This is a genomic window from Pseudomonas sp. MYb2 (assembly GCF_002979955.1).
GTDB lineage: Bacteria > Pseudomonadota > Gammaproteobacteria > Pseudomonadales > Pseudomonadaceae > Aquipseudomonas.
Window position 1 is genome coordinate 226,986 of record NZ_PCQC01000008.1, and the last position, 52,306, is coordinate 279,291.

Annotated in this window: 46 protein-coding genes (1 of these 46 running past the window's edge); 29 read left to right on the top strand and 17 right to left on the bottom strand. The window is 60.6% G+C overall.

Translation table 11 applies throughout. The features are described 5' to 3' along the window. Window positions 1-307, top strand: partial view of an NAD(P)-dependent oxidoreductase gene (locus CQ009_RS16540; RefSeq protein ID WP_371920117.1) — the 3' portion only. The gene continues 590 nt to the left of window position 1, outside the view; only the last 307 of its 897 coding nucleotides appear in the window; the start codon falls outside the window, past its left edge; the stop codon is at window positions 305-307. Here the strand turns inward: CQ009_RS16540 and CQ009_RS16545 are convergent. Both CQ009_RS16545 and CQ009_RS16550 read right to left on the bottom strand, forming a co-directional pair. Further along, the gene (locus CQ009_RS16545) at window positions 198-2,480 is read right to left on the bottom strand and encodes a bifunctional diguanylate cyclase/phosphodiesterase (RefSeq protein ID WP_105707485.1); all 2,283 of its coding nucleotides are present in this window, start codon (window positions 2,478-2,480) and stop codon (window positions 198-200) included. The genes CQ009_RS16540 and CQ009_RS16545 overlap by 110 nt on opposite strands. Window positions 2,481-2,629: 149 nt before the next feature. Continuing rightward, a complete protein-coding gene (locus CQ009_RS16550; protein WP_105707487.1) occupies window positions 2,630-2,998 on the bottom strand; it encodes a YkgJ family cysteine cluster protein in 369 nt (122 codons plus the stop codon). A gap of 301 nt (window positions 2,999-3,299) precedes the next feature. On the opposite strand from CQ009_RS16550, the gene CQ009_RS16555 reads away from it, so the two are divergent. After that, entirely contained in the window at window positions 3,300-4,649 is a 1,350-nt protein-coding gene (locus tag CQ009_RS16555; protein ID WP_105707489.1) for an MFS transporter, read from the top strand. Between the two features lie 185 nt (window positions 4,650-4,834). Here the strand turns inward: CQ009_RS16555 and rapA are convergent, their stop codons facing one another. Beyond that, a complete protein-coding gene (gene rapA / locus CQ009_RS16560) occupies window positions 4,835-7,681 on the bottom strand; it encodes an RNA polymerase-associated protein RapA (protein WP_064393054.1) in 2,847 nt (948 codons plus the stop codon). A 253-nt stretch (window positions 7,682-7,934) separates the two neighbouring features. On the opposite strand from rapA, the gene CQ009_RS16565 reads away from it, so the two are divergent. From CQ009_RS16565 to ccoM, 3 genes are all read left to right on the top strand, one after another. Then, the gene (locus CQ009_RS16565) at window positions 7,935-8,276 is read left to right on the top strand and encodes a hypothetical protein (protein WP_003222394.1); all 342 of its coding nucleotides are present in this window, start codon (window positions 7,935-7,937) and stop codon (window positions 8,274-8,276) included. Between the two features lie 118 nt (window positions 8,277-8,394). Continuing rightward, window positions 8,395-8,556 carry a hypothetical protein gene (locus CQ009_RS30090; protein WP_007918490.1) on the top strand — a complete coding sequence of 54 codons (162 nt, stop codon included), beginning with the start codon at window positions 8,395-8,397 and terminating at the stop codon, window positions 8,554-8,556. Window positions 8,557-8,700: 144 nt separating this feature from the next. After that, the gene (gene ccoM, locus CQ009_RS30330; RefSeq protein ID WP_003222396.1) at window positions 8,701-8,814 is read left to right on the top strand and encodes a cytochrome c oxidase subunit CcoM; all 114 of its coding nucleotides are present in this window, start codon (window positions 8,701-8,703) and stop codon (window positions 8,812-8,814) included. 1,033 nt (window positions 8,815-9,847) lie between these two features. On the opposite strand, the gene CQ009_RS16570 is transcribed toward ccoM, so the two are convergent. From CQ009_RS16570 to CQ009_RS29950, 3 genes are all read right to left on the bottom strand, one after another. Further along, entirely contained in the window at window positions 9,848-11,323 is a 1,476-nt protein-coding gene (locus CQ009_RS16570) for an inorganic phosphate transporter (RefSeq protein ID WP_105707491.1), read from the bottom strand. A gap of 374 nt (window positions 11,324-11,697) precedes the next feature. Continuing rightward, window positions 11,698-11,898: a hypothetical protein gene (locus CQ009_RS16575; protein ID WP_008080067.1), complete on the bottom strand. Its 201-nt coding sequence runs from the start codon at window positions 11,896-11,898 to the stop codon at window positions 11,698-11,700. A 459-nt stretch (window positions 11,899-12,357) separates the two neighbouring features. Continuing rightward, entirely contained in the window at window positions 12,358-12,561 is a 204-nt protein-coding gene (locus tag CQ009_RS29950; protein WP_152974199.1) for a hypothetical protein, read from the bottom strand. Here CQ009_RS29950 and pcaR point away from each other — a divergent pair. The 11 genes from pcaR (at window position 12,550) to pcaC (ending at window position 23,575) form a co-directional block, all read left to right on the top strand. Beyond that, the gene (gene pcaR, locus CQ009_RS16580) at window positions 12,550-13,392 is read left to right on the top strand and encodes a pca regulon transcriptional regulator PcaR (protein ID WP_007917109.1); all 843 of its coding nucleotides are present in this window, start codon (window positions 12,550-12,552) and stop codon (window positions 13,390-13,392) included. The two genes, CQ009_RS29950 and pcaR, sit on opposite strands and share 12 nt — an antisense overlap. 294 nt (window positions 13,393-13,686) lie before the next feature. Then, window positions 13,687-15,033, top strand: coding sequence for an MFS transporter (locus tag CQ009_RS16585; RefSeq protein ID WP_103307045.1), 1,347 nt, complete (start codon window positions 13,687-13,689; stop codon window positions 15,031-15,033). A gap of 290 nt (window positions 15,034-15,323) precedes the next feature. After that, window positions 15,324-16,181: a CoA transferase subunit A gene (locus CQ009_RS16590; protein WP_064393052.1), complete on the top strand. Its 858-nt coding sequence runs from the start codon at window positions 15,324-15,326 to the stop codon at window positions 16,179-16,181. After that, the gene (locus tag CQ009_RS16595; RefSeq protein WP_105707493.1) at window positions 16,181-16,960 is read left to right on the top strand and encodes a CoA-transferase subunit beta; all 780 of its coding nucleotides are present in this window, start codon (window positions 16,181-16,183) and stop codon (window positions 16,958-16,960) included. The genes CQ009_RS16590 and CQ009_RS16595 overlap by 1 nt, the downstream gene beginning before the upstream one ends. Next, entirely contained in the window at window positions 16,957-18,162 is a 1,206-nt protein-coding gene (gene pcaF / locus CQ009_RS16600) for a 3-oxoadipyl-CoA thiolase (RefSeq protein ID WP_177430968.1), read from the top strand. The genes CQ009_RS16595 and pcaF overlap by 4 nt, the downstream gene beginning before the upstream one ends. A gap of 36 nt (window positions 18,163-18,198) precedes the next feature. Then, the gene (gene pcaH, locus CQ009_RS16605) at window positions 18,199-18,903 is read left to right on the top strand and encodes a protocatechuate 3,4-dioxygenase subunit beta (RefSeq protein ID WP_105707497.1); all 705 of its coding nucleotides are present in this window, start codon (window positions 18,199-18,201) and stop codon (window positions 18,901-18,903) included. A 1-nt stretch (window position 18,904) separates the two neighbouring features. Then, window positions 18,905-19,471 (top strand): protocatechuate 3,4-dioxygenase subunit alpha, encoded by a 567-nt coding sequence (gene pcaG / locus CQ009_RS16610; RefSeq protein WP_105707500.1) that lies wholly within the window; start codon window positions 18,905-18,907, stop codon window positions 19,469-19,471. 191 nt (window positions 19,472-19,662) lie between these two features. After that, window positions 19,663-20,958 carry an MFS family transporter gene (locus CQ009_RS16615; RefSeq protein ID WP_064393047.1) on the top strand — a complete coding sequence of 432 codons (1,296 nt, stop codon included), beginning with the start codon at window positions 19,663-19,665 and terminating at the stop codon, window positions 20,956-20,958. 45 nt (window positions 20,959-21,003) lie between these two features. Then, a complete protein-coding gene (locus tag CQ009_RS16620) occupies window positions 21,004-22,368 on the top strand; it encodes a 3-carboxy-cis,cis-muconate cycloisomerase (RefSeq protein WP_105707502.1) in 1,365 nt (454 codons plus the stop codon). A gap of 12 nt (window positions 22,369-22,380) precedes the next feature. Beyond that, window positions 22,381-23,169: a 3-oxoadipate enol-lactonase gene (gene pcaD / locus CQ009_RS16625; protein ID WP_105707504.1), complete on the top strand. Its 789-nt coding sequence runs from the start codon at window positions 22,381-22,383 to the stop codon at window positions 23,167-23,169. A gap of 13 nt (window positions 23,170-23,182) precedes the next feature. Next, window positions 23,183-23,575 (top strand): 4-carboxymuconolactone decarboxylase, encoded by a 393-nt coding sequence (pcaC, locus tag CQ009_RS16630; protein ID WP_007917093.1) that lies wholly within the window; start codon window positions 23,183-23,185, stop codon window positions 23,573-23,575. A gap of 106 nt (window positions 23,576-23,681) precedes the next feature. Here pcaC and CQ009_RS16635 read toward each other — a convergent pair whose 3' ends face one another. The 5 genes from CQ009_RS16635 to emhA all read right to left on the bottom strand — a co-directional run bounded on the left by CQ009_RS16635 (window position 23,682) and on the right by emhA (window position 32,183). Then, on the bottom strand, window positions 23,682-24,485 hold the full coding sequence (locus CQ009_RS16635; protein WP_105707506.1) for a methyltransferase domain-containing protein: 804 nt from the start codon (window positions 24,483-24,485) through the stop codon (window positions 23,682-23,684). Window positions 24,486-24,777: 292 nt separating this feature from the next. After that, complete coding sequence (locus CQ009_RS16640; protein ID WP_105707508.1) at window positions 24,778-26,037, bottom strand: OprD family porin; 1,260 nt, start codon at window positions 26,035-26,037, stop codon at window positions 24,778-24,780. Window positions 26,038-26,415: 378 nt separating this feature from the next. Then, the gene (gene emhC, locus CQ009_RS16645; protein WP_064393042.1) at window positions 26,416-27,876 is read right to left on the bottom strand and encodes an efflux RND transporter outer membrane subunit EmhC; all 1,461 of its coding nucleotides are present in this window, start codon (window positions 27,874-27,876) and stop codon (window positions 26,416-26,418) included. Continuing rightward, window positions 27,873-31,022, bottom strand: coding sequence for an efflux RND transporter permease subunit EmhB (emhB, locus tag CQ009_RS16650; RefSeq protein WP_064393041.1), 3,150 nt, complete (start codon window positions 31,020-31,022; stop codon window positions 27,873-27,875). The genes emhC and emhB overlap by 4 nt, the downstream gene beginning before the upstream one ends. Window positions 31,023-31,025: 3 nt before the next feature. Next, entirely contained in the window at window positions 31,026-32,183 is a 1,158-nt protein-coding gene (gene emhA / locus CQ009_RS16655) for an efflux RND transporter periplasmic adaptor subunit EmhA (RefSeq protein WP_064393040.1), read from the bottom strand. Between the two features lie 266 nt (window positions 32,184-32,449). Between emhA and emhR the strand changes: the two genes are divergently transcribed. Beyond that, on the top strand, window positions 32,450-33,082 hold the full coding sequence (gene emhR, locus CQ009_RS16660) for an efflux system transcriptional repressor EmhR (protein WP_064393039.1): 633 nt from the start codon (window positions 32,450-32,452) through the stop codon (window positions 33,080-33,082). A gap of 394 nt (window positions 33,083-33,476) precedes the next feature. Here the strand turns inward: emhR and CQ009_RS16665 are convergent, their stop codons facing one another. Genes CQ009_RS16665 through CQ009_RS16675 form a run of 3 tightly spaced genes read right to left on the bottom strand, consistent with a single transcriptional unit; the run spans window position 33,477 to window position 36,059 of the window. Next, on the bottom strand, window positions 33,477-34,526 hold the full coding sequence (locus CQ009_RS16665; protein WP_064393038.1) for an alkene reductase: 1,050 nt from the start codon (window positions 34,524-34,526) through the stop codon (window positions 33,477-33,479). 29 nt (window positions 34,527-34,555) lie between these two features. Further along, on the bottom strand, window positions 34,556-35,722 hold the full coding sequence (locus CQ009_RS16670) for an MFS transporter (protein WP_064119748.1): 1,167 nt from the start codon (window positions 35,720-35,722) through the stop codon (window positions 34,556-34,558). 34 nt (window positions 35,723-35,756) lie between these two features. Further along, entirely contained in the window at window positions 35,757-36,059 is a 303-nt protein-coding gene (locus CQ009_RS16675; protein WP_007917068.1) for a helix-turn-helix transcriptional regulator, read from the bottom strand. A 169-nt stretch (window positions 36,060-36,228) separates the two neighbouring features. Between CQ009_RS16675 and CQ009_RS16680 the strand changes: the two genes are divergently transcribed. Further along, a complete protein-coding gene (locus CQ009_RS16680; RefSeq protein ID WP_064393037.1) occupies window positions 36,229-36,813 on the top strand; it encodes an ACP phosphodiesterase in 585 nt (194 codons plus the stop codon). Between the two features lie 103 nt (window positions 36,814-36,916). Here the strand turns inward: CQ009_RS16680 and CQ009_RS16685 are convergent, their stop codons facing one another. Both CQ009_RS16685 and olsB read right to left on the bottom strand, forming a co-directional pair. Continuing rightward, window positions 36,917-37,711, bottom strand: a complete 795-nt coding sequence (locus CQ009_RS16685) for a 1-acyl-sn-glycerol-3-phosphate acyltransferase (RefSeq protein ID WP_105707510.1) — start codon at window positions 37,709-37,711, stop codon at window positions 36,917-36,919. Beyond that, a complete protein-coding gene (gene olsB, locus CQ009_RS16690; RefSeq protein ID WP_007916280.1) occupies window positions 37,711-38,466 on the bottom strand; it encodes an L-ornithine N(alpha)-acyltransferase in 756 nt (251 codons plus the stop codon). Before olsB ends, CQ009_RS16685 begins: the two co-directional genes overlap by 1 nt. A 153-nt stretch (window positions 38,467-38,619) precedes the next feature. Here olsB and CQ009_RS16695 point away from each other — a divergent pair, with 153 nt between their 5' ends. The 9 genes from CQ009_RS16695 to CQ009_RS16735 all read left to right on the top strand — a co-directional run bounded on the left by CQ009_RS16695 (window position 38,620) and on the right by CQ009_RS16735 (window position 48,161). Then, window positions 38,620-39,498 (top strand): acyl-CoA dehydrogenase family protein, encoded by an 879-nt coding sequence (locus CQ009_RS16695; RefSeq protein WP_105707512.1) that lies wholly within the window; start codon window positions 38,620-38,622, stop codon window positions 39,496-39,498. 167 nt (window positions 39,499-39,665) lie between these two features. Continuing rightward, the gene (locus CQ009_RS16700) at window positions 39,666-40,739 is read left to right on the top strand and encodes a serine hydrolase (RefSeq protein WP_105707514.1); all 1,074 of its coding nucleotides are present in this window, start codon (window positions 39,666-39,668) and stop codon (window positions 40,737-40,739) included. Next, window positions 40,736-41,032: an amidase gene (locus CQ009_RS16705; RefSeq protein WP_105707516.1), complete on the top strand. Its 297-nt coding sequence runs from the start codon at window positions 40,736-40,738 to the stop codon at window positions 41,030-41,032. Before CQ009_RS16700 ends, CQ009_RS16705 begins: the two co-directional genes overlap by 4 nt. A 274-nt stretch (window positions 41,033-41,306) precedes the next feature. Beyond that, window positions 41,307-42,482 carry a M20 aminoacylase family protein gene (locus CQ009_RS16710; RefSeq protein ID WP_105707518.1) on the top strand — a complete coding sequence of 392 codons (1,176 nt, stop codon included), beginning with the start codon at window positions 41,307-41,309 and terminating at the stop codon, window positions 42,480-42,482. Between the two features lie 81 nt (window positions 42,483-42,563). Further along, a complete protein-coding gene (locus CQ009_RS16715; RefSeq protein ID WP_064393031.1) occupies window positions 42,564-43,874 on the top strand; it encodes a citrate-proton symporter in 1,311 nt (436 codons plus the stop codon). Further along, a complete protein-coding gene (locus tag CQ009_RS16720; RefSeq protein WP_105707520.1) occupies window positions 43,871-45,328 on the top strand; it encodes an amidase in 1,458 nt (485 codons plus the stop codon). Before CQ009_RS16715 ends, CQ009_RS16720 begins: the two co-directional genes overlap by 4 nt. A 59-nt stretch (window positions 45,329-45,387) precedes the next feature. Next, on the top strand, window positions 45,388-46,158 hold the full coding sequence (locus tag CQ009_RS16725) for an IclR family transcriptional regulator (RefSeq protein ID WP_064393029.1): 771 nt from the start codon (window positions 45,388-45,390) through the stop codon (window positions 46,156-46,158). A gap of 253 nt (window positions 46,159-46,411) precedes the next feature. After that, window positions 46,412-47,002, top strand: coding sequence for a YceI family protein (locus CQ009_RS16730; RefSeq protein ID WP_105707523.1), 591 nt, complete (start codon window positions 46,412-46,414; stop codon window positions 47,000-47,002). 1 nt (window position 47,003) lies between these two features. Then, window positions 47,004-48,161: a phosphatidylserine/phosphatidylglycerophosphate/cardiolipin synthase family protein gene (locus CQ009_RS16735; protein ID WP_105707525.1), complete on the top strand. Its 1,158-nt coding sequence runs from the start codon at window positions 47,004-47,006 to the stop codon at window positions 48,159-48,161. Window positions 48,162-48,337: 176 nt separating this feature from the next. Here CQ009_RS16735 and bglX read toward each other — a convergent pair whose 3' ends face one another. Continuing rightward, window positions 48,338-50,629, bottom strand: coding sequence for a beta-glucosidase BglX (gene bglX / locus CQ009_RS16740; RefSeq protein ID WP_105707528.1), 2,292 nt, complete (start codon window positions 50,627-50,629; stop codon window positions 48,338-48,340). Window positions 50,630-50,891: 262 nt separating this feature from the next. Here bglX and CQ009_RS16745 point away from each other — a divergent pair, with 262 nt between their 5' ends. Continuing rightward, window positions 50,892-51,500: a LemA family protein gene (locus tag CQ009_RS16745; RefSeq protein ID WP_064393025.1), complete on the top strand. Its 609-nt coding sequence runs from the start codon at window positions 50,892-50,894 to the stop codon at window positions 51,498-51,500. 116 nt (window positions 51,501-51,616) lie between these two features. Beyond that, a partial coding sequence (locus CQ009_RS16755; RefSeq protein ID WP_105707529.1) for a YgcG family protein occupies window positions 51,617-52,306 on the top strand: 690 nt, incomplete at its 3' end.

The window sequence follows — 52,306 nt, forward strand, 5'->3', positions numbered from 1 at the left end:
CGAGCAGGCCGGCGTCGATGCCAGGCTGATCGCCGAAGCCTTGGCTGGCGGTTTCGCCGATTCGAAACCGTTGCAGATTCTTGCGCCGCAAATGGCCGAAAGCCGTTTCGAACCGATCAAGTGGCACGTGCGCACGCTGCTCAAGGATCTCGATACCGCCGTGAAATTTTCCCGCGAACAAGGCTCGGCGACGCCGATCAGCGGATTGGCCGCACAATTGATGCGCCTGCATGGGGCGCAGGGCTTTTTGGCGCAGGATCCAGCGACACTGGTGCAAATGTACCGCGCGCCAGAATCAACGGATTGACCGCGTGTGAGTGTTTGCGCTGATTGATTTCTTCCAGTACCGGGCGCAGTTCGTCCAGCGGCACCGGACGGCTGAGCAGGTAACCCTGAATGAAGTCGCAGCCCGAGCGTTCAAGGAATTCGTACTGTTCCAGGCTTTCCACGCCTTCGGTGACCACTTGCAAATGCAGGGTGTGCGCCATGACGATGATCGCCTGGACGATCTCCATGTCGGCGGTCGCCGTGGGAATGTCGAGGATGAACGAGCGGTCGATCTTCAAGGTGTTGAGCGGCAGGCGCTTGAGGTAAGCCAGCGACGAATAGCCGGTGCCGAAGTCGTCGATCGACAGCGATACGCCGAGCGCGCGGATCTGCCGCAGCAACACCAGGGTGTTGGCGATATTGCCCATCAGCGCATTCTCGGTGACTTCCAGTTCCAGCCGTTCCGGTGCCACTCCGGCAGTGCGCAAAGCGTTTTCGATCTCGATGGCCAGCTCTTCGCGGCCAAGATTCAGCGGTGAGCAGTTCCAGGCGATTTTCAGTTCATCGCAGCCATGGCGCGACAATTCACCCAGATCCTTGCAGGCCCGGCGCAGCACCCAGTTGTCCAGTTCGGCGATCAGGCCGTTGTTTTCGGCGATGGTGATAAAACGATCCGGGGTCAGCAAGCCGTGCAGCGGATGCTGCCAGCGAATCAGTGCTTCAAGTTTGGTGACACGGCCGGTTTTCAGTTCGAAGATCGGTTGGTAATACAGTGTCAGGCCGTTTTCTTCGCGTAGGGCATGGCGCAGTTCTTCTTCCAGTTGCAGCTCGAAGCTGGCGCGGGTCTTGAGGTTGGAACTGAAAAAGTGCAGGCCATTACGTCCCGCGCCTTTGGATTGATACAACGCCAGATCGGCGTGCTTGAGCAGTTCTTCGCAGGTGCTGCCGTCTTCCGGAAACAGACTGATGCCGATGCTGGTGGTCATCACCATGCGGCGTCCGGCCAACTCGATCGGCTCCTTCATTTTGAGCATGATGCGTTGGGCCATATTGCGGGCTTCTTCGCGGTCATGCAGGTTGATGAGGATGCAGAACTCGTCGCCGCCGAAACGCGCGACCACGTCTTCATGGCTGCGCACCGAGCCTTTGATGTGCTGGGCGATGACTTTGAGCAGTTCGTCACCGGCGTCATGGCCGAGGCTGTCGTTGATCCGCTTGAAGTGGTCGATGTCGAGAAACATCACCGCGAGCATGCCGCCTTCGCTGGTTTTCTGGCTGAGTTTCTCGGCGAAGATCTGGTTGAACCCGCGTCGGTTGATCAGGTTGGTCAGGGCATCGTAGTTGGCCACTTGTTGCAGCGACATGCGCGCTTGATCGAGCTGGCTGAGCAGGGCATTGACCCGGCGCAGGTCGTGCTCCTTGTTTTGCAGTTTCTTGTCGGCCAGTGCCGCGCTGACCGCGCTGCCAAGGATCAGCAAGGTAATCAGCGCGACCGTGAGGCCTAATTGCAGGTGGCTGGTTCCGGTGGCAATCGACGGCAGACTGTTTGCCGGCAAGACCAGGTTCAGCGCCGCCATCCCGGTGAAATGCATGCTGATGATCCCGGCACCGAGAATCAGCGCGGCGGTGTACTTGAGCATCTGATGAGACAAACCGCTGCCTTCGCGCAAGTAACCGGCCACCGACAATGCGGCGAAACTGGCGCCGATGGCAATCACCACCGACAGGCAGAACAGCAGCGGTTGGTAATAAGCGGTTGCGGCCGATTGCATTGCTGCCATGCCGACATAGTGCATGCCGGCAATGCCGAGGCCGATGACAATGGCGGTTTTCAGGTATTGAGTCAGGCTCGGTTGCGGCTCGCTCAACGTGTGCATTGCCAGCCAGGAGGCGAGGAGGGCGATCAGCAGGGAGAACAGGGTAATGGCGAGGTCGTACTGGATTTCGATCGGCGCCTGGAATGCCAGCATGCCGATGAAATGCATCGCCCAGATGCCGCCGGCCAGGCAGGTTGCGCCGATCCAGCGCCAGACGCGCTGCGAGCCGGGATCTTCCGCGTGGCCCACCCGTTCGGCCATGTCGAGGGTGGCAAAGCTTGCCGCGCAAGCGACCAGATAGGCCACCAGCACCAGCAAGGGATTATGAGTGCAATTGAGAATGACCTGCCCGCTCTCCGGCAGCTCGGTAACAAACTGCAAACCAAGCCACTCCATAGCATGCCCCGTCTCTGAAGTCGTCCTGACTGCGTGATGAACGCAGGCGAATGTCTGGAGTATAGAGGCGGTTTTCAGAGAGCAAGCGGTAGTGGCACATTGGCGCTAATGATTTCGTCATTAGCCTCATAGCGATTGGCGCTAAAGGCTCAAGCGCTCTGTTCGAAAGGGATTTGCGCCCAGTCCGGTTGCAGCGGCGGCAAGCCGAAGCGTGCACGAGCCTTGTCGCAATCGACATTCTGTTCGCCGTTTTCCCAAGACGATTCGAATTCACGACACGGGCTGGAGCGTTGTTCGTAAATCGAGCACTTCACCTCGCTGCCGACTTCACCGACCAATGCCGTGCAACGCGGCGATTTGCAGTCGGTACCGTTCATCGCCACCCGGCTCGGGCTGATCTGCGTGACCAGTTCATCAGGCACCGTACCACCGGAGGAAGCGCATTCACCCCAGAAAAAAGACACGCGAAAATGGGAACAGCAGGCACCGCAATTCAGACACGGACTGACTTCGGACATGGGCGAGGGTATCAAAGGGATTGATCGAAAGATCCGGACGGATCCGGCGGCCATTCTAGGCTTTGCCGCAGACTTGGGAAGGGGGGCGCGAAACTATTTTTTTGTGGCAAGGTTTTGCCGCAAAAGCCCCGGTTTTCGGGGGATCGCTGACTTATCAAAGGCTTACGTTTCGTTACAGTGCCATGGCCCGATATCAGGCAGACGAATGATCACAGACAGGTCCCGACGGGCTGACTAGATTGCAGGTTCCGGGCTCGGATGCGTTGGCAGTGAAGCCCCATAACAATAAAGAGACGGACCCATGCAGAACTCGACCCAAGCGGCGAATGCCTGGCGCATTCTGTTCCTGCTGTTCCTCGCCAACCTGTTCAATTTCTTCGACCGCACCATTCCGGCGATCATCATCGAGCCGATCCGCATGGAATGGCACCTCAGCGATTTCCAGCTGGGGATCGTCGGCACCGCGTTCACCATCGTTTATGCCATCGCCGGCCTGCCGCTGGGGCGCATGGCCGACACCGGTTCGCGCAGCAAACTGATGGGCTGGGGTCTGGCGACGTGGAGTGCACTGACGGCGGTCAACGGCCTGGTCGGCAGTTTCTGGAGCTTTCTGATCGTGCGCATGGGCATCGGCATCGGCGAGGCCAGTTATGCGCCGGCGGCCAACTCGCTGATCGGTGACCTGTTTCCGGCGCACCGTCGGGCGCGGGCCATGGGCATTTTCATGCTCGGTCTGCCGCTGGGCCTGTTGCTGGCGTTCTTCACCATCGGCGCGATGGTCAAGGCGTTCGACAGCTGGCGCGCGCCGTTCTTTATTGCAGCGGTGCCGGGTCTGCTTCTGGCGATTTTCATGTTCTTTATCAAAGAGCCGAAGCGCGGCGCAGCGGAGACCGTGCAGGTTTCGCAAGAGAAAGTGGACAGGCCGATCCGGCGGATTCTGGCGGTGCCGACCTTTCTGTGGCTGGTGATGGCCGGGTTGTGCTTCAACTTCGCCACCTATGCCTGCAACTCGTTTCTGGTGCCGATGCTGCAACGCTATTTCCTCATGCCATTGCAGGAAGCGGCCGTGGCCACGGGGGTAATTGTCGGGGTAACCGGGCTGGTCGGTTTGACGCTCGGTGGCTGGATCGCCGACAAGATTCACCAGCGCGTGGCCAACGGGCGGCTGTTGTTTGCCGCGTTCAGTCTGATCATTTCGACCCTGTGCACGGCGTGGGCCCTGCATTCCGGGCGCATTGAGATTGGTGTGTTTGTCGCGGTGTTCAGTGTTGGTTGGCTGTTTGCCTACAACTTTTATACCTGTGTTTATACGGCGATTCAGGATGTGGTCGAACCGCGTTTGCGGGCGACGGCGATGGCGTTGTTCTTTGCCGGGTTGTATTTGCTGGGTGGTGGTTTGGGGCCGGTGGTGGTCGGTGGCTTGTCGGATCATTTCGCGCACACGGCGATGCTGGCGGCGGGGGCTGAGCAGATGACCGAGGCGTTCAAAGCCGTCGGGCTGCATGACGCGATGTACCTGATTCCGGTGGCGCTGTTTTTGACCATGGTGTTTCTGTTTCTGGCGGCGCGGTGTTTTGTCCGGGATGCGCAGCGGATGAAGGAGGGGCTGGTTGCTGTGGTTGAGCCAGAGGTTGCAGTAGCGACGGCATGATGATCGTTCCCACGCTCTGCGTGGGAACGCAGCCCGGGACGCTCTGCGTCCCTTTCCGGAGCTGGAACGCGGAGCGTCCCTTGAGGCATTCCCACGCAGAGCGTGGGAACGATCTAAATCACAGGCAAACAAAAAGGCCCGCATCACTGCGGGCCTTGTTGTTTTCAGCGCTGGAGCGGGGCGGTTTAGCCCGCCACCAACACCCGAATCGCTTCCAGACGCAACGCCGCTTTATCCAGCATCGCCAGACCCTGCTCGCGCTGTTCACGCAACGCCACCAGTTCGCTGTCACGTACAGTCGGGTTGACCGCTTGCAACGCGGTCAGGCGCGCCAGTTCTTCGTCGGTGTCGGCCGCCAGACGGCGACGGGCCTCGGCCACGCGTTCGGCGTGACGCGGGGCAATCTTGTCCTCGCCGGCGTTGATCCGTGGCGTCAGCTGATCGCGCTGCGCCTGGATGAACTTGTTGGCGCTGGCACGCGGCACGCTTTCCAGTTGATCGTTCAGTGTTTCAAACGAGACGCGTGGCGACAGGTCGTTACCATTGGCATCAAGCAGGCAGCGCAGGGCGGCCGGCGGCAGGTAACGGCCCAGTTGCAGCGAGCGCGGGGCAACCACTTCGCTGACGTAGAGCAATTCGAGCAGCACGGTGCCCGGCTTCAACGCCTTGTTCTTGATCAGCGCGACGGCGGTGTTGCCCATCGAACCGGACAGCACCAGGTCCATGCCGCCCTGCACCATCGGGTGTTCCCAGGTGATGAACTGCATGTCCTCGCGCGACAGCGCCTGGTTACGGTCGTAGGTGATGGTCACGCCTTCGTCGTCGCCCAGCGGGAAACTGGCGTCGAGCATCTTCTCGCTCGGCTTGAGGATCAGGGCGTTTTCCGAATGGTCTTCGCTGTCGATGCCGAACGCGTCGAACAGAGTTTCCATGTAGATCGGCAGGGCGAACTGATCGTCTTGCTCAAGGATGTCCTCGACCAGCGCTTCACCTTCGCCGGCGCCGCCGGAGTTGAGCTCCAGCAGACGGTCGCGGCCAGTGTGCAACTCGGCTTCCAGACGCTCGCGCTCGCTGCGCGCTTCGTCGATCAGCGCTTGCCACTCACTGTCATCGGCTTCTTCGAGCAGCGGCAGCAGGCGTGGGCCGAACTGGTGCTGCAAGGCGTTGCCGGTCGGGCAGGTATTGAGGAACGCGTTCAGCGCTTCGTGGTACCACTGGAACAGGCGCTCTTGCGGGCTGGTTTCCAGGTACGGCACGTGCAGTTCGATGATGTGCTTCTGGCCGATCCGGTCGAGACGACCGATCCGCTGCTCGAGCAAATCCGGGTGCGACGGCAGATCGAACAGCACCAAGTGGTGAGCGAACTGGAAGTTGCGACCTTCACTGCCGATTTCCGAGCAGATCAGCACTTGCGCGCCGAACTCTTCATCGGCGAAGTACGCGGCGGCGCGGTCACGCTCAAGGATGTTCATGCCTTCGTGGAACACCGTGGCCGGGATGCCGGAACGCACGCGCAGGGCGTCTTCCAGGTCCATCGCGGTTTCGGCGTGGGCGCAGATCACCAGCACTTTGGTGCGCTTGAGCATTTTCAGCTGATCGATCAGCCACTCGACACGCGGGTCGAATTTCCACCAGCGTTCTTCTTCGCTGGCGTCCGGTTGCGCCTGGAAGCTGACTTCCGGATACAACTCGGCGTGTTCGCCCAGCGGCAGTTCGAGGTATTCATCCGGGCACGGCAGCGGGTACGGGTGCAGTTTGCGCTCCGGGAAACCCTGCACGGCAGCGCGGGTGTTACGGAACAGCACGCGGCCGGTGCCGTGGCGATCGAGCAGTTCGCGTACGAGGCGGGCGCTGGCTTCGGTGTCACCATCGTTGACCGCAGTCAGCAGCGCTTCGCCTTCGTTGCCGAGGAAACCCTGAATGGTTTTGTGTGCTTTGGCCGAGAGACGGCCCTTGTCGAGCAGTTCCTGAACGGCTTCGGCCACCGGGCGATAGTTGTCGCTCTCGGCGCGGAAGGCGGCCAGGTCGTGGAAACGGTTTGGATCGAGCAGGCGCAGACGGGCGAAGTGGCTGTCCTGACCGAGTTGTTCCGGGGTGGCGGTGAGCAGCAGCACGCCCGGGATGGTTTCAGCCAGTTGCTCGACCAAGGTGTATTCCGGGCTGGCTTTTTCTTCGTGCCAGACCAGGTGGTGCGCTTCGTCGACCACCAGCAGATCCCAGCCGGCAGCGAACAGCGCGTCTTGCGCCTTCTCGTCGTCGACCAGCCATTCCAAGGCCACCAGTGCAAGCTGGGTGTCTTCGAACGGGTTGCTGGCATCGCTCTCGATGAAGCGTTCTTCGTCGAACAGCGCGACCTGCAGGTTGAAGCGACGACGCATCTCCACCAGCCACTGGTGCTGGAGGTTTTCCGGAACGAGGATCAGCACGCGGTTGGCGCGGCCCGAGAGCAGTTGGCGATGGATCACCAGACCGGCCTCGATGGTTTTCCCCAGACCTACTTCGTCCGCCAGCAATACGCGTGGCGCGATACGGTCGGCGACTTCACGGGCGATGTGCAATTGGTGCGCGATCGGTTGCGCACGCACGCCACCCAGGCCCCAGAGCGAAGATTGCAACTGGCGGCTGGTGTGTTCGAGGGTGTTGTAACGCAGCGAGAACCACGCCAACGGATCGATCTGCCCGGCGAACAGACGGTCGCTGGCCAGACGGAACTGAATGAAGTTCGACAGCTGGGTTTCCGGCAGGGTGACGGCTTCGTTCTGCCCGTTGAGACCGTGATAGACCATCAGCCCGTCGACATCGTCGACTTGCTGCACGGTCATCTTCCAGCCTTCGAAGTGGGTGATGCTGTCACCCGGCGAGAATCGCACGCGGGTCAGGGGCGCATTCCGTAGCGCGTACTGGCGGGTTTCGCCAGTGGCCGGGTAAAGCACGGTCAACAAGCGGCCGTCCTGTGCCAGAACGGTGCCTAAACCAAGCTCTGCTTCGCTGTCACTGATCCAGCGTTGCCCCGGTTGATACTGCTGCGCCATGCTGCCTGACTCCCACCTTGAAAAAGCGGGCTATCTTAACGGAATCAGGGCTTCAGGGCCAAAGATTACTGGGTAGGAGCTGCCGAAGGCTGCGATCTTTTGATCTTGGGGGAACACTTGGAATCCGTGTTGTCCCATTAAAAGATCGCAGCCTGCGGCAGCTCCTACAGTGCCAACCCGGTCACAAGTTTGCGACCGACGGCTCAAGGCGCCTTTGCCGCAGCCGATAGCCTGCAGACAGGAGACCCTTTATATGTTGCCACCGATGCTCCCCCTGAGCGCTGTGCCGATCACTTCCCAGCAGGATCCGATCCGCCAGCGGCCGGACATTCCTCCGGTGGTGCCGGTGCAGGAAAGCTCCAACGAAAGTACGATCGATCTGCAAAAGCGCGATCCGGAAGAGGATCGACTGCTGGCGCGTGAGGAACAGCGCCGTCAGCAAGAGCGTGATCGTCGCCGTCGCGAAGCCGATGAAGACCCGGAAGAACATCTGGCCGTGCCGGGTACCGAGTTGAATGCCGACAACACTGTGCCGGTGGTGCCGCTGATGGAAGATCAGCCGCGTCAGGGCTTGTGGGTCGATATCGAGATCTGAGGCGTTTTACCGCGTGTGGCTAGCCGGCTGGTCAGCGCCGGCCTGAAGCTGCATTATTGGCGCAGTCCTGCCGGTGATTTTGGCAGTTGTGATTCTTTCAAGCGATGTTCCGAACGCCATGAGCCAAGACGACAAACTGATTGACCTCAGCACTGAACGCGCCAAGCGCGTGCATGACATTAAAGAGAAGCGCCTGAATGAGGTGCGCCAGGCTTTCGAGCAGGCGATGCCGTTGGGCAAAGCAAAGAAAAAGTCGAAGAACAAGCCGAAAAAGCGTTGATCTCCCCTGCATCCGTTGATGCAGGTCAGTTGTTTTCCCTCCTTTATCTCCCTTCCTTGCTGGTATTGATCCCGGTCAATTTGTGCGTCTGTGTGTTTGGTAACTTAGGTCCATCGCAGCAGAGCAGGGGCCAGGAGGCCAGTCATGTTTTTCGATAACGTGGTGTTTGCCGGGGTCCTGACTGTAGGGCTGATGGTTCTGTTTTTTGCAGGGTTTGGATTTTTTATCTGGAAGGATGCGAATAAGCGCAAGAAGTGATTCTTCTGGATTGATGAGCACGCAAGGCATTTTGGGGCGACTTCGGTTGCCCCTTTTTTTTTGTGTCTTGGCGGCCTTTGGGCCGACCAGGTTTGGGGTTGTTTTGTGTGAATATCCGTTGCTTCGGGTGTTGCTGATTTTGGTTCCGCCCTTACGGCGGGTCACTTTTTCCAGACGCCCGGAATGCCGGCCCAGAAAAAAGTAACCAAAAAGGCTTGCTCCTACGTGCGGCCCGCTCGCTGGGGCTCGGGGTTCCTTCGCTCCGGGATTGATCCGGGCGCAGCGCCTACGGTTTGCTTCGCTGCACCTCCTCTCGCTGTGTTTGGCTGCGCCAAACGGTCGCTGCGCTCCCACGCCCGGATCAATCCCTCCACTCAGCCTTCCGACGTCGCCCGTGGATCAAGATCAAGAGCAGGCGAGCTGACACTCGGCCTATTGAGTGGTGAAGAGCACGGGTGTTCGGCTTTTGATTTGCGTTGTTGCTGCCCCTCACCCCAGCCCTCTCCCGGAGGGAGAGGGGGCCGATTTCTGGGCTTTTCAAGATCTGAGTTCAACGCGGTATCGCACGTCGGCGTACCTTCCCCAAACACCTCGGTCAGTCCCCTCTCCCTCTGGGAGAGGGCTAGGGTGAGGGGCTTTTGATCTGGCTTTGGCTTTGGTTTTTGATCTTTTGCCCCATCGGCAGGCCGAGCGTAGGTGTTCATCCGGGGGTAGGCGCGCAGCGCCGTGCGGCGTAGCCGCATACATCGAGAGGAGGTGCAGCGAAGCAAACCGTAGGCGATGCCCCCGGATGGACACCGTAGCGAGGGAACACTGAGCCTCAGCGAAGTGCCGTACGCCGGGGCAAAGCCTTTTGGGTTACCTTTTCGCTGGGCCGGCACTCCGGCGTTTGGAAAAGGTGACTCGCCGTAAGGGCGGAACCCGCAGCAACGGATATGCCCCCAATCCCAATCCCAATCCCAACCCCAAAACCCCAAACACAAAAAAAGGCGCGATCCTCTCGAATCGCGCCTTTCTCATGTCCCGCTATCTATCAACTACCCAGCGCCTTCGACGCCAGCCAGAACAACCCGGCCGACAGCGCAACAGTCGCCGGCAAGGTCAACACCCAAGCCAACAGAATGGTCCGCACCGTACCACCCTGCAGGCCGCTCTTGTTGGCGACCATGGTGCCAGCCACGCCCGAAGACAGAACGTGAGTGGTGGAAACCGGCAGGCTGAAGATGTTGGCCATACCGATAAGGCTGGCAGTAGTGATCTGCGCCGACATGCCCTGGGAATAGGTCATGCCTTGCTTGCCGATCTTCTCGCCAATGGTCAGAACAACGCGTTTCCAGCCGACCATGGTGCCCAGGCCCAGAGCCAGTGCAACCGCCAGAATCACCCAGAACGGCGCGTATTCGGTGGTGGTGGTCAGGTCTTTGCGCAGCTTGTCGAGGTCAGCCTTTTCACGGGGTTCCAGACCAGGCAGCTTGCCCACCTTCTTCGCAGTGTCGTCCAGGCACAGCAGGTAACGACGCACTTCGATGCGGCTATCGGACGACAGCGAATGGTAGTCCGCTACACCTTTGAGGGTGTGCAGCAGGGCGGAAATGGTCGGTTCGGTCTGCTGCGGGTTGCAGCGGAATTTCTCCGGCAGGTCGCCTTCCACGCTCTTGCCCAGGGCCAGGAATTCACCCAGCGAATCGGCGTTGCGCTGGTAGAACTGGCTCAGGTGCAGGGTCGCGTCGCGGGTGCGTTCGATCTGATAGGTGGTGCTGTTCAGGTCGAGCACGAACTGCGCCGGAACGATACCGATCAGCACCAGCATGATCAGGCCGATGCCTTTCTGGCCATCGTTGGAACCGTGTACGAAGCTCACGGCCATGGCCGAGATCACCAGGACCAGACGGTTCCAGAACGGTGGGTGCTTCTTGTCGTCGATCTTGCGACGCTGTTCCGGTGTCTTGTGCATCTTCGACAGCGGGCGCCACCATTTCAGGCCGATCAGGATCAGCGCGGCGATCAGGAAGCCGGCCATCGGCGAGAACACCAGCGAGGCGCCGATATCGATCGCTTTCTGCCAGTTCACGCCATCTGCCAACGGAATGTCGTTGATCAGGGCGTTGGCCAGGCCGACACCGAGGATCGAACCGATCAGCGTGTGCGAGCTGGACGCCGGGATACCGAAGTACCACGTGCCAAGGTTCCAGGCGATTGCCGCGGCGAGCAACGAGAACACCATCGCCAGACCATGGCCGGTGTTCACATTGATCAGCAGCTCAACCGGCAGCAAGTGGACAATGGCATACGCCACGCCAACGCCACCCAGCAGCACGCCGAGGAAATTGAACACACCGGAGAAGAACACCGCCAGGTGAGGCGGCATGGCTTTGGTGTAGATAACAGTGGCTACCGCGTTAGCGGTGTCATGAAATCCATTGATGAACTCGAAGGCGAGGACAAACGTCAGGGCGAGCAAGAGGCTCACAAGCACCCAAGCATCCAGTCCGCTGAATAAATCGATCATGAAGGTTTTCTGACCCGGTCGTAAGGGGGCGCGATTATGCCAGAAAAGACTGGAAATCGATGCCCTACCTGCTCGTCGGTAACAATCTTCTTCGATTTAATTTGTTGCAGCGCGTTAAAACCAAGCGTCACACAGGGTTTTTCAACCTGTTGATTTTATTGGGAAAGCGCTTTTTTTAAGGTCGCTTTTGCCGGCGCATTGGAGGCTCAAACGCTTGTCTGAAATATCTGTGAAACCTGTAGGAAGCTCCCCTTCACCCTGTAGGACGGGGAGATAGCCGCTGCCCGCGGGTAGCGGGCGCGCAAGGCAAGGTCTATACACCGCGCTTGTAACCGGTGCGCACGCTTGCCCCCGAAGAATTCAAGCAGCGGGGCTCATGGCTCTTCGGCTTTGAGTTCCTTTTCGATCTTTTCTATTTCCTGCTTGAACACCTGATCCTGAACGGTGGGGCGTTTACGCCACGCTTTGCGTTCTGGTTCGGGCTGGGCGGCGTAGGTGGTGACTTCCCCGCCGTAAACTTCCTTGTAACGTTGTTCCTGGCGCTCAAGTTCCGCGCGCAGTTCGTCTTTCGTCACAGTGCTACCTGTTTGATTTGAGTTGAATGTCTGGTGAAACGCACTGCAACAGATCGATTGAGCGACCCCGTCGAGTGCGCAACGCCTGTGCAGGCACTGGTGTCATCGACAGGGCGATCAAGACTTCCGTGTTACAGGCGGCTACGGCACCAGATTAAAACTGACGCAGCATCAGTTTCCTGTTTCAGCGAGCGTTGGCGTTGCATGAGTAATGAACGTCAGGCGCTGGCCGGGTCCGACAGCGATGGCATCGCGTCAGCGGGTGGCAACCTCGGTGATTAAAACAGGCTGTCACTGAGTGCATTATAGCGGTCGATTCGGGAATGACTATCTTTGCCAAGTTAAAAACGGTTCCGGATGTGTGATCGTTTTGTTACTCGCAACTTTTATTACTAGTTGAACTGCAAGCCGAGCGTTATTTACTGACCGATCTGTTTTTGGCGCCATTTAGTCGATCAACTAAGAAGGTTCAGTTTGCTGCTGAAGTTGCACAAGCGTCTCGGTTGTGCGGATTACGGCGTAGGTTGCATTGCGATTATCGGTCTGTCGTTCGATAATCGCCCAATCTTGGCGTCCCAGCCCTTGTGCATCTGTTGGCCAGTCGCTTGTATAGCCATTGATCCGTGCGGTATCCGGAAATAAGGACAGGAAATGAACGATCAAATGCGCAACTCCTTCACCTCCGTGGCGCCACCGATTGTCGCCTCGCCAGCCAAGCGGATTCAGGCGCTGACGGGCGACCCGGATTTCATGACCTCGCTGGCCCGTGGTCTGGCCGTGGTCCAGGCCTTCCAGGAACGCAAACGTCATCTGACCATCGCGCAGATCAGCCACCGTACCGAGATTCCCCGCGCGGCTGTGCGGCGCTGCCTGCATACGCTGATCAAACTCGGCTACGCCACCACCGACGGCCGCACCTATTCATTGCTGCCGAAAGTGCTGACCCTCGGTCACGCCTACTTATCGTCAACGCCTCTGGCGGTGTCGGCGCAACCCTACCTCGACCGCATGAGCGAGCAATTGCACGAAGCCTGCAACATGGCCACGCTCGAGGGCGACGACATTCTCTACATCGCGCGTTCGGCAACCACGCAGCGGCTGATTTCGGTGGACCTGTCGGTGGGCGGGCGCCTGCCGGCTTATTGCACGTCGATGGGGCGGATTCTGCTGGCCGCGCTCGACGATACGTCGCTGCGTGAGTATCTCGATCACGCCGAACTGGTCGCCAAGACCAGCCGCACGATCCACACCCCCGACGCGTTGCTCGAATGCCTGCAGGAAGTGCGGCAGCAGGGCTGGTGCATCGTCGATCAGGAACTGGAACAAGGCCTGCGCTCGATTGCTGTGCCGGTTTACGACGCCTCGGGCCAAGTCGTCGCGGCGCTCAACGTCAGCACTCACGCCGGCCGCGTCAGCCGTACCGAGCTGGAGCAGCGCTTCCTGCCGGGCCTGCTCAGCGCCAGCCGCGACCTCAGTGCGCAATTATTTGCCTGATTAAGCTGTTCGATAAACGCACAGTGTTGCGTTTATCGAATTGACGCTAAAACCCCCGGATCATTAATGTCGCGGCAGCGTCATCCGGCGCTGATGTGAATGAGCCCGCCGGACTGTCGACCCCCATAATAATGACAAGAGGCAACTCACCATGCGCACGCTCCCCGACTGTCTCCGCTCCAACCGCTGTTGCCGGGTTTCCCGCAACGCCTGATCCAGCTCTTCTATTCTTGTGACCGTGCCGCTCCTTGGCCGGCCGCCGTTCGACTGCGTTTTTTGCGTGGAATAAAAATAATGAACCAGCCTCAGTCCGCTGTGGGTAACTGCCTCGACGTGCAGACCTTCATCAATGCCCAACCGATCTCGCGCTATCAATGGCGGGTGGTGATTCTGTGTTTCCTGATTGTCTTCCTCGACGGCCTCGACACCGCCGCGATGGGCTTCATTGCCCCGGCGCTGTCGCAGGATTGGGGCATCGACCGCGCCAGCCTCGGCCCGGTGATGAGTGCCGCGTTGATCGGCATGGTCTTCGGCGCACTGGGTTCCGGCCCGTTGGCTGACCGCTTCGGGCGAAAAGTCGTACTCGTCGGCGCCGTGGTTCTGTTCGGGGCCTTCAGTCTCGCGTCGGCGTACAGCACCAACGTCGAACAACTGCTGGTGCTGCGCTTCTTGACCGGCCTTGGCTTGGGCGCAGGGATGCCGAACGCAACCACGCTGCTTTCGGAATACACCCCGGAGCGCAAAAAGTCGCTGCTGGTGACCAGCATGTTCTGCGGTTTCAACCTCGGCATGGCCGGTGGCGGGTTCATTTCCGCCAAGCTGATCCCGGCGTTCGGCTGGCACAGCCTGCTGCTGATTGGCGGGATCCTGCCGCTGATCCTCGCGGTGGTGCTGCTGTTCTGGCTGCCGGAATCGGCGCGCTACCTGGTCGTGCGTAACCGTGGCACCGACAAGGTGCGCAAGACCCTGGCGCCGATTGATCCGGTCACCGTCGCTCAAGCCTCCAGTTTCAGCGTGCCTGAACAGAAGACCGTCAAGGCGCGCAACGTGTTTGCGGTGATCTTCTCCGGCACTTACAGCACCGGCACCTTGCTGCTGTGGCTGACCTATTTCATGGGCCTGGTGATCGTCTACCTGCTGACCAGTTGGCTGCCGACGCTGATGCGTGACAGCGGCGCGAGCATGGAACAAGCCGCTTTCATTGGCGCATTGTTCCAGTTCGGCGGGGTTTTGAGCGCGGTGGCTGTGGGATGGGCAATGGACCGCTTCAATCCGCACAAGGTCATCGGCATTTTCTACCTGTTGGCCGGGGTGTTTGCCTACGCGGTAGGGCAGAGCCTTGGAAATATCACCTTGCTGGCAACCTTGGTGTTGGTGGCGGGGATGTGCGTGAACGGTGCGCAATCGGCGATGCCGTCACTGGCGGCGCGGTTTTATCCGACCCAAGGGCGGGCGACTGGTGTGTCGTGGATGCTGGGGATTGGCCGCTTTGGCGCGATTCTCGGGGCATGGATGGGCGCGACGTTGCTGGGGTTGGGCTGGAATTTCGAGCAGGTGCTGACGGCGTTGGTGATTCCGGCGGCATTGGCCACCACGGCGGTGGTGATCAAAGGCATGGTCAGTCATGCGGATGCGACTTGAGTATCAGCGCATGATCGTTCCCACGCTCTGCGTGGGAGCGCCTCTAGGGACGCTCCGCGTTCCGGCCTTTGAAAGGGACGCGGAGCGTCCCGGGCTGCATTCCCACGCGGAGCGTGGGAACGATCAAAACACGAACCGATAGGCTGACAACAATCTGTTCGATAAACGAACACTCAGTCGATTATCGGATTGTTTGACCAATTTCTCAGGCTTAATCTGCAGTGACTCCGGCGCTGAACCTCGCGCCTTTTTATCACTGGCGATTCATTACAAAAACAGGAGCCCGCTCCATGGCTGAGATCCTTTCGCTGCACGACGCGGTGAAGCAATTCGTCAACGACGGCGACACCGTCGCGCTCGAAGGCTTTACTCACTTGATCCCTACGGCTGCGGGTCATGAAATCATTCGTCAGGGCAAGAAAGATCTGACGCTGGTGCGGATGACGCCTGACCTGATCTACGACCAACTGATCGGTGCCGGTTGCGCACGCAAACTGATTTTCTCCTGGGGCGGCAACCCGGGCGTCGGTTCGCTGCATCGTCTGCGTGACGCGGTCGAGAAGCAATGGCCGCACGCGCTGGAAATCGAAGAACACAGCCACGCTGACCTGGCCAATGCCTACGTCGCCGGCGCTTCCGGGCTGCCATTCGCGGTGCTGCGTGCCTACGCCGGTTCCGACCTGCCGAAGGTCAATCCACTGATCAAAACCGTGACCTGCCCGTTCACCGGTGAAGTGCTGGCGGCGGTGCCGTCGGTGCGCCCGGACGTGACCGTGATCCACGCACAGAAAGCCGACCGCCAAGGCAACGTCCTGCTGTGGGGCATTCTCGGTGTGCAGAAAGAAGCCGCACTGGCCGCCAAGCGCTGCATCGTCACCGTCGAAGAAATCGTCGATGACCTCAAGGCACCGATGAACGCCTGTGTACTGCCGACCTGGGCCTTGAGCGCGGTCTGCCACGTACCCGGCGGTGCACACCCGTCCTACGCCCACGGTTACACCGAGCGCGACAATCGTTTCTATCAGGCGTGGGATCCGATCGCCCGCGACCGTGAGACGTTTACCGCGTGGATCAACGAATACATCCATGGCTGCGCTGACTTCAGTGCGTTCCAGGCCAAGTTGGCCGCTGCTTCGGAGGCCAAGTAATGACTTACACCACCAATGAAATGATGACCGTCGCGGCGGCCCGTCGCCTGAAGAACGGCTCGGTGTGCTTCGTCGGCATCGGCTTGCCGTCGAAAGCCGCCAACCTTGCGCGTCTGACCTCGTCGCCGGACGTGGTGCTGATCTATGAGTCGGGCCCGATTGGCGCCAAGCCAAGCGTGCTGCCGCTGTCGATCGGTGACGGTGAGCTGGCGGAAACCGCTGACACCGTCGTGCCGACCGGTGAGATTTTTCGCTACTGGTTGCAGGGCGGGCGCATCGACGTCGGTTTTCTCGGCGCCGCGCAGGTCGACCGTTTCGGCAACATCAACACCACCGTGGTTGGCGATTACTTCTCGCCGAAAGTGCGTCTGCCGGGTGCCGGTGGCGCGCCGGAGATTGCCGGTTCGGCGAAAAGCGTGTTGATCATCCTTAAACAGTCGGCGCGTTCGTTTGTCGACAAGCTCGATTTCATCACCTCGGTCGGTCATGGCGAGGGCGGCGATTCGCGCAAACGTCTGGGCCTGCCGGGCGCCGGGCCGGTCGGGATCATCACCGACCTGTGCATCATGGAACCGGAAGAGGGCACCCATGAGTTCGTCGTCACCGCTTTGCATCCGGGCGTAACCCGCGAGCAAGTGGTCGCGGCCACCGGTTGGGCGATTCGTTTTGCCGAGCATGTTGAAGCCACCGCTGAACCGACTGAAGTCGAACTGACTGCACTGCGCGATCTTGAAGCGCGCACCGCCGCGGCCCACGGCCAGGCACCGGGAGAAGCATGATGCGTGAGGTTTATATTTGCGACGCGATTCGCACGCCGATCGGCCGTTTCGGCGGCGGATTGTCCGCCGTTCGCGCCGATGACCTGGCCGCCGTGCCGATCAAAGCCCTGATGGAGCGCAATCCATCGGTGGACTGGAGCGCCATCGACGAAGTGTTCCTCGGTTGCGCCAACCAGGCCGGCGAAGACAACCGCAACGTTGCCCGCATGGCGCTGCTATTGGCAGGCCTGCCGGACAGCGTACCGGGCGTGACCCTCAATCGCCTCTGCGCTTCGGGCATGGACGCAATTGGCACCGCATTCCGTGCGATTGCCAGCGGCGAGATGGAGCTGGCGATTGCCGGCGGCGTCGAGTCGATGTCTCGCGCACCGTTCGTGATGGGCAAGGCTGATGCGGCGTTCTCGCGCAACATGAAGCTGGAAGACACCACCATCGGCTGGCGTTTCATCAACCCGTTGATGAAAGCGCAGTACGGCGTCGACGCGATGCCGCAGACTGCCGACAACGTCGCTGACGACTATAAAGTCTCGCGCGAAGACCAAGACGCGTTTGCCTTGCGCAGTCAGCAACGTACCGCCGCCGCGCAGGCCGCCGGCTACTTCGCCGAAGAAATTGTTGAAGTGCGGATTGCCCACAAGAAGGGCGAAACCGTGGTCAGCCAGGACGAACATCCGCGTGCCGATACCACGATTGAAGCGTTGACCAAGTTGAAACCGGTCAACGGTCCGGATAAAACCGTCACCGCCGGCAATGCCTCCGGGGTCAACGACGGTGCTGCCGCACTGATTCTGGCGTCCGCCGAAGCGGTCAAAAAACATGGTCTGACCGCCCGCGCCAAAGTGCTCGGCATGGCCAGCGCCGGTGTAGCGCCGCGCGTGATGGGCATCGGCCCGGTGCCGGCGGTGCGCAAACTGATCGAGCGCCTGGGCGTCGCGGTCAGCGATTTCGACGTGATCGAACTCAACGAAGCGTTTGCCAGCCAAGGCTTGGCAGTGCTGCGTGAACTGGGGCTGGCGGACGACGCTGCGCAGGTCAACCCGAACGGCGGGGCGATTGCTCTTGGTCACCCGTTGGGCATGAGCGGTGCACGTCTGGTGCTGACCGCGCTGCATCAGTTGGAAAAGACCGGCGGCAAGAAAGGTCTGGCGACCATGTGCGTCGGTGTCGGCCAAGGTCTGGCCCTGGCCATCGAACGCGTCTGACGCCAGCCGTGACGAAAAAGAACAGAGGAAAGCGACATGTCTGACAAGCCTGGTTACCGTCGTCCGCAGGAAGGCACTCAGCCTGATTACCTGCACCCGACGTATCAATCCACCAACCTGCGCTCGCCGTCGAAGCCGTTGGTGTTTCTGCCGCACTCGCTGTCGGAAATCACCGGCCCGACCATCGGCGCTGAGCGTGTGGGCGACACCGATAATGACTTGACCGCCCAGCATGAAGGCGAGCCGCAGGGCGAACGCATCATCATTCACGGCCGCGTGCTCGACGAAAACGGTCTGCCGGTGCCGGGGATTCTGGTGGAGATCTGGCAGGCCAACGCCGCCGGTCGCTACAACCACAAACGCGACCTGCATGACGCGCCGCTGGACCCGAACTTCACCGGCACCGGCCGCACCGTCACCGACGCCGACGGCTGGTATCAGTTCCAGACCATCAAGCCCGGCGCCTACCCGTGGGGCAACCACCACAACGCCTGGCGTCCGGCGCACATCCACTTTTCGCTGTTCGGGCCGAGCATTCTCACCCGCTTGGTCACGCAAATGTATTTCCCGGGCGACCCGCTGCTGGCTTACGACCCGATCTACAACTGCGTGCCGGACACTTCGGCCAAGGAACGCCTGATCGCCAGTTTCGATCTGGAAAAAACCATTCCGTCCTACGCCCTCGGTTATCGCTGGGACATCGTGCTGCGCGGGCGTGAAGCCACGCCGATGGAGAAATAAGATGACGCTGACTGCGACCACGTCCCACACCGTCGGGCCGTACTACCACATCGGCCTGACCTGGCTGAACCGTGAAGATCTCACCGTTGAGCAGACCCTCGGCGAGCGCGTGGCGATCACCGGGCAGGTGGTGGATGGCAACGGCGATGTCGTCAACGACGCCATGCTTGAAGTCTGGCAGGCCAACGCCGCCGGTAAATACGACCACCCGGAAGACGAGCAGGAAAAACCGCTCGATCCGAACTTTGAAGGCTTTGGCCGTGTGCCGGTGGATGCTGAAGGGCGTTTCCGTTTCACCACGATCAAACCGGGTACGGTTGAAGGGCTGAAAGGTTCGACTCAGGCACCGCATCTGGTGGTGCTGGTGTTCGCCCGTGGCTTGGTCAAGCACTTGCTGACGCGGATCTACTTTGAAGGCGAGCCGGCGAATGTTGATGATCCGTTGCTCGAATGCGTACCGGCTGAACGTCGCAGTACGTTGCTGGCTAAAAAAGATGCATCCGGTGTTTATCAGTGGAATGTGATTCTGCAGGGCACCGACGCCGAGACCGTGTTCTTCGATTACTGAAGAACACCCCAATCCCTGTAGGAGTGAGCCTGCTCGCGATAACGGTGTGTCAGATTTAAATGGTCTGAATGACACATCGCCATCGCGAGCAGGCTCACTCCTACAAGGGAACTGTGTTGCAGATGGAACTGTGGAACGGGACTGTTGCAAAGTATGTCTAGACTCTCACTGTCCCTATCGAGTGAAAAACAATGACAACCACCACCTCCCATTACACCGGTGAAGAGCGCAGCAAGCGCATCTTTGCCATTGTCGGCGCCTCGTCCGGCAACCTCGTCGAATGGTTCGACTTCTACGTCTACGCCTTTTGCGCGATCTATTTCGCCCCGGCGTTTTTCCCCTCCGACAACCCCACGGTGCAACTGGTCAACACCGCTGGCGTGTTCGCTGCCGGCTTTCTGATGCGTCCAATCGGCGGCTGGATTTTCGGCCGTGTCGCCGACAAGCACGGGCGCAAGAACTCGATGCTCATCTCGATTCTGATGATGTGCTTCGGCTCGTTGCTGATCGCCTGCCTGCCAACCTATAAGGACATCGGCGTCTGGGCGCCGGTCCTGCTGTTGTTCGCCCGTTTGCTGCAAGGCCTGTCGGTCGGCGGTGAGTACGGCACCACCGCGACCTACATGAGCGAAGTCGCGCTCAAGGGCCAGCGCGGATTTTTCGCCTCGTTCCAGTACGTGACCCTGATCGGCGGGCAACTGCTGGCGGTGTCGCTGGTAGTGGTCCTGCAGCAGTTCCTCAGCGAAGAAGACCTGCGTGCCTACGGCTGGCGGATTCCGTTTGTGGTCGGTGCGGTGGCGGCGCTGATTTCGCTGTTCCTGCGCCGTTCGCTGAAAGAAACCACCAACAAGGAAACCCGCGCGCACAAGGACGCCGGCAGCATCGCCGCGCTGTTCCGCGATCACAAAGCCGCGTTCATCACCGTGCTCGGTTACACCGCCGGTGGTTCGCTGATTTTCTACACCTTCACCACCTACATGCAGAAGTACCTGGTGAACACCGCCGGCATGCACGCCAAGACCGCCAGCTACATCATGACCGGCGCACTGTTCCTGTATATGTGCATGCAGCCGCTGTTCGGCATGCTCGCCGACAAGATCGGTCGACGTAACTCGATGCTTTGGTTCGGCGCGCTCGGCACGCTGTTCACCGTACCGATTCTGTTGAGCCTGAAAAGCGTCAGCAGCCCGTTTCTCGCCTTTGTGTTGATCACCGTGGCGCTGGCGATTGTCAGTTTCTACACCTCGATCAGCGGCCTGGTGAAAGCCGAAATGTTCCCGCCGGAAGTCCGCGCCCTCGGCGTCGGTCTGGCCTATGCGGTGGCGAATGCGATCTTCGGTGGTTCGGCGGAATTCGTCGCCCTGAGCCTGAAGAACATCGGCATGGAAAACTCCTTCTACTGGTACGTGACGGCCATGATGGCGATCGCCTTCCTGTTCAGCCTGCGCCTGCCGAAACAGGCGGCGTATTTGCACCACGATCTCTAACCCGATGCGCGCGGGCCGTGATGGCCCGCGCCGGCAAGGACTTTTATGACTCAGCGACCGGGCAATCAATTGTTCGATGCCTACTTCACTGCCCGCGATATGCGCGAGGTGTTCTGCGATCAGGGCCGCGTGCAGGCGATGCTCGACTTCGAAGCGGCGCTGGCTCGGGCCGAAGCGCGGGTCGGGTTGATTCCTGCCTCTGCGCTGGCACCGATTGCGGCGGCGTGCAGCGCTGGTCTGTATGACTTCGCGGCACTGGGCGAGGCGATTGCCACGGCCGGCAATTCGGCGATTCCGCTGGTCAAGGCGTTGGGCAAGCAGATTGCCGCGACCGATGCGCAAGCTGAGCGTTATGTGCATTTGGGCGCGACCAGTCAGGACGTGATGGATTCCGGGCTGGTGCTGCAATTGCGTCAGGCGCTGGAATTGATTGAAAGCGATCTGGCGCAACTGGCTGACTCTCTCGCTGTTCAAGCACAACGCCATGCAGCGACACCGCTGGCCGGACGCACTTGGCTGCAACACGCGACGCCCGTGACCCTCGGCATGAAAATCGCCGGATGGCTGGGCGCTGTGACTCGCAGCCGTCAGCGCTTGCGCGAACTCAAGCCGCGTCTGCTGGTGCTGCAATTCGGCGGCGCCTCCGGGACCCTCGCCGCGCTGGGTGAACAGGCCTTGCCGATTGCCGAAGCGCTGGCCGAAGAACTGCAACTGACCTTGCCGGAACAGCCGTGGCACACCCAGCGCGATCGTGTGGTGGAGTTCGGCGCGGTGCTCGGTTTGATCGCCGGCAGCCTCGGCAAGTTCGGCCGCGACATCAGCCTGTTGATGCAGACTGAAGCGGCTGAGGTATTCGAGCCATCGGCGCCGGGCAAGGGCGGTTCGTCGACCATGCCGCACAAACGCAATCCGGTCGGTGCTGCGGTGTTGATCGGCGCAGCGACGCGCGTGCCAGGTCTGGTCTCGACGTTGTTCAGCGCGATGCCGCAGGAACACGAACGCAGCCTCGGTCTGTGGCATGCCGAGTGGGAAACCCTGCCGGAAATCTGCTGCCTGGTGTCGGGTTCGCTGCAACAGGCGAAATTGCTCGCTGAGGGTCTGGAAGTCGACGCTGAGCGCATGGCGCACAACCTCGAACTGACCCAAGGGCTGGTGCTCGCCGAAGCCGTGAGCATCGTCCTCGCCCAGCGTGTCGGCCGCGACACTGCGCATCACTTGCTTGAGCAATGCTGCAAACGCGCGGTGGCCGAACAGCGCCATTTGCGCGCCGTACTCGGTGACGAACCGAAGGTCAACGCTGAGCTGAGCAGCGCTGAACTGGATCATCTTTTGAACCCCGCTCATTACCTCGGTCAGGCGAAAACCTGGGTCGAGCGCGCGGTGGCCGAACACAACGCATTGTCTGACTGAAAGGAGAGGGCTGTGGCTTTCGTTCAACTCGCCGATGGCGAACTGCACTATCAAATCGAGGGCCCGGTCGATGCGCCGGTGCTGGTACTGTCCAACTCGCTCGGCACTGATCTGCACATGTGGGACGCGCAGATGCCGGCGTTCACCGAGCATTTTCGCGTGCTGCGTTTCGACACCCGTGGCCATGGCCAATCGCTGGTGACGCCGGGGCCTTACAGTATCGAGCAACTGGGTTATGACGTGCTCGGTTTGCTGGATGCACTGCACATTGAGCGCGCGCATTTCTGCGGATTGTCGATGGGTGGCTTGATCGGCCAGTGGCTGGGGATCAACGCCGGGCATCGTCTGCACAAGCTGATCGTCTGCAACACGGCAGCAAAAATCGGCGATCCGTCGGTGTGGAATCCACGCATCGAAACCGTGCTGCGCGACGGTGCGGCGGCGATGGTTGCCCTGCGTGATGCGTCGATCGCCCGCTGGTTTACCCCTGATTTTTCCGCTGCACATCCGGCCGCAGCCAAGCAGATCACCGACATGCTCGCGGCCACTTCGCCTGAGGGTTACGCGGCCAATTGCGCGGCGGTGCGGGATGCCGATTTCCGTGAGCAACTAGCGTCTATCAACGTGCCGTTGCTGGTGATTGCCGGCACCGAAGATGCGGTGACGCCGCCGTCCGGAGGGCATTTCATCCAAGAGAACGTACGCGGTGCCGAGTACGCCGAGTTCTACGCGGCGCACCTGTCCAACGTGCAGGCTGGCGCGGATTTCAGTGACCGTGTGTTGGCGTTTCTGAACGCCTGATAAGGGGATTTTCGTGGACGAGAAACAACGTTACGACGAAGGCATGCAAGTGCGCCGCGCGGTGCTCGGTGATGCGCATGTCGATCGCAGCCTGACCACGCTGACCGAGTTCAACTCGGAGTTTCAGGAAATGATCACCCGGCATGCCTGGGGCGATATCTGGACGCGTCCGGGCTTGCCTCGGCACACGCGCAGCCTGATCACTATCGCGATGCTGATTGGCATGAACCGCGAAGGTGAGCTGAAACTGCACCTGCGTGCGGCGGCCAATAATGGTGTGAGCCGGGGCGAGATCAAGGAAGTGATCATGCAGAGTGCGATTTATTGCGGGATACCGGCGGCGAATGCGACGTTTCATTTGGCTGAATCGGTTTGGGATGAGCTAGGAGTCGAATCCCGGGAATAGTCGTTGGCCGGGCTGACGCCATCGCGAGCAGGCTCACTCCTACATTTGGAATGCGTTCCCCTTTAGGAGTGAGCCTGCTCGCGATAGCGATAGTGGCCGCGACAAATCAGACGGTGGCCACAATAAATATCCGCTTGAACGCAAACAACGTATGCCCATCGCTCTCCTGCGGATAATGCTTATGCACGCGCATCAGATAGTGATAGATAAACCGCGCCTGTTCCGCTGAATCCAGCGCCTGCATCACCGGCCGTAGCGCCGAAACCTTCACCCAGTCGTACACCGGTGATTTGCCGTCGACTACCTGCAATTGCTCGGTCTCCCAGATATCCAGCGACGAGGTCAGCGGCGCGAGCAAGCGGTAGTAATCTTCCAGCGCCAACAACGGCCGCGCCGCCATGCGCTGACGCAGCTCAGGGGTGCCCATCGGCGTGCCACCGGGGCCGCCGTTTTCGAGGGTGTCGAGCATCAGCCGATACCACAGCGCATCGCGCCAGTCCGGCATATGCGCCGCCAGACAACCGCCAGGATTCAGATAACCCAGCAGCTGCGGCAGCAACGTTTCATGGCCATCGATAAAGTGCAGCACGGCGGCGGCGAGCAGCAGGTCTGCCGGCTGCTCCGCTTGCCAATCGAGCAGATCGCAGTGTTTCCACGATGCCCTGATCGGCAGGCAGCGTGCTTCATCGAGCATCTGGGCCGAGCTGTCGATCCCCTGCAATTGTGCGCGCGGCCAGCGTTTGGCCAACAACTGCGTGGCAATGCCGGTGCCGCAGCCGAGATCGTAAATGCGTTGCGGGTTCGGCAGGTCCACACGGTCAAGCAGTTCATGGACCGGTCGTTGCCTGAGACGGGAAAACTGCTGGTACGCCTTGGCGTCCCAGTCGGGTGTTGCAAGACGAGAGATCATTGAGGTGGTCCTCCGGTGATCGTTGGTGTCTTCCGATGACAACCTGGCTCCCAGCTTGAGGACCGACTACGACGACGGAAGCGGAAAGGTGAAGCACCTGACTCCTTCAGGTTTTGTCACTTTACCTGCCGACCGGCAAAGTGCCACTTCTCCTGACCAATGGCGATAACTGCCTGTAGGAGATCAAATGTGGGAGCGAGCCTGCTCGCGAAAGCGGTGTGTCAGTCAACATCTCTGTTGAATGTTAAGCCTCTTCGCGAGCAGGCTCGCTCCCACAGGTGAATATCGGTGTTTAGAGGAGGCTGATCGGGTAGCTGACGATCAAGCGGTTCTCGTCGAACTCGTTGTTGCTGAAATCCCGGCGCATGGTCGAGTTGCGCCATCTGACGTTGAGATCCTTCAATGCGCCGCTCTGCACGGTGTAGCCCAGTTCCGATTCGCGGCCCCATTCCTTGCCGTCGGTGATCGTCCCGGTGTGCACATTGTCGCCGCTGATATAGCGGTTCATCAGGGTCAGGCCGGGGATGCCCAGTGCCACGAAGTTGTAGTCATGGCGCACTTGCCAGGAGCGTTCCTGCGCATTGTCATAACTGGCGTTGTAACTGTCGTTGGCCAGGGTGCCGCCGCTGGTGCCGTTGACGCGCATCCAGGCGCTGTCGCCGGTGAGCTTCTGCAGGCCGACATAGAAGGTGTTGCCGCCGTACTTCGCCGAGAACATGCCCGACCAGGTCTTGTTGTCGAGATCGCCGGCGCGGGCGCTACCATCGTCCTTGCCATAGAAGAAGCCGAGGTTAGCGCCGAGGGTCCAGTCGCCGAGTGGCTGGCTGTGGATCAGGTTGACGTATTGCTGGCTGTAGATGTCTTTGAGTTCAGCGTTCCACAAACCGATCTGCGTGCGTTTTTCGTTGAAAACATACTCACCGCCCTGAAAGTTGAATCGATCAGAGGTGAACGCCGCTTTGCCGGTCATCGACATGTCGCTCATGCTGCTGTCGTCGCGCGGGCTGTTGGCGCGAAACTGACCGCCGTAGAGGGTCAGGCCGTCGATTTCCTTCGAGGTGATCTGCCCGCCACGGAAGGTTTGCGGCAGCGAGCGACCATCGTCTGAACGCAGGATCGGCAGCACCGGCATCCACTCGCCGACTTTCACTTCGGTCTGGGAAAGCTTGGCTTTGAAGGCGACGTTGGTGCGGCCGAAGTTGTCCGCCGGACGGCCGTCGTGATCCAGCGGCAGCAACGCCGTGCCGCCGGTGCCTTTACCGCCATCGAGTTTCACCGAATACAGGCCGAGCACGTCCATGCCGAAACCGATGGTGCCTTGGGTGAAGCCGGACTTGGCGTCGAGGATGAAGCTCTGCGTCCACTCTTCTGCTTTGCCCTGAGCCTTGGTCGGGTTGGTGAAGTTGCGGTTGATGTAGAAGTTGCGCAGGTTGAGGTTGACCTTGGCGCCTTCGACGAAACCGGCTTCTTCAGCCGCAGCGGGAAGGGCTGCACCGGCCAGGGCCAGGGCGATCAGGCCAGGAAATGCATAAGGCGCAGGGGAGGTGGTCATGGGCTCGGGTCTCTCTTGTTTTTTTAAGGCGAACGGGTGCGCTGCGGTCGTTTTTTACGGTGCAGAAATGCGATGAATTCAGGGGGTGAAGCGGCGGCGATCAGCCGGATGGAGCAGGGCGCGGGAGCATGTGGCGAACCTGTTGTTATTGGTTTTGTGGCTCGAATGGTGCGGGGGGCGGATGTTCGGATTCAATTGGGTAAAGCGGGTTTTGGGCGATTATCGAACAGCATTGAAGATCAAAAGATCGCAGCCTTCGGCAGCTCCTACAGGGATATGCATTCCAAGTGTAGGAGCTGCCGAAGGCTGCGATCTTTTGAGTCTCAGGCAACAAAAAGCCCACCAATCGGTGGGCTCCTTGTATTCAGCCGATGATGATCAGAACAACTTCATCTTCGGCGCTTCTTCTTTCAGCGGTTCGTTCTGCGCGGTCTGCGCGTTCCAGCCACCACCCAGGGCCTTGTACAGGTTGACCGCACTGGTCAGCTGCGCGAGGCGGTCGGTGATCAGCGCTTGTTGCGCGCTGAACAGCTGACGCTGGGCATCGAGGAAGGTCAGGTTGCTGTCGACGCCGATGCGGTAGCGACGTTCGGCCAAACGGTAGTAATCCTGGTTGGCCTGAACGAAGTCACGCTGCGCTTGCAGCTGTTCGGTGTAGGTCTGGCGTGCGGCCAGGCCGTCGGCGACTTCCTGGAAGGCCGTCTGAATGGACTTCTCGTAGTTCGCCACGCCAATGTCCTTCTGGATCTTGGCGGCGTCGAGGCTGGCGCGCAGGCTGCCGGCGTTGAAGATCGGCAGGTTGATCTGCGGCTGGAACAGCCACGTCCCCGAACCACCCTTGAACAGGCCGGACAGGTCCGGGCTCAGGCTGCCCGCGTTGGCGGTCAGGCTGATGCTCGGGAAGAACGCCGCACGGGCCGCGCCGATGTTGGCATTGGCCGCTTTCAGGTTGTACTCGGCTTGCAGGATGTCCGGACGACGTTGCAGCAAGTCCGAAGGCAGACCCGGCGGTACATCGCTGAGCAGGTCATCCGACAGCGGTTTGGCCGCTTGCAGATTGGCCGGGATACCGGTGCCGAGCAGCAGCGTCAGGCTGTTTTCGTCCTGTGCGACCTGGCGGGTGTAACGCGCCAGTTGTGCCCGGGCGTTCTCGACCGAGGTGCGCGACTGCGCCAGATCCAGCGCCGAAGCCACACCGACTTCGTTGCTGCGGCTGGTCAGCTTGTAGCTTTCTTCGAAGGCACCGAGGGTGTCTTGCGTCAGCTTGAGCAGTTCCTTGTCCGCTTGCCAGGTCAGGTAAGCATTGGCGACGCTGGCGACCAGACTGATCTGGGTGCTGCGGCGCGCTTCTTCAGTGGCGAAGTATTGTTGCAAGGCCTGCTCGCTCAGGCTGCGCACCCGACCGAACAGGTCGAGTTCGTAGGCGCTGATGCCGACGGTGGCGGAATACGAACTGCTGATCATCGAGTCGCCCGTCGTCGACGCGCGAGCCGGCAGACGTTGACGGCTGCCGCTGGCATTGGCCGAAACGGCCGGGAACAGGTCGGCACGCTGGATGCGGTATTGAGCCGCGTAAGCATCGATGTTCAGCGCCGCGACACGCAGGTCACGGTTGTTTTCCAGTGAAACCTGGATCAGCTGTTGCAGCGCCGGGTCATGGAAAAACTGCTTCCAGCCCTGCTCGGCAGCGGCCTGCGCCGGAGCCTGGGCCGGCGAATACGCCGGCCCCTGTGGGTACTGACCTGCGACCGGAGCCTCAGGCTGCTGATAGTCAGGTATCAGCGAGCAACCGCTCAGCACGAAGGCGGCGACTGCGATGGAGAGTAGCGACTTGCTCATTGGCCAGCCTCTTTAGGAGTTTCAGTAGTCTCATCCTCGTCAGCGATCTTACGCTGGCCGATGGACGAAACCGTAACGAAGAACAGTGGGACCCAGAAGATCGCCAGGATCGTGGCCGTGAGCATACCGCCAATTACGCCCGTACCGATCGCATGTTGACTGCCTGAACCGGCGCCAGTGGAGATCGCCAGCGGTACAACACCGAGGACGAAGGCCAGCGAGGTCATGATGATCGGGCGCAGACGCATGCGGCAGGCTTCGATCGCCGCATCACGCAGGCTACGCCCTTGTTCATGCAATTCTTTGGCGAACTCGACGATCAGAATGGCGTTTTTAGCCGCCAGACCAATGGTCGTCAACAGGCCCACCTGGAAGTACACGTCGTTGGACAGACCGCGCAGGCTGGTGGCCAGCAGCGCACCGATGATCCCCAGCGGCACCACGAGCATAACCGCGATCGGAATCGACCAGCTCTCGTACAGCGCCGCCAGACACAGGAACACCATCAGCAGCGACAAGGCGTACAGCGCGGGCGCTTGCGAACCCGACAGACGTTCCTCATAGGACAGACCGGTCCAGGAGATACCGACACCCGCCGGCAGCTTCTTGGCAATCGCTTCGACTTCGGCCATCGCATCACCGGTGGAGTAACCCGGCGCCGGAGAACCGAGGATCTCCATTGCTTCTACACCGTTGTAACGCGCCAGCTTCGGCGAGCCGTAGATCCACTCGCCTTTGGCGAAGGCGGAGAACGGCACCATGGTCCCGGCGTTGTTGCGCACGTACCATTTCTTCAAGTCTTCAGGGCTCATGCGAGCACCGGCCTGACCTTGCACGTAGACCTTCTTCACACGACCGCGATCGATGAAGTCGTTGACGTAGCTACTACCGAAGGAGATCGACAGCGTGCTGTTGATGTCGGTGAGGCTCAAGCCAAGGGCCTGGGCTTTCTCGTCGTCGATTTCCAGGTGGTATTGCGGTTCATCGTTCAGGCCGTTCGGACGCACCTGATAGAGCACCTTGCTCTGCGCGGCGAGGCCAAGGAACTGGTTACGCGCTTCCATCAGTTTGTCGTGACCGATACCGGCGCGGTCTTGCAGGAACACGTCGAAACCGGTGGCGTTACCCAACTCCAGTACCGCAGGCGGGGCGAACGCGAACACCATGGCATCGCGGAAAGTGAAGAAGTGTTGCTGGGCACGTTGGGCCAGGGCAAACACGCTGTTGTCCGCGTTACGCTCGTCCCACGGCTTGAGCATGATGAACGCCAGGCCAGAGCTCTGACCGCGACCGGCGAAGTTGAAGCCGTTCACGGTGAACACCGAGGACACTGCGCCTGCTTCTTTATCCAGCAGGTAGCTGCGCATTTCGTCGATCACCACCTGAGTACGCTCGGCACTCGAACCGGCCGGGGTCTGCACCTGGGCGAACAGTACGCCTTGGTCTTCTTCCGGCAGGAACGCGGTTGGGATGCGGGTGAACAGCCAGATCATGCCGACCACGATCAGCAGATAAGCCAGCAGGTACGGCGCTTTGCGCGACAGCATGTTGCCGACACCGCGCTCGTAGCTCTGCACACCACGGTCGAAATTGCGGTTGAACCAGCCGAAGAAACCCTTCTTCGGCGTGCCATGCTCGCCTTTCGGAATCGCCTTGAGCATGGTCGCGCACAGCGCCGGGGTGAAGATCAGCGCGACCAGTACCGACAGGGCCATGGCCGACACGATGGTGATCGAGAACTGCTTGTAGATCACACCGGTGGAACCGCTGAAGAACGCCATCGGCAGCAATACCGCCGACAGCACCAGCGCGATACCGACCAGTGCGCCCTGGATCTGGCCCATGGATTTCTTGGTCGCTTCCTTCGGTGACAAGCCTTCTTCGCTCATCACCCGCTCGACGTTTTCCACCACAACGATGGCGTCGTCCACCAGCAAACCGATGGCCAGCACCATACCGAACATGGTCAGCGTGTTGATGCTGAAACCGAACGCCGCGAGGATGCCGAATGTACCGAGCAATACCACCGGCACGGTCATCGTAGTGATGACGGTGGCGCGGAAGTTCTGCAGGAACAGGAACATCACCAGGAACACCAGCACGATCGCTTCGACCAGGGTTTCAACCACACCTTTGATCGACTCGGTCACCACAGGAGTGGTGTCGTACGGGAATACCACTTCCATGCCTTCCGGGAAGAACGGCTTGAGGTCGTCAATCGTCTTGCGCAGCGCTTTCGCGGTGTCGAGGGCGTTGGCACCGTTGGCCAGTTTTACCGCCAGACCCGAGGCCGGACTGCCGTTGAACTGCGCAGAAATGCTCGAGTTTTCACCGCCCAGACCGACGTCAGCGACGTCGCCGACACGCACTTGCGAGCCGTCCTGGTTAACCTTCAGCAGAATCGCCTTGAACTGCTCGGCAGTCTGCAGACGGGTCTTGCCGATGATCGTCGCGTTCAGTTGCTGGCCCGGCAATGCCGGCAAGCCGCCGAGTTGACCGGAAGACACCTGGACGTTCTGTGCCGAGATCGCGGTGCTGACATCGCCCGGGGTCAAGTTGTACTTGTTCAACTTGGCCGGGTCGAGCCAGATGCGCATCGCGTACTGGGCACCGAAGACCTGGAAGTCACCGACACCGGCGGTCCGCGAGATCGGATCCTGCATGTTCGACACGATGTAGTTGGACAGGTCGTCCTTGGTCATGCTGCCGTCACGCGATACCACACCGATAACCAGGAGGAAGTTTTTCACTGCCTTGGTCACGCGGATACCTTGTTGCTGCACTTCCTGCGGCAACAGCGGGGTAGCGAGGTTCAGCTTGTTCTGAACCTGTACCTGCGCGGTGTCGGAGTTGGTGCCCTGCTCGAAGGTCGCGGTGATGGTCATGCTGCCGTCGGAGTTACTTTCCGAGGACACATAACGCAGGTTGTCGATACCGTTGAGCTGCTGCTCGATCACCTGGACCACGGTGTCCTGCACGGTTTGCGCCGAAGCGCCCGGGTAGGTCACGGAGATCGCAATGGCCGGCGGCGCAATGCTCGGGTACTGGTTGATCGGCAGTTTCAGGATCGAAAGTGCCCCGACCAACATGATCACCAGGGCAATTACCCAGGCGAAAATCGGACGGTCGATGAAGAATTTTGACATGAATTACTCCCCTTTGCCGCCGGCGGCTTTGTCAGCTGCCTGAGCGGGGGCCGGGTTCTTGTTGCCGACATTGGTGGCTTCGGACGGGTTGACCTGAACACCCGGGCGCACGTACTGCAGCCCTTCGGTGATCAAGCGATCGCCCGCTTTCAAGCCGTCTTCGATCAGCCACTGGCTGCCAACGGTGCGGCTGGCCTTGAGCTGACGCAGTTCGACCTTGTTGTCGGCGCCGACGACCAGTGCGGTCGGGGTGCCTTTGAGGTCACGGGTCACGCCTTGTTGCGGCGCCAGAATGGCGGCGGCGTTGACACCGGCCTGCAACTGGGCGCGGACGAACATGCCTGGCAGCAGGGTGTGATCCGGGTTCGGGAACACCGCGCGCAAGGTCACGGAACCGGTAGTCGGGTCGACCGTGACTTCGGAGAATTCCAGCTTACCGTCGAGCTTGTACTGGCTGCCGTCTTCCAGCGTCAGTTTGACCGCTGCGGCGGTATCGCCGGACTTCTGCAGGCGACCGCTTTCCAGCTCACGACGCAGTTCCAGCAATTCAACCGAGGACTGGGTGACGTCGACGTAGATCGGGTCCAGTTGCTGGATCGTTGCCATCGCGTCGGTCTGGCCATTGCTGACCAGTGCACCTTCGGTGACCGAAGAACGACCGATGCGGCCGGAGATCGGCGCGTACACCTTGGTGTAACGCACGTTGATCTGTGCGGTCTGCAACGACGCTTCCGATTCCATGCGGTTGGCCACTGCGGTGTCGTATTCCTGACGGCTCACGGCCTGCTCGTCGACCAGTTGCTTGTAGCGATCGGAGATCGACTTGGTCGAACGCAGGTTGGCTTCGGCGCTTTTCAGGGTCGCTTCATAGACCGACGGATCGATCTGGTACAGCTGCTGGCCGGCTTTGACATCGCCGCCTTCCTTGAACAGACGCTTGAGAATGATGCCGTTGACCTGCGGTCGAACTTCAGCGATGCGGAACGCACTGGTGCGGCCCGGGAGTTCGGAGGTGAGGGTAAACGCTTGTGGTTGCAGGGTGACGACGCCGACCTGAGGGGGCGGAGCGGCCGGTGCCGCTTCTTCCTTTTTACATCCGCTGAGCAGCGATGCCAGGGCGACGGCAGTGACCAGAGCGGTAACAGCTGGCTTGAATTGCATGAAGATCCTCGGGTCAGGCGCGCAAAGAGCGCACAAGAAGTGTGTAAGGGTAAAAAAAGGATACCGGGTGGATAAGTAGCTTGCTAAGTAATATACTTACGTTCATGGTTGTTTGTAAATACCTTTGCCGCGTACCCAGCCCGTTACAAAAGTCGTTGCAAGGTTTGAAATTGTAGGCCGGGGAGCCGATCCGCGAGAGATCGCCCCCTCTTTATTCAGCGGATATTCAGCCATCCCTGAAACATCCTGTTTGAGGTTTTACTGTCATGGTCCGTCGTACCAAAGAGGAAGCTCAAGAAACCCGTAGCCAGATTCTGGAAGCGGCGGAGAAAGCCTTTTATGAAAGGGGCGTCGCTCGTACGACGCTGGCCGATATCGCGACAATGGCCGGTGTCACCCGTGGTGCCATCTACTGGCATTTCAGCAATAAAGCGGACCTGGTCCAGGCGATGCTCGACAGCCTGCATGAGCCACTGGATGAATTGGCCAAGGCCAGCGAGAGCGAAGACGAACTGGACCCGCTGGGCTGCATGCGCAAATTGCTGATTCATTTGTTTCATCAAGTTGCGCTGGACCCGAAGACCCGCCGCATCAACGAAATTCTGTTTCATAAGTGCGAGTTCACCGATGAAATGTGCGATTTGCGCCAGCAGCGCCGGGTGGCCAGTCTCGACTGCAACGAGCGCATCGGGCTGACCCTGCGTAATGCGGTGAATCGCGGCCAGTTGCCGGAAGATCTCGACACTGCCCGCGCGGCCATCAGCATTCACGCTTACATCGATGGCCTGCTGTATGGATGGCTTCTGGCGCCGGACAGCTTTGAACTGCATGCCGAGGCTGAGCGTTGGGTCGATACAGGGTTGGATATGCTGCGCCTGAGCCCCAGCCTGCGCAAATGAAACAAAATGCGTAATTGGCACAGCTTATGTCAATTGGCCTGCCTTTACATACGTTTGCGGCGGGGAGTTTAAACGTAGCGAGCTAGGCATTTTGTAGGGAATTTGTGTCGTCTGTGTGAATGAGTGTGAGCCGCTTGCCCTCACCCTAGCCTTCTCCCAGAGGAAGAGGGGACTGACCGAGGTGTTCTTGCGAGTTACACCGACGTGGAATATCCAGTCGAACTCCGAATTTGAAAACTACGCAAATTGGCTCCCTCTCCGTCGGGAGAGGGCTGGGCGGGCGGCGTTCCGATGAGGGGCTACGTACTCAGCTGCGCAATCACTCTCCAGGCGAACACAAAAAAGCCCCCAACTCTCACAAGTCGGGGGCTTTTGCGTTTCTGTGTGTTGCCTATTACAGCGCCGGGTAGTCGATATAACCGACCGGCCCTTTACCGTAGAACAACTCCGGACGCGCATCATTCAAAGGCGCATCCGCCTTCAAGCGCGCCGGCAGATCCGGGTTGGCAATAAACGGCACACCAAACGCCACAGCGTCAGCCTTGCCACTGGCCAGCCATTCATTGGCGCTGTCTTTGGTGAACTTTTCGTTGGCAATGTACGGGCCACCGAACGCTTCTTTCAGTTGCGGGCCAAGGCTGTCGGCGCCTTCTTTCTCACGGGAGCAGATGAACGCGATGCCGCGTTTGCCCAGTTCACGTGCGACGTAAGTGAAGGTTTCCGCCAGGTTGTCGTCGCCCATGTCGTGGGAGTCAGCGCGCGGTGCCAGGTGCACACCGACACGGCCGGCGCCCCAGACTTCGATCGCAGCGTCAGTCACTTCCAGCAGCAGACGCGCACGGTTTTCCAGCGAGCCACCATAGTTGTCGGTGCGCTGGTTGGTGCTGCTTTGCAGGAACTGGTCGAGCAGGTAACCGTTGGCGCCGTGGATTTCCACGCCGTCGAAACCGGCGGCCTTGGCGTTCTCGGCACCGGTGCGGTAGGCGTCGACGATGTCGGCGATTTCAGCGGTTTCCAGTGCACGCGGAGTCGGGTAGTCGGCCAATGGGCGAACCAGGCTGACGTGACCTTTCGGCTGGATGGCGCTCGGTGCGACCGGTGCTTCACCGTTGAGGTACGAAGGGTGGGAAACCCGGCCGACGTGCCACAGTTGCAGGAAGATCTTGCCGCCCGCGCCGTGAATCGCTTTGGTCACGTTGGCCCAGCCGCGCACTTGGTCGTTGGACCAGATGCCCGGGGTGTCCGGGTAGCCAACGCCCATCGGCGTTACCGAAGTGGCTTCGCTGAGGATCAGGCCAGCGGACGCGCGCTGTACGTAGTATTCAGCCATCAGCGCGTTCGGTACGCGGCCTTCGTCGGCGCGGCAGCGGGTCAGCGGGGCCATGATGATGCGGTTGGCCAGCTCGACGTCGCCGAGTTTGATCGGATCAAAAATAGTTGCCATGTCTACAACCCTCGTAAGTGAAAAGTTAATCAGTGAGTAGCGGGGGCCAGATCGGCGTTGCCGTTCTGACGGAAAGTAATCAAAGTCACCAGCAGGGCGAGCACGGCCAGGGCGGCGGCTGCGAGCGGCACGCTGGTCAGGCCGTAGCCGTGGGCGATGACGCTGCCACCAACCCAGGCGCCGAGAGCATTGCCGACGTTGAAGGCGCCGATGTTCAGGGTCGACACCAGGTTGGGTGCAGCCTTGCCGAAGGTCACCACGTTGACTTGCAGCGCCGGCACGGCGGCAAAACACGCGGTGGCCCAAAGGAACAGGGTGATTTCGGTCGGGATCAGCGCGACGCTGGTCCAGGTCAGCACGGTGGAAACCACGGCCATCGCAATGAACACGCCGATCAGCGTGGCGGCCATGCCTTTGTCGGCGAGCTTGCCGCCGATGATGTTGCCGACGGTCAGGCCCAGGCCGATCAGCATCAGCGTCCAGGTCACGCCACGCGGCGACACGCCGGTGACTTCACCGAGCAGCGGGGCGACGTAGGTGAACAGAGTGAAGACGGATGCGGCGAACAGTGCGGTCATGCTCAGCGACAGCCAGATCCCCGCACCTTTAAGGGCGGCGAGTTCGGCGCGCATGTCGAGTTTTTCTTCATCACGCTTGGCCGGCAGGAAGCGGATCAGGCCGATCAGCGCAATCACACCAATGACGGTCACCGCCCAGAAGGTCGAGCGCCAGCCGTATTGCTGACCCAGCGCAGTGCCCAGCGGTACACCGAGGACGTTGGCCAAGGTCAGGCCGGTAAACATCAACGCCACCGCCGACGCACGCTTGTTGGCCGGCACCAGATTGGCCGCCACCACCGAACCGATACCGAAGAACGCACCGTGGCACAGCGCGGTGATCACGCGGGCAAACATCAGCACGTTGTAATCGCTGGCGATGGCGCAGAGCAGGTTGCCGACAATAAAAATGCCCATCAACGCCACCAGTGCTGCTTTACGCGGCAACTTGGCGGTGGCCATTGCCATGAACGGTGCACCGATTGCCACGCCGAGGGCGTAACCGGTCACCAGCCAGCCGGCGCCGGGGATCGACACACCGAGGTCGGCCGCCACATCGGGCAACAGGCCCATGATGACGAATTCGGTGGTGCCGATGGCGAAGGCGCTCAAGGCGAGGATGAGTAGCGAGAGGGGCATGCGTGTTTCCTTGTCGGCTGGCTGACGTTAAGGGTCAGAGCTCTTTACTGAGGGTGCTGAGGAACGCCTGGATCACGTCCTCGTTACGTTTGAAAAAATGCCACTGACCGGCCTTCTGGCTGCTGATCAGACCGGCGCGTTGCAACGTTGCGAGGTGCGCAGAAACAGTCGACTGCGACAGGCCGCAGCGTTGATCGATCTGTCCGGCGCAAATGCCGTACTCGTGGTTGTGCAACTGTTCCGGAAATTCGTTCTTCGGGTCTTTCAGCCAGTTGAGGATGTCTCGCCGTACTGGGTGCGCCAGGGCTTTTATTATTTCGTCGAGGTCGAGGTTCATGGCAGGTGCTCACAATGTGTACAACGCTATATCGCGATGTGGCGAAATATAAATCGTTAGATCGCGATACACCAATATGATTTTGATCTGACGTCAGCATAAATTGGTATATCGCGTTATAACGATACAGGGGTGTATGGCTTATGGGCCGCAGTGCTAAGCTGCGCCCATGAACTATCTCGCACATTTACACCTCGGTGGCCAGCGCCCGGGGCAACTGCTCGGCAGTCTGTATGGCGATTTCGTCAAAGGCCGGCTGCAAGGGCAGTTTGCGCCGGAGGTGGAAGCGGCGATTCAACTGCATCGCCGAATTGACGTATTTACCGATCGCCATCCGTTGGTGGACATCGCCTTGGGGCGGTTTACCGAGACGCGGCGGCGTTATGCCGGGATCGTGCTCGATGTGTTTTTCGATCATTGCCTGGCGCGGGACTGGAAGCTGTATGCCGAGCAGCCGCTGGAGGTTTTCACCGCTGACGTTTATCGGGTATTGACCCACGAACGGCAGTTGCCCGACCGCCTGGCGAAGATCGCCCCGCACATGGTGGCCAATGACTGGTTGGGTTCGTATCAGCAGTTTGAAGTGCTGGAGCAGGTGCTGCGCGGGATCTCGCGGCGGTTGAGCCGGCCCGAGGAACTGGCGGGGGCGATGCAGGAATTGCGGCGGTTGTATGAGCCGTTGAGTGAGGATTTCGCTTTGTTTTACCCACAACTTCAGGACTTCGCACAATCCCCCCAGACATCGCAGATCTAATGTGGGAGTGAGCCTGCTCGCGATAGCGGTACATCAGGCAACATCGATGTGACTGACCCACCGCTGTCGCGAGCAGGCTCACTCCTACAGGGGATTTGTGTTTTCAGGCGGCAATCAATTCGCCTGCACGACGCGGTTCGGCCGGTTTCGCCACCTCGCCAAACAACGCCTTCTGTACCGCCTGCTGCGCTTCAAACGCCAGCGCAGCACGCTCTCGCCCCTGACAGGCAATCGGCTTGAGCAGGTGCACTTCAACATCGCCGCAATCATTGCTGAACAGGCGCATCAGGTGCGACAGCAGATCGTCGTCACCAATGAACGGTGCCAGCCCATCGATTTCGCCATCGCGCAGATAACGGATCGCCACCGGTAGCAGCATCACCTCGGAATCAATCGCCGCCGCCAGCAAGCGACCATGAAAGGTACGCAGTGAGCGGCCATCGGTGGTGGTGCCTTCCGGGAACATCAGCAGCGGGTGAGCGGTTTGCAGGTGACGGGTCATCTGCTTGCGGATCAACTGGCTGTCGCCCGAACCGCGACGGATGAACAGGCTGCCGGCCTTCGCGGCCAGCCAACCAGCCACCGGCCAGGTGCGCACTTCAGCCTTGGACAGAAACGACAGCGGCGTGAGCATCCCCAGCAGTGGAATGTCGGTCCACGACACATGATTGCTGACCCACAGCATCGGCTGTTTCGGCAGTTCACCGTGAACCGTCACGCGAAAGGGCAGGGCATTGCTCAGGCGCGCCATGAAGAAGCGCGACCAGCGCTGGCGCCGCTCCATCGAATGCGCCAGACCGATGCGTTCAAACACGCCGAAGACGCTGGCCATGGTCAAACCCAGCGACACCACCAGCAGCACCCGCGCGATCCGCGCGTACACCCGCAACCGGCTCATCACACGGCCGCCTTGAAGTGCTTGGCGTAGCGCGGGCAGAGTTCGTCGCGCTTGAGCAGGATGAACACGTCGGCGACCTGAAAGTCTTCGTCCCAGCACGGCTCCCCGCAAATCTTCGCGCCCAGACGCATGTAAGCCTTGAGCAGCGGCGGCATTTCGGCGATCACGTTCGACGGAATATCCAGCGTCGGCAGCGGATTTTTCGGCTCGGCACGCAGGTGCTCGGTGCACAGATAGCGTTCGCGCAAACGCTGCATGATCGCGTGGGCCTGAATGCCGCCGTCCTGCATCGGGATGCTCGCGCAACCCATCAAATAACTGTAGCCGCCCTGATTCAACACTTCGGCCAACTCGCCCCACAGCACCGCGATGGTGCCACCGTTGCGGTACGCCGGGTCGACGCAGGTGCGGCCGATTTCGAGGATCGGGCCTTGCAGATGCGCGAGGCCGTGCAGGCTGAATTCTTCTTCGCTGTAGAACTTGCCGAGGCTGCTGGCGGCGGTGTGATCGAGCAGACGCGTGGTCGCCACCAGACGGCCGGTGTTCAAATCACGCACGCCGATGTGGCTGCAGTGAACATCATAATCATCCATGTCCAGACCCAGTTCCGCGCCTTTCAGTTTGGCGTTGAACTCGCCGCTGAAGACGTTGAATCGCAGGGCCTGGGCTTGCTGCAAGGCCTCGGCGCCGATCAGGCGTTCGGCTTGCAGGCGGCGTTCATTGCCGGTGTCGCTGATGCGGGCGATCTGAGTCATGTGAATCTCCGTACGGGCCTTTAACCCGTCGTGGGTTGCAGCCGATCGACTTTCTTTATGCAGCCGTGTTGTGCAAAGTCAGGCTATGTAGCCCCGGTGTCATCGCCATGAACGTTCGGTGATGCTTATATGACAGCCCACAAGGAGCCTCCTATGCCCTGGCCAGATCTGCTGCACAGCCGTGAACGATTGCCCGCCGTCGCTGACCTCGCCGAGGGTTTTGCGACGTTGTTGCAGCAGTTGGGCAACGTCACGCCGTTCGAATTGGCGGTCGCCGGCGGGCGGCGGATGGCGACGCCGGGGCTGGCGTTTCTGGTCGGTTATCAGGCGGCATTGCGCATGCTCTGGCCGAGCGCGCCGCTGAGCCTCGGTGCGTTGTGTGCGACCGAGCAGCGCAGTCTGCGTCCGGCAGACATGCACACGCGCCTCACCGATTTACGCTTGAGTGGGCGCAAGGATTTCGTCACTGCCGGCGATGCGGCGGACTGGCTGCTGATTGCTGCGCGCAGCGAAGAACCCGGTGAAACGCCGCGCCTGAGTCTGGCGGTGGTGTACCCCGGCGAACCCGGCGTGACCGTGGAAAAACTGCCGGCGCTGCCGTTGATGCCGGACATCAGTCATGGCCGCTTGCTGCTTGATGGCGCGTTGTGCGAGTTGTTGGCGGGGGATGGTTGGGATGCTTACGTCAAACCGTTTCGCACGCTGGAAGATGTCTATGTGCTGAGCGCGATGACCGCGTGGCTGTATGGCGTCGGACAGGACAGCGACTGGCCGCAAGCGCTGCAATTGCGTTTGCTGGCGCTGTTGGCCGGGTGCGCTGAGGCGAGTCGGCAACCGCCGAACAATCCGGCTGGGCATGTGTTGTTGGCTGGGTTGTTTGTGCAGTTTGATTCGCTCAAGGCTGAGGTTGATCAGGCGTTGGCTGACGGGCCGGCAGAATGGGCGCAGATGTGGCAACGGGATCGGGGGGTGATGCAGTTGGCGGCGGGGGTTAGGGCCAAGCGGTTGGCCAAGGCTTTGGCGGTGAATTGACTGGCCTCTTCGCGAGCAGGCTCGCTCCCACAGGGGACCGCGTTTCTTCAATTGAAATGCGCTCAAAATGTGGGAGCGAGCCTGCTCGCGATAGCAATCTAAATAACACCGCATGCTTGTCATAAACCCAGACTAGTCTCAGCAGGTTCATTCCCAGAGCCCTCCCCATGTGCAAAGGCCTGTCGCTGTTCCTGCTGCTGATCAGCTTCACCGTCCACGCCGAACAATGGCCGGGTAACGATTGGCCAACCGGCCCGAAGGTCACTGATACAGAGTCACTGGAAAATTACGCCTTCCCGCCCCGCGACGATGGAACCCGCAAAGGCATCCGCACCGATGCCCTGCTGATCATCCACGACGGCCAGATTATCTATGAACGCTACGCCGGCCCAACCAACGCGCAAACCCCGCACCTGACCTGGTCGATCAGCAAAAGCCTGATGGCCACCGTGCTCGGTGTGGCGTACGGCGAAGGCCTGTTCAAACTCGAAGACCCGGCCGCAAAGTTTTACCCGCCACTGGCAAAACACCCGGATATAAAATTCGCCGATTTGCTCCACTGGGCTTCGGGCATCGACTGGCAGGAAGACTACGAATACGCGCCGCTGAAATCCTCGGTAGTGGCGATGCTCTACACCCGTGGTCATCGCGACATGGCCGCGTTCACTGCCGAACAAGACAGCTACGCTGCGCCGGGGCAGGCCTTCCGTTACTCCAGCGGCGACAGCAATCTGCTCGCCGCCGCATTGAAAAACATCGTCGGCCCGCTGCGTTATCCCGACTATCCGTGGACAGCGCTGTTTGAGCCTTTGGGCATCCGCCACGCCGTGTGGGAAACCGATGCGATGGGCACTTTTGTCGCTTCGTCTTACGCCTATCTCACCGCACGGGATCTGGCGCGAGTCGGGCTGTTGATGGCCCGCGACGGGCGTTGGGATACCCAGCAGTTGCTACCCAAGGATTGGCTCGCATTCAACCTGCAACCGTTCGCCGGTTACAAGGCCCATCAGGACGAAGCCGTGCCCGGCGGACAGTGGTGGCTCAATCGTGCACCGGATGGCACGGACTCTCCGTGGCCCGATGCACCGCCCGACACCTTCGCTGCTCTCGGTCACTGGGGCCAGGCGCTGTACGTGATCCCCAGCGAGAAACTGGTGATCGTGCGTTACGCCGATGATCGCGAAGGCAGCTACCGCCACAACGAATTGCTCAAACGTGTGCTGAAGGCGGTGCGGCCATGAAGCGCTTTTTGCTGTTACTGCTGGTTTTGCTGCTCGGCTGGGTCGTCTATGAACGCGAAAACCTGTGGGCCTTCCCGGACATCATCAGTGCCTACACCGCCAAGGAATATTGTTCGTGCCGCTACGTGATGAACAACAACGCCGAATACTGCCGTGGCTACGTGAAACAGTGGCTGCCGACCAGCGACTTCAGCGATGACAGCGCCAGTAAAACCATCACCGTCAGCGGCATGGGCCGCAGCCACCGCGCCCAGTGGCAAAGCGAACGCCGGGGCTGCCGCCTCAATCCCTGACCACACCCAATCGTCCCTGTAGGAGTGAGCCTGCTCGCGATGGCGGTGTGTCAGTCAACATAATTGTTATCTGAGACACCGCCATCGCGAGCAGGCTCACTCCTACAAGGGGATATGTTGATCCTGGAAGCGGGGTTCCACTCTGTGGAACCACATTCGATTGTCCTTGCGCGCGTCTCGCGGTTATCTGGCGGTGAGCACGACCTGCCTTTCAACGTGTCGTGAATTCATTGCAAACAACAAGACCGGGAACACCCGCGCGAGGAGAACCGTCATGCCCCGACATCAGCATATTCTGGCCTGGCTCAACGATGTGGCCCGCGACCTGCACGCCACCCGCCAGGACATCCACGCCCACCCCGAACTGGGTTTTGAAGAAAACCGTACCTCGGCGCTGGTCGCCCGATCCCTCGAAAGCTGGGGCTACGAAGTCCACACCGGCATCGGCAGAACCGGCGTCGTCGGTGTGCTGCGCAATGGCAGCAGTTCGCGCAAACTCGGCTTGCGCGCCGACATGGATGCCTTGCCGATCATTGAAAACACCGGCGCCGCCTACAGCAGTAAACATCAGGGCTGCATGCATGCCTGCGGTCACGACGGGCATACCGCGATGCTGCTCGGTGCCGCGCGTTATCTGGCGGCGACACGGCAGTTCGACGGCACCCTCACGCTGATTTTCCAACCGGCGGAAGAAGGTCAGGGCGGCGCCGAAGCGATGCTCGCCGACGGTCTGCTCGAACGCTTTCCGTGCGATGCATTGTTCGGTATGCACAACATGCCGGGCCTGCCTGCCGGGCACTTGGGTTTTCGCGAAGGGCCGATGATGGCTTCGCAGGACTTGCTCAACGTGGTCATCGAAGGCGTCGGCGGTCACGGCTCGATGCCGCACCTGACGGTCGATCCGCTGGTCGCCGCCGCCAGTGTGGTGATGGCATTGCAAACGGTGGTCGCGCGCAACATCGATGCGCAGCAGGCGGCGGTGGTCACCGTCGGCGCGCTGCAAGCGGGGGAGGCGGCCAACGTTATCCCGCAACAGGCAATCCTGCGCCTGAGCCTGCGCGCGCTGAATGCCGATGTGCGCGAGCAGACCCTCAATCGCGTGCGCAACATCATCGAAACCCAGGCGCAAAGCTTCGGCTGTACCTCGACAATCGAACACCGCCCGGCCTATCCGGTGCTGGTCAACCACGCCGCCGAAACCGAGTTCGCCCGCCAGGTCGGCGTCGAGCTGGTGGGCGCGGATGCCGTCGACGGCAACACTCCCAAACTGATGGGCAGCGAAGACTTCGCCTGGATGCTTCAGCGTTGCCCCGGCGCCTACCTGTTCATCGGCAACGGCGTGTCGCGGCCGATGGTGCACAACCCGGCTTACGACTTTAACGACGACATCCTGCTGACGGGCGCAGCGTATTGGGGCGCGTTGACCGAGAGCTGGCTCAAGCCGGCCTGACTTCTTCACTTTTTGCTGCCGCTGAACCCCGGGCCCACGTGCGCCCGGGTGATCACCCAACAGCTTTATGGAGAATCCGCCATGCAGGTTTCGAGCACAGGTGTTTCGCGTACCCGGCAAGTGGTCGCTGCGGTTATCGGCAACGCGCTGGAATGGTATGACTTCATCGTTTACGGCTTTCTGGCGAGCATCATCGCTCGGCAGTTCTTTCCCTCCGAAGATGGCTACGCCTCGCTGTTGATGGCGCTGGCGACCTTCGGCGTCGGTTTCTTCATGCGCCCGGTCGGCGGCATCCTGCTCGGCATGTATTCCGACCGCAAAGGCCGCAAAGCGGCGATGCAGCTGATCATCCGCCTGATGACCGTGTCGATCGCCCTGATCGCGTTTGCGCCAAGCTACGCCGCCATCGGCATGGGCGCGCCGCTGCTGATCGTCGTTGCGCGCATGCTGCAAGGTTTCGCCACCGGCGGCGAATACGCCAGCGCCACGGCGTTTCTGGTGGAGAGCGCGCCGGCTCATCGCAAAGGTTTGTACGGTTCGTGGCAACTGGTCGGGCAATGCCTCGCGGTGTTTGCCGGCGCGGCCATGGTGGCGCTGGTTACCCATGTGTTTTCACCCGAGGCGCTGGACACCTGGGGCTGGCGTATTCCATTCGTGATCGGTCTGTTGATCGGCCCGGTCGGCTTGTGGATTCGCAAGCACATGGAAGAACCGGAAGAGTTTCTTCAAGCACGTAAAAAAGCCAAAGGCGCAGCGCCGGGCCTGTGGCAAGTGATCCGCGAGCACCGCCGCAGCCTGCTGGTGTCGATGGGTTTGGCCAGCGGCGCGACGGTGTCGTTTTACGTGGTGCTGGTGAACATGCCGACCTTCGCCCACACCAACCTCGGCTTGCCGTTGGATCAGGTGCTGCTGGTGCAGATGCTCGCGGTGGCGTTGATGACGGTGGTGATTCCGTTCTCCGGCGCACTGTCGGATCGTGTTGGCCGTCGGCCGGTGTTGATGGCGTTCACGTTAGCGTTTTTCGTGATGATTTATCCGCTGTATGTGTGGGTCGCGGCGGCCCCGTCGATCGAGCGCTTGCTGGTGATGCAACTGCTGCTGTGCAGTGCAATTGGCGGTTTCTTCGGCCCGGCGCCGACGGCACTCGCCGAGCAGTTTCCGATTGAAGTGCGCTCCACCGGCGTGTCTGTCGCCTACAACGTGGCGGTGATGGTGTTCGGCGGCTTCGCACCGCTGATCGTCACCTGGCTGAGCAAGGTCTTGAACACGCCGGTGGCGCCGTCCTTCTATGTGTTGTTCGCTTGCCTGCTGACCTTGCTCGGTACTTACTGTCTGCAAGAGGCGCCGCGCGCGAAGAAATCCGTTGCGCTGAATGTGGGAGTGAAACCGTGAAACCTTTAGCGATTGATCCGATTGTCGCCCTCGACGCCGATGCGCTGTCCCGGGCAATCCATGCGCGCCAGGTGTCGTGCCGTGAGGTGATGCAGGCCTATGTGACGCATATCGAACGCTTCAACCCGCAGGTCAATGCGCTGGTCTCGCTGCGTCCGGCCGAGGACGTTTTACGTGAGGCCGATGAGTGCGACCGGCAACTCGATCGCGGCCAGTCCAAAGGCTGGATGCACGGCATGCCGCAGGCGATCAAGGACTTGGCGGCCACTGACGGACTGCGCACTACTATGGGTTCGCCGTTGTTCGCCGAGCAGGTGCCGCAGCACGATGCGATCAGCGTGGCGCGCGTACGTGCCTGCGGCGCGATCATCATCGGCAAGAGCAATGTGCCGGAGTTCGGCCTCGGTTCGCAGACCTACAACCGCGTGTTCGGCACCACTACCAATGCCTACGATGCAAGCCGGATTGCCGGTGGCAGCAGCGGCGGCGCCGCGGTGGCGCTGGCCTTGCGTCTGCTGCCGGTGGCCGATGGCAGCGACATGATGGGCTCGTTGCGCAACCCGGCGGCGTTCAACAACGTCTTCGGTTTTCGCCCGTCGCAAGGCCGTGTGCCACACGGACCGACGCCGGAAGTGTTCGTTCAGCAACTGGCCACCGAAGGGCCTATGGGCCGCAGCGTCACCGATGTCGCACGATTGCTGTCGACGCAGGCCGGCTACGATCCCCGCGTGCCACTGTCGCTGAAAGATGAGCCGCGCAATTTTGCTGAAGGCCTGCCACAGGATTTCAGCGACGTACGCATTGGCTGGCTCGGCGACTACAACGGCTATCTGCCGATGGACGACGGGGTGTTGAGTCTGTGCGAATCGGCGCTGGCGGATTTCACTGCGTTGGGTTGTCAGGTCGAGGCGTGCCAGCCGGATTTCTCCATGGCGCGTTTATGGCAAACCTGGCTGACCCACCGGCATTTTCTGGTGCAGGGCAGCCTTGGCGCGGCGTATGCCGATCCGCGCAAACGCGAAATGCTCAAACCTGAGGCACAGTGGGAAATCGAGGGCGGTTTACGCCTGAGCGCTGCCGATGTCTACAAAGCCTCGGTCGATCGCAGTGAGTGGTATCGCGCCCTGAGCGAATTGTTCCAGCGTTACGATTTCCTGCTGTTGCCGACCGCGCAAGTGTTCCCTTTTGATGCACAACAGCCATGGCCGCGCGTGGTCGGCGGGCAGACCATGGACACCTATCACCGCTGGATGGAAGTGGTCATCGGCCCGACGTTGGCGGGGTTGCCGAGCATCAGCGTGCCAGTCGGTTTCAACCCGGCGGGGCTGCCGATGGGCCTGCAAATCATCGGCCCGGCGCAGGCTGACCGGGCGGTGCTGCAACTGGCGTATGCCCACGAACAACTGACCCGTTGGGTCGAACGCTGCCCGCCGCCATGCCTGCAATCAGCCTGAGCGGCCCGCATCTTGCTGCAAAAAGTGCTCATCCATCTGCGCGCAGGGAGATCGAACACATGGGCAGCAAAGCGGATACCGGCAGCGTGCGTTCGGTGGAACGGGCGCTGGCCATTGTCGAATTGCTCGGCGAGCATCAGGCGCTGGGGCTGGAGGAATTGCACTACCTCACCAGCCTGCCCAAAGCCACGGTGTCGCGGATGCTGGCGACGTTGCAGGAACAGGGCTGGATCTATCGCGGCCTCAGTGACCGCCGTTACCGCTTGTGTGCCAAGCGCCTGTTTGGCGATCGTCAGCAGCGCTTCAAGCGACATTTGGTGGAGAGCGCGGCGCCGATGTTGCTGGAGTTGTGCGAGCGCACCGGGCTGGTCGCGGATCTGTCGTGCTTCGATGGCGAGCGGGTTGAGGTGATGGAGAGCGCGATTCCGCAGGTGTTGCGCAAGCGTTATCCGAACAACTGCCAGATCGTCGGGCATCACGCCAGTCTGTTTCATTCGGCGATGGGGCGGGCGTGTCTTGGCGAGTTGGAAAGTGATGAGGTCGAGCGGCTCGCCGAGCGTGAGCAGTTGAGCGATGAGGGTTTGTTTCGTGTGACCGAGCAGGCCTTGCATCAAGGCTTTGGTCAGCGTACCGAAGGCTATTGGGAATACCCGGTGCGTTTGCCGTTTCTGATTCGCGCGGTGGCGCTACCGATCCGTGCGCAAGGCAAATTGGTGGGCAGTATGGCGCTGCACTGGCCGATGGATCAGGCGCCGGTGGAGCGAGTGTTGAGCCTGCATTTGAATAGCCTGGCGGCGACGATTGGCGATGTGCAGCAGGTATTGGCCTGACAGCCAAAAGATCGCAGCCTGCGGCAGCTCCTACATCAAGCACTGCTCCCCTGTGAGAACGGCGGTGTGACGATTCGACAGAAGGCATATCTATTGGCTGGCGGTACGTTTCCCCGTGCGAGCCCGCCCCCACATTAGAAATGTATTCCCCCTGTAGGAGCTGCCGCAGGCTGCGATCTTTTGCTCTGGATGTTTGCAATAACCCCATGGCCAGTTAAGGTTCGTGCAGGTTTATCGCCCCCACGAGTCCTCAATGTTCAACCGCTCCCTCATTGCATCCCTGTCCAGCCTGCTGCTGGCCACCCTCGCGCTGCCGGCGCAGGCCAATTGGTATCTGGACGGCGAGTCGTCGCGGCTGTCGTTCGTCAGTACGAAAAACGCCAGTATTTCCGAAGTGCAGCGTTTTCTGGTGCTGCACGGCAAGGTCGATCCCAACGGTCGCGCCGAAGTCGAAATCGAGCTGGACTCGATCAACAGCGGCATCCCGCTGCGCGACGAGCGCATGCGCAAGGAGCTGTTCCAGATCGAGCAATTCCCCGAAGCGACCATCACCACGCAGATTGACTTGCGCCCGATCAACGATCTGGCCCCCGGCGCGCAACTGGAATTGCGCCTGCCGCTGACCGTCAATCTGCACGGCAAGCAACATGAATACCCGGCCGAACTCTTGGCAACGCGCCTTGATGATCGCCGCTTTCAGGTGGTGACGCTGGAGCCGCTGGTGATCAACGCCGAGGATTTCGATCTGCTGCCAGGGCTGGAAAGCCTGCGCAAACTCGCCGATCTGTCGGCCATCAGCCTGTCGGTGCCGGTGGGTGCGGTGCTGATCTTCACGGCGCGCTGACATGCGCGGCGCAGTGTTCCCATGGCGTGACGGTAATCGGTTCGAGCTGTTGATCGACGGCCCGCAATTCTTCCCGCGCATGCTTGAGCAGATCGCCGCTGCCCAGGAGCAGATCGAGCTCGAGCTGTATCTGGTCGAGGCCGGCGCCTGTGCCGAAACCATCGTCCAGGCGCTGGTGCTGGCGGCGGAGCGTGGCGTGCGTGTGCGTTGTCTGTTCGATGATTACGGCAGCCTCGCCTTCACCCTCAATTTGCGTCAGCGCCTGACTCATGCCGGGGTGGAACTGCGTTTCTATAATCGGCTTAACTGGCGGCGCTGGGTCGGCAACTTCTATCGCGATCACCGCAAATTGCTGCTGGTCGATCAATGTCTGGCGGTGGTCGGTGGCACCGGTGTCACCGATGAGTTCTGGACGCCGGGCCATGACAGCAGCGAATGGCACGAAGTGATGGTCGAGATCAGCGGGCCGTTGGTGATCGACTGGCAATTACTGTTTGATCGCCAATGGATCGCTAACCGCTACCGCCGCGCCTGGCGCCCGGCCGCGCATTTCGGTCTGCCACGGTTACCGCGCGTGCCGGACAAGGGCGAGGGCATGGGCCGTGTAGCGTATGCCGACGCCCGCCAGCACCGTGACATTCTGCAGTCGCTGTTCCGCGCCTTGAACAGTGGGCAAAAACGCATCTGGATGGCCACGCCGTATTTCCTGCCAACGTGGAAAATCCGCCGCTCCCTGCGCAAGGCTGCCGCGCGCGGTGTTGATGTGCGGTTGCTGTTGACCGGGCCGCGCACCGATCACCCGTCAGTGCGCTACGCCGGGCATCGCTACTACCCGCGACTGCTCAAGGCCGGGGTGCAGATCTTCGAATACCAGCCGTGCTTCCTGCACTTGAAAATGGTGCTGGTGGACGATTGGGTGAGCATCGGTTCGTGCAACTTCGACCACTGGAACCTGCGCTTCAATCTGGAGGCGAATCTGGAGGCGCTGGATCCGGCGTTGACGGCAGCGGTAGAGGCGAGTTTTGTGAAGGACTTCGGGCTGAGTCAGCAGGTAAGTCTGGAAGAGTGGCAGCGCCGGCCGTTGTGGCGGCGGGTCAAGCAGCGGGTGTGGGGCTGGGTGGATCGGGTGGTGGTCAATATCCTCGACCGCCGCGGGTAGAGCTAGATCAAAAGATCGCAGCCTTCGGCAGCTCCTACAGGGTGTACACCATCTTTTGATCGTTCCCACGCTCTGCGTGGGAATGCAGCCCGTGACGCTCCGCGTCACTGGACGCGGAGCGTCCCATGAGGCATTCCCACGCGGAGCGTGGGAACGATCATCGGGGCAAAAACCGGTTACAGCAACTCGAAGCTCTGCTGCGTCACGTCCTGCGAATCCAGGCCGATCTGCACGTTGAACTTGCCCGGCTCTGCCGCGTATTTGAGCTGGGCGTTGTAGAACTTCAGGTCATCCTCGGTGATGGTGAAGTGCACGACTTTCTGTTCGCCGGCCTTGAGCATGATTTTCTGGAAGTTCTTCAGTTCCTTCACCGGGCGGATCATCGAACCGGTGACGTCCTGAATGTACAACTGCACCACGGTTTCGCCGTCACGCTTGCCGGTATTTTTCAGCATGACGCTGGCGTCGAGCTTGCCGGTGGCGTTCAGGGTGGTCGACGACAGCGCCATGTCGCTCAGGGTGAACTGGGTGTAGCTCAGGCCATAACCGAACGGGAACAGGGGACCTGTGGTGTCATCGAAATACTGCGAGGTGTAGTTGCCCGGTTTGCCCGGCGTGAACGGCCGGCCAATGCTCAGGTGGTTGTAGTAGGTCGGGATCTGGCCCACGGAGCGCGGGAAGGTCACCGGCAGTTTGCCCGACGGGTTGTAGTCGCCGAACAGCACGTCAGCGATAGCGTTGCCGCCCTCGGTGCCGCTGAACCAGGTTTCCAGAATCGCGTCAGCCGACTGGTTCTCTTCGAGGATGGTCAGCGGACGGCCGTTCATCAGCACCAGCACCAACGGTTTGCCGGTGGCTTTCAACGCACGGATCAGCTCGCGCTGGTTTTCCGGGATGTTCAGATCGGTGCGGCTGGAGGATTCGTGGGACATGCCACGGGATTCGCCCACGGCGGCGACGATCACGTCAGCGTCCTTGGCGGCTTTTACCGCTTCGTCGATCAGCACCTTGGCCGGGCGCGGGTCATCGACCACTTCCGGCGCATCGAAGTTGAGGAAGTTCAGGTAGTCGAGCACCTTCTTGTCGCTGGTGATGTTGGCGCCACGGGCGTAGATCAGGTTCGACTTGTTGCCGATCACCGAGCTCATGCCATCGAACAGGGTTACCGATTGCGCCGGCTTACCCGCTGCGGCCCAGCTGCCCATCATGTCGATCGGTGCTTTGGCCAATGGGCCGACCAGCATGACTTTTGCGTCTTTCTTCAGCGGCAGGGTTTCGTTCTGGTTCTTCAGCAACACCAGGCTGCGTCGCGCCACTTCACGGGCCTCGGCGCGGTGCAGACGGCTCTCGGCGTAGGTGTCGACCGGATCATCTTCAGCCTTGCCGATGCGCAGGTACGGATCCTTGAACAGGCCCATGTCGTACTTGGCGGCGAGCACTTCACGCACCGCGTTGTCGATGTCCTTCTGTTCGATCTCGCCGGCCTTGAGCAGCCCCGGCAGCTCTTTGCCGTAGAGGGTGTCGTTCATGCTCATGTCGATACCAGCCTTGATCGCCAGTTTCGCTGCTTCACGACCGTCGCGGGCGACGCCGTGTTTGATCAGTTCGAAGATCGCGCCGTGGTCGCTGACCGCCAGGCCCTTGAAGCCCCAGTCACGACGCAACAGGTCGTTCATCAGCCAGGTGTTGGCCGTGGCCGGAATGCCGTTGATCGAGTTCAACGCGACCATCACACCGCCGGCGCCGGCATCGATTGCGGCGCGGTACGGCGGCAGATAATCCTGATACATCTTCACCGGACTCATATCGACGGTGTTGTAGTCGCGACCGCCTTCAACCGCGCCATACAGGGCGAAGTGCTTGACGCTGGCCATGATGCTGTCGGCGGCGCTCGGGGTCGCGCCCTGATAGGCACGAACCATCACGCCGGCGATGCGCGAGGTCAGGTAGGTGTCTTCACCGAAACCTTCGGAGCTGCGGCCCCAGCGTGGGTCGCGGGAGATGTCGACCATCGGCGCGAAGGTGATGTCGAGGCTGTCGGCGGCGGCTTCTTTCGCGGCAACACGGCCGGACTGGCCGATGGCATCCATGTCCCAGCTCGAGGCGAGGGCCAGCGGAATCGGGAAAATCGTCCGGTGACCGTGGATCACGTCGTAGGCAAAAAACATCGGGATCTTCAGGCGGCTGCGCATGGCAGCGTCCTGCATCGGACGGTTTTCCGGGCGGGTTATCGAGTTGAAGGTGCCGCCGATGTTGCCGGCCGCGATCTCTTTGCGGATCAGCTCGCGAGGCATTTCCGGGCCGATGCTGATCAGGCGCAACTGGCCGATCTTTTCATCGAGGGTCATTTGATTCATCAGGTTGCTGATGAACGCGTCCTTGTTTTCCAGGGGTACCGGGGTCGTGGCGGCCAATACTTGATGACTGGCCAGGCTGACGAACAGACCCAGCAAACACAGCTTCTTCATGAATATTTTTCTCAAGGGCACAAACGGCAATGCAATGCCGGCCAGCCAAAATTTAGGGAGCGACTATTGTTGTTCGGGTACAGGCTCAAAAAAGCAGAGCCAGAAACGGCAGCCGACACGGCGGCAGCGTGATCGCGCAGGGCACTTTTTAGCCCATTGGCGCGTCGTAATCCAGCAGCGCGGCCGATTATGCCCCAAGAGCCGGCGGAGAATGTTTCGCGCTCGGTTTTTATAATGAAATGTGCCAAGGAGCATCACTGCGATGAATGTAAGCCCAACCAATCGCTCGCGTTTGCAGGTCGCCACACTGCTGGTGCTGGCCACGCTGTTGACCGCGTGCGGCATCAACAATATCCCGACCCTCGACGAACAGGCCAAAGCCGCATGGGGGCAGGTGCAGAACCAGTATCAGCGCCGCGCCGACCTGATCCCCAACCTGGTGGAAACGGTGAAGGGTTACGCCGCTCATGAGCAGGAAACCTTGACCGCGGTGATCGAGGCTCGGGCGAAAGCCACGTCGATCCAGGTCGATGCCAGCACCCTCGACAATCCCGAGAAACTCAAACAGTTCCAGCAGGCGCAGGATCAACTGACCGGCGCGTTGAGCCGTTTGATGGTGGTCTCCGAGCGTTACCCGGACCTGAAGGCCAACCAGAATTTCCTCGCCCTGCAATCGCAACTCGAAGGCACCGAGAACCGCATCGCCGTGGCGCGCCGCGATTTCATTCTGGCGGTGCAGAAATACAACACCGAAATCCGCACCTTTCCCGGTCGTCTCTGGCACAGCGTGATGTACAGCGACCTGCCGATCCGCGAAACCTTCGAAGCCACCACGCCGGATGCCGATAAGGCACCTCAGGTCAAATTCTGAAAACACACCTGTGTAGGAGCTGCCGCAGGCTGCGATCTTTTGACGTTGGTTTGTAAAAACGAGATCAAAAGATCGCAGCCTGCGGCAGCTCCTACAGCGGACGGTGGGGGTAATAGATGCGTGTGTTGAAGATGGGGCTGGTGTTGCTGTTGTGGGTATTGACCTTCAGCGCCCGGGCCGAGTTGACGTTCCCGGCGCTGAGCGGGCGGGTGGTGGACGAAGCGCAGATGCTCGAGCCGTCGGTGCGCGCGCAACTGGGCCAGCAGTTGCAGGCCCACGAGCAGGCGACCGGCGAGCAATTGGTTGTGGTCACCGTACCGGATCTGCAAGGCACCACCATTGAAGATTATGGCGTCCAGCTGGGCCGGCACTGGGGCATCGGCCAGAAGGACAAGAACAACGGCGCGCTGCTGATCGTCGCCCGTGACGAGCGCAAGCTGCGCATTGAAGTCGGTTATGGTCTGGAGGACCGGCTCACCGATGCGCAGAGTTCGGTGATCATCCATCAAGTCATCACCCCCGCGTTCAAGACCGGCAACTTCAGCAAAGGCATCAGCGACGGCGTCGCGGCGATGCTGGTAGTGCTTGGCGGCAATCCGCTGGATGAGCCGTCGACGGTGTATGAATCGAGCGGTGATCCGTCCGATGATTTCGTCTCGCGGCATCCGGCATTGTTCGTGTTTTTAGTGATGTTGTTCATCCTGACGGTGTTTGTCTGCCAGATGCTCGGTATCCTGCCCGCCGGCCGTGGCGGCTCCGGAGGCGGGGGCGGCTTTGGCGGTGGTGGCGGTTTTGGTGGCGGCGGT

Bases quoted from the DNA above. Each gene is read 5' to 3' on its own strand.
- CQ009_RS16545 (WP_105707485.1), bottom strand. From the start codon at position 2,480: ATGGAGTGGCTTGGTTTGCAGTTTGTTACCGAGCTGCCGGAGAGCGGG.
- CQ009_RS16550 (WP_105707487.1), bottom strand. From the start codon at position 2,998: ATGTCCGAAGTCAGTCCGTGTCTGAATTGCGGTGCCTGCTGTTCCCAT.
- CQ009_RS16555 (WP_105707489.1), top strand. From the start codon at position 3,300: ATGCAGAACTCGACCCAAGCGGCGAATGCCTGGCGCATTCTGTTCCTG.
- rapA (WP_064393054.1), bottom strand. From the start codon at position 7,681: ATGGCGCAGCAGTATCAACCGGGGCAACGCTGGATCAGTGACAGCGAA.
- CQ009_RS16565 (WP_003222394.1), top strand. From the start codon at position 7,935: ATGTTGCCACCGATGCTCCCCCTGAGCGCTGTGCCGATCACTTCCCAG.
- CQ009_RS30090 (WP_007918490.1), top strand. From the start codon at position 8,395: ATGAGCCAAGACGACAAACTGATTGACCTCAGCACTGAACGCGCCAAG.
- ccoM (WP_003222396.1), top strand. From the start codon at position 8,701: ATGTTTTTCGATAACGTGGTGTTTGCCGGGGTCCTGACTGTAGGGCTG.
- CQ009_RS16570 (WP_105707491.1), bottom strand. From the start codon at position 11,323: ATGATCGATTTATTCAGCGGACTGGATGCTTGGGTGCTTGTGAGCCTC.
- pcaR (WP_007917109.1), top strand. From the start codon at position 12,550: ATGAACGATCAAATGCGCAACTCCTTCACCTCCGTGGCGCCACCGATT.
- CQ009_RS16585 (WP_103307045.1), top strand. From the start codon at position 13,687: ATGAACCAGCCTCAGTCCGCTGTGGGTAACTGCCTCGACGTGCAGACC.
- CQ009_RS16590 (WP_064393052.1), top strand. From the start codon at position 15,324: ATGGCTGAGATCCTTTCGCTGCACGACGCGGTGAAGCAATTCGTCAAC.
- CQ009_RS16595 (WP_105707493.1), top strand. From the start codon at position 16,181: ATGACTTACACCACCAATGAAATGATGACCGTCGCGGCGGCCCGTCGC.
- pcaF (WP_177430968.1), top strand. From the start codon at position 16,957: ATGATGCGTGAGGTTTATATTTGCGACGCGATTCGCACGCCGATCGGC.
- pcaH (WP_105707497.1), top strand. From the start codon at position 18,199: ATGTCTGACAAGCCTGGTTACCGTCGTCCGCAGGAAGGCACTCAGCCT.
- pcaG (WP_105707500.1), top strand. From the start codon at position 18,905: ATGACGCTGACTGCGACCACGTCCCACACCGTCGGGCCGTACTACCAC.
- CQ009_RS16615 (WP_064393047.1), top strand. From the start codon at position 19,663: ATGACAACCACCACCTCCCATTACACCGGTGAAGAGCGCAGCAAGCGC.
- CQ009_RS16620 (WP_105707502.1), top strand. From the start codon at position 21,004: ATGACTCAGCGACCGGGCAATCAATTGTTCGATGCCTACTTCACTGCC.
- CQ009_RS16635 (WP_105707506.1), bottom strand. From the start codon at position 24,485: ATGATCTCTCGTCTTGCAACACCCGACTGGGACGCCAAGGCGTACCAG.
- CQ009_RS16640 (WP_105707508.1), bottom strand. From the start codon at position 26,037: ATGACCACCTCCCCTGCGCCTTATGCATTTCCTGGCCTGATCGCCCTG.
- emhC (WP_064393042.1), bottom strand. From the start codon at position 27,876: ATGAGCAAGTCGCTACTCTCCATCGCAGTCGCCGCCTTCGTGCTGAGC.
- emhB (WP_064393041.1), bottom strand. From the start codon at position 31,022: ATGTCAAAATTCTTCATCGACCGTCCGATTTTCGCCTGGGTAATTGCC.
- emhA (WP_064393040.1), bottom strand. From the start codon at position 32,183: ATGCAATTCAAGCCAGCTGTTACCGCTCTGGTCACTGCCGTCGCCCTG.
- emhR (WP_064393039.1), top strand. From the start codon at position 32,450: ATGGTCCGTCGTACCAAAGAGGAAGCTCAAGAAACCCGTAGCCAGATT.
- CQ009_RS16665 (WP_064393038.1), bottom strand. From the start codon at position 34,526: ATGGCAACTATTTTTGATCCGATCAAACTCGGCGACGTCGAGCTGGCC.
- CQ009_RS16670 (WP_064119748.1), bottom strand. From the start codon at position 35,722: ATGCCCCTCTCGCTACTCATCCTCGCCTTGAGCGCCTTCGCCATCGGC.
- CQ009_RS16675 (WP_007917068.1), bottom strand. From the start codon at position 36,059: ATGAACCTCGACCTCGACGAAATAATAAAAGCCCTGGCGCACCCAGTA.
- CQ009_RS16680 (WP_064393037.1), top strand. From the start codon at position 36,229: ATGAACTATCTCGCACATTTACACCTCGGTGGCCAGCGCCCGGGGCAA.
- CQ009_RS16685 (WP_105707510.1), bottom strand. From the start codon at position 37,711: ATGAGCCGGTTGCGGGTGTACGCGCGGATCGCGCGGGTGCTGCTGGTG.
- olsB (WP_007916280.1), bottom strand. From the start codon at position 38,466: ATGACTCAGATCGCCCGCATCAGCGACACCGGCAATGAACGCCGCCTG.
- CQ009_RS16695 (WP_105707512.1), top strand. From the start codon at position 38,620: ATGCCCTGGCCAGATCTGCTGCACAGCCGTGAACGATTGCCCGCCGTC.
- CQ009_RS16700 (WP_105707514.1), top strand. From the start codon at position 39,666: ATGTGCAAAGGCCTGTCGCTGTTCCTGCTGCTGATCAGCTTCACCGTC.
- CQ009_RS16705 (WP_105707516.1), top strand. From the start codon at position 40,736: ATGAAGCGCTTTTTGCTGTTACTGCTGGTTTTGCTGCTCGGCTGGGTC.
- CQ009_RS16710 (WP_105707518.1), top strand. From the start codon at position 41,307: ATGCCCCGACATCAGCATATTCTGGCCTGGCTCAACGATGTGGCCCGC.
- CQ009_RS16715 (WP_064393031.1), top strand. From the start codon at position 42,564: ATGCAGGTTTCGAGCACAGGTGTTTCGCGTACCCGGCAAGTGGTCGCT.
- CQ009_RS16725 (WP_064393029.1), top strand. From the start codon at position 45,388: ATGGGCAGCAAAGCGGATACCGGCAGCGTGCGTTCGGTGGAACGGGCG.
- CQ009_RS16730 (WP_105707523.1), top strand. From the start codon at position 46,412: ATGTTCAACCGCTCCCTCATTGCATCCCTGTCCAGCCTGCTGCTGGCC.
- CQ009_RS16735 (WP_105707525.1), top strand. From the start codon at position 47,004: ATGCGCGGCGCAGTGTTCCCATGGCGTGACGGTAATCGGTTCGAGCTG.
- bglX (WP_105707528.1), bottom strand. From the start codon at position 50,629: ATGAAGAAGCTGTGTTTGCTGGGTCTGTTCGTCAGCCTGGCCAGTCAT.
- CQ009_RS16745 (WP_064393025.1), top strand. From the start codon at position 50,892: ATGAATGTAAGCCCAACCAATCGCTCGCGTTTGCAGGTCGCCACACTG.